Source organism: Christiangramia portivictoriae DSM 23547 (assembly GCF_000423045.1).
Classification (GTDB): domain Bacteria; phylum Bacteroidota; class Bacteroidia; order Flavobacteriales; family Flavobacteriaceae; genus Christiangramia; species Christiangramia portivictoriae.
The window spans coordinates 528,769-586,439 of record NZ_KE383971.1; the positions used below are offsets into that span (position 1 = coordinate 528,769).

56 protein-coding genes and 1 pseudogene (2 of these 57 only partly in view) are annotated in these 57,671 nt (G+C 40.2%); 18 read left to right on the top strand and 39 right to left on the bottom strand.

The genetic code is table 11. The features are described from left to right. From yidC to G529_RS0110910, 6 genes are all read right to left on the bottom strand, one after another. Positions 1-838: the 5' portion of a membrane protein insertase YidC gene (yidC, locus tag G529_RS0110885; RefSeq protein ID WP_026915554.1), read on the bottom strand. The gene continues 1,016 nt to the left of window position 1, outside the view; 838 of the gene's 1,854 nt are visible here — the first part of the coding sequence; its start codon is at positions 836-838; its stop codon lies beyond the left edge, outside the window. A 45-nt stretch (positions 839-883) separates the two neighbouring features. Continuing rightward, positions 884-2,524 carry a CTP synthase gene (locus G529_RS0110890; RefSeq protein WP_026915555.1) on the bottom strand — a complete coding sequence of 547 codons (1,641 nt, stop codon included), beginning with the start codon at positions 2,522-2,524 and terminating at the stop codon, positions 884-886. Between the two features lie 111 nt (positions 2,525-2,635). Next, positions 2,636-2,872 (bottom strand): DUF3820 family protein, encoded by a 237-nt coding sequence (locus G529_RS0110895; protein ID WP_026915556.1) that lies wholly within the window; start codon positions 2,870-2,872, stop codon positions 2,636-2,638. Then, on the bottom strand, positions 2,873-3,244 hold the full coding sequence (locus tag G529_RS0110900) for a response regulator (protein WP_026915557.1): 372 nt from the start codon (positions 3,242-3,244) through the stop codon (positions 2,873-2,875). After that, the gene (locus G529_RS0110905; RefSeq protein ID WP_026915558.1) at positions 3,241-4,110 is read right to left on the bottom strand and encodes a hypothetical protein; all 870 of its coding nucleotides are present in this window, start codon (positions 4,108-4,110) and stop codon (positions 3,241-3,243) included. The genes G529_RS0110900 and G529_RS0110905 overlap by 4 nt, the downstream gene beginning before the upstream one ends. A 17-nt stretch (positions 4,111-4,127) precedes the next feature. After that, positions 4,128-4,715: a carboxymuconolactone decarboxylase family protein gene (locus tag G529_RS0110910; protein ID WP_026915559.1), complete on the bottom strand. Its 588-nt coding sequence runs from the start codon at positions 4,713-4,715 to the stop codon at positions 4,128-4,130. A gap of 225 nt (positions 4,716-4,940) precedes the next feature. Between G529_RS0110910 and G529_RS0110915 the strand changes: the two genes are divergently transcribed. Beyond that, positions 4,941-6,476 (top strand): GH3 family acyl-acid amido synthetase, encoded by a 1,536-nt coding sequence (locus G529_RS0110915; RefSeq protein WP_026915560.1) that lies wholly within the window; start codon positions 4,941-4,943, stop codon positions 6,474-6,476. On the opposite strand, the gene G529_RS0110920 is transcribed toward G529_RS0110915, so the two are convergent. The 12 genes from G529_RS0110920 to G529_RS0110975 form a co-directional block, all read right to left on the bottom strand. Then, positions 6,473-7,054, bottom strand: coding sequence for a M48 family metalloprotease (locus G529_RS0110920; RefSeq protein WP_026915561.1), 582 nt, complete (start codon positions 7,052-7,054; stop codon positions 6,473-6,475). The two genes, G529_RS0110915 and G529_RS0110920, sit on opposite strands and share 4 nt — an antisense overlap. 220 nt (positions 7,055-7,274) lie before the next feature. Continuing rightward, the gene (locus G529_RS0110925; protein ID WP_026915562.1) at positions 7,275-7,733 is read right to left on the bottom strand and encodes a DUF4168 domain-containing protein; all 459 of its coding nucleotides are present in this window, start codon (positions 7,731-7,733) and stop codon (positions 7,275-7,277) included. A 133-nt stretch (positions 7,734-7,866) separates the two neighbouring features. Further along, entirely contained in the window at positions 7,867-8,316 is a 450-nt protein-coding gene (locus tag G529_RS0110930; protein WP_340139884.1) for a DUF1801 domain-containing protein, read from the bottom strand. Between the two features lie 35 nt (positions 8,317-8,351). Beyond that, positions 8,352-9,536 (bottom strand): MFS transporter, encoded by a 1,185-nt coding sequence (locus G529_RS0110935; protein WP_026915564.1) that lies wholly within the window; start codon positions 9,534-9,536, stop codon positions 8,352-8,354. Between the two features lie 61 nt (positions 9,537-9,597). Further along, positions 9,598-11,502 (bottom strand): S9 family peptidase, encoded by a 1,905-nt coding sequence (locus G529_RS0110940; protein WP_026915565.1) that lies wholly within the window; start codon positions 11,500-11,502, stop codon positions 9,598-9,600. Between the two features lie 83 nt (positions 11,503-11,585). After that, entirely contained in the window at positions 11,586-11,945 is a 360-nt protein-coding gene (locus tag G529_RS0110945; RefSeq protein ID WP_026915566.1) for a cupin domain-containing protein, read from the bottom strand. Next, the gene (locus tag G529_RS0110950; RefSeq protein ID WP_035695938.1) at positions 11,942-12,760 is read right to left on the bottom strand and encodes an alpha/beta hydrolase; all 819 of its coding nucleotides are present in this window, start codon (positions 12,758-12,760) and stop codon (positions 11,942-11,944) included. Before G529_RS0110950 ends, G529_RS0110945 begins: the two co-directional genes overlap by 4 nt. Positions 12,761-12,800: 40 nt before the next feature. Beyond that, positions 12,801-14,081 carry a hypothetical protein gene (locus G529_RS0110955; protein WP_035695941.1) on the bottom strand — a complete coding sequence of 427 codons (1,281 nt, stop codon included), beginning with the start codon at positions 14,079-14,081 and terminating at the stop codon, positions 12,801-12,803. A gap of 137 nt (positions 14,082-14,218) precedes the next feature. Continuing rightward, positions 14,219-15,274, bottom strand: coding sequence for an ACR3 family arsenite efflux transporter (arsB, locus tag G529_RS0110960; protein ID WP_026915569.1), 1,056 nt, complete (start codon positions 15,272-15,274; stop codon positions 14,219-14,221). Then, entirely contained in the window at positions 15,267-15,881 is a 615-nt protein-coding gene (locus G529_RS0110965) for a low molecular weight phosphatase family protein (protein WP_026915570.1), read from the bottom strand. The genes arsB and G529_RS0110965 overlap by 8 nt, the downstream gene beginning before the upstream one ends. A 9-nt stretch (positions 15,882-15,890) precedes the next feature. Further along, complete coding sequence (locus G529_RS0110970) at positions 15,891-16,355, bottom strand: DUF6428 family protein (protein ID WP_026915571.1); 465 nt, start codon at positions 16,353-16,355, stop codon at positions 15,891-15,893. A 46-nt stretch (positions 16,356-16,401) separates the two neighbouring features. Beyond that, a complete protein-coding gene (locus G529_RS0110975; protein ID WP_026915572.1) occupies positions 16,402-16,737 on the bottom strand; it encodes an ArsR/SmtB family transcription factor in 336 nt (111 codons plus the stop codon). Between the two features lie 231 nt (positions 16,738-16,968). Here G529_RS0110975 and G529_RS0110980 point away from each other — a divergent pair, with 231 nt between their 5' ends. Both G529_RS0110980 and G529_RS0110985 read left to right on the top strand, forming a co-directional pair. Then, on the top strand, positions 16,969-17,907 hold the full coding sequence (locus G529_RS0110980; protein WP_026915573.1) for a L,D-transpeptidase: 939 nt from the start codon (positions 16,969-16,971) through the stop codon (positions 17,905-17,907). Between the two features lie 39 nt (positions 17,908-17,946). After that, positions 17,947-18,705 (top strand): hypothetical protein, encoded by a 759-nt coding sequence (locus G529_RS0110985; RefSeq protein ID WP_026915574.1) that lies wholly within the window; start codon positions 17,947-17,949, stop codon positions 18,703-18,705. Here G529_RS0110985 and G529_RS0110990 read toward each other — a convergent pair. After that, positions 18,692-19,495, bottom strand: coding sequence for an HAD family hydrolase (locus G529_RS0110990; protein WP_026915575.1), 804 nt, complete (start codon positions 19,493-19,495; stop codon positions 18,692-18,694). The two genes, G529_RS0110985 and G529_RS0110990, sit on opposite strands and share 14 nt — an antisense overlap. Positions 19,496-19,689: 194 nt before the next feature. On the opposite strand from G529_RS0110990, the gene G529_RS0110995 reads away from it, so the two are divergent. Together G529_RS0110995 and G529_RS0111000 are read left to right on the top strand one after the other, a co-directional pair. After that, positions 19,690-22,134: a TonB-dependent receptor gene (locus G529_RS0110995; protein ID WP_026915576.1), complete on the top strand. Its 2,445-nt coding sequence runs from the start codon at positions 19,690-19,692 to the stop codon at positions 22,132-22,134. 50 nt (positions 22,135-22,184) lie between these two features. Beyond that, a complete protein-coding gene (locus tag G529_RS0111000; RefSeq protein ID WP_026915577.1) occupies positions 22,185-23,306 on the top strand; it encodes a PepSY-associated TM helix domain-containing protein in 1,122 nt (373 codons plus the stop codon). 5 nt (positions 23,307-23,311) lie between these two features. Here G529_RS0111000 and G529_RS0111005 read toward each other — a convergent pair whose 3' ends face one another. After that, entirely contained in the window at positions 23,312-23,668 is a 357-nt protein-coding gene (locus G529_RS0111005) for a phage holin family protein (RefSeq protein ID WP_026915578.1), read from the bottom strand. A 51-nt stretch (positions 23,669-23,719) separates the two neighbouring features. Further along, positions 23,720-24,364 carry a SanA/YdcF family protein gene (locus tag G529_RS0111010; protein ID WP_026915579.1) on the bottom strand — a complete coding sequence of 215 codons (645 nt, stop codon included), beginning with the start codon at positions 24,362-24,364 and terminating at the stop codon, positions 23,720-23,722. A gap of 119 nt (positions 24,365-24,483) precedes the next feature. Between G529_RS0111010 and G529_RS0111015 the strand changes: the two genes are divergently transcribed. Next, on the top strand, positions 24,484-25,116 hold the full coding sequence (locus tag G529_RS0111015; protein ID WP_026915580.1) for an NAD(P)H-dependent oxidoreductase: 633 nt from the start codon (positions 24,484-24,486) through the stop codon (positions 25,114-25,116). Here the strand turns inward: G529_RS0111015 and ribB are convergent. The 12 genes from ribB to G529_RS0111075 form a co-directional block, all read right to left on the bottom strand. Then, a complete protein-coding gene (ribB, locus tag G529_RS0111020; protein ID WP_026915581.1) occupies positions 25,113-26,261 on the bottom strand; it encodes a 3,4-dihydroxy-2-butanone-4-phosphate synthase in 1,149 nt (382 codons plus the stop codon). The two genes, G529_RS0111015 and ribB, sit on opposite strands and share 4 nt — an antisense overlap. 31 nt (positions 26,262-26,292) lie before the next feature. After that, a complete protein-coding gene (locus tag G529_RS0111025; RefSeq protein ID WP_084509776.1) occupies positions 26,293-27,738 on the bottom strand; it encodes an LptF/LptG family permease in 1,446 nt (481 codons plus the stop codon). 1 nt (position 27,739) lies between these two features. Beyond that, on the bottom strand, positions 27,740-28,381 hold the full coding sequence (gene lolA1 / locus G529_RS0111030) for an outer membrane lipoprotein periplasmic chaperone LolA1 (RefSeq protein ID WP_026915583.1): 642 nt from the start codon (positions 28,379-28,381) through the stop codon (positions 27,740-27,742). 10 nt (positions 28,382-28,391) lie between these two features. Then, the gene (locus G529_RS0111035; protein ID WP_026915584.1) at positions 28,392-30,773 is read right to left on the bottom strand and encodes a DNA translocase FtsK; all 2,382 of its coding nucleotides are present in this window, start codon (positions 30,771-30,773) and stop codon (positions 28,392-28,394) included. A gap of 112 nt (positions 30,774-30,885) precedes the next feature. Beyond that, entirely contained in the window at positions 30,886-31,881 is a 996-nt protein-coding gene (locus tag G529_RS0111040) for an alpha/beta fold hydrolase (protein ID WP_026915585.1), read from the bottom strand. A 12-nt stretch (positions 31,882-31,893) separates the two neighbouring features. Next, positions 31,894-32,259, bottom strand: coding sequence for a diacylglycerol kinase family protein (locus tag G529_RS0111045; protein WP_026915586.1), 366 nt, complete (start codon positions 32,257-32,259; stop codon positions 31,894-31,896). Further along, positions 32,259-32,759, bottom strand: a complete 501-nt coding sequence (gene tpx, locus G529_RS0111050; RefSeq protein WP_026915587.1) for a thiol peroxidase — start codon at positions 32,757-32,759, stop codon at positions 32,259-32,261. The genes G529_RS0111045 and tpx overlap by 1 nt, the downstream gene beginning before the upstream one ends. A gap of 126 nt (positions 32,760-32,885) precedes the next feature. Next, positions 32,886-33,134: a DUF6952 family protein gene (locus G529_RS0111055; RefSeq protein ID WP_026915588.1), complete on the bottom strand. Its 249-nt coding sequence runs from the start codon at positions 33,132-33,134 to the stop codon at positions 32,886-32,888. Then, positions 33,115-33,429, bottom strand: coding sequence for a thioredoxin family protein (locus G529_RS0111060; RefSeq protein ID WP_026915589.1), 315 nt, complete (start codon positions 33,427-33,429; stop codon positions 33,115-33,117). The genes G529_RS0111055 and G529_RS0111060 overlap by 20 nt, the downstream gene beginning before the upstream one ends. Positions 33,430-33,466: 37 nt before the next feature. Beyond that, positions 33,467-34,105 (bottom strand): peroxiredoxin, encoded by a 639-nt coding sequence (locus tag G529_RS0111065; protein ID WP_026915590.1) that lies wholly within the window; start codon positions 34,103-34,105, stop codon positions 33,467-33,469. Positions 34,106-34,307: 202 nt separating this feature from the next. Beyond that, positions 34,308-35,780 (bottom strand): Na+/H+ antiporter NhaC, encoded by a 1,473-nt coding sequence (gene nhaC, locus G529_RS0111070; RefSeq protein ID WP_026915591.1) that lies wholly within the window; start codon positions 35,778-35,780, stop codon positions 34,308-34,310. 157 nt (positions 35,781-35,937) lie between these two features. Continuing rightward, positions 35,938-37,152 (bottom strand): aminotransferase class I/II-fold pyridoxal phosphate-dependent enzyme, encoded by a 1,215-nt coding sequence (locus G529_RS0111075; protein WP_026915592.1) that lies wholly within the window; start codon positions 37,150-37,152, stop codon positions 35,938-35,940. A 176-nt stretch (positions 37,153-37,328) separates the two neighbouring features. Here G529_RS0111075 and G529_RS0111080 point away from each other — a divergent pair, with 176 nt between their 5' ends. Together G529_RS0111080 and lpdA are read left to right on the top strand one after the other, a co-directional pair. Next, positions 37,329-37,787: an Lrp/AsnC family transcriptional regulator gene (locus tag G529_RS0111080; protein WP_026915593.1), complete on the top strand. Its 459-nt coding sequence runs from the start codon at positions 37,329-37,331 to the stop codon at positions 37,785-37,787. Between the two features lie 102 nt (positions 37,788-37,889). Next, on the top strand, positions 37,890-39,293 hold the full coding sequence (gene lpdA, locus G529_RS0111085) for a dihydrolipoyl dehydrogenase (RefSeq protein ID WP_026915594.1): 1,404 nt from the start codon (positions 37,890-37,892) through the stop codon (positions 39,291-39,293). Positions 39,294-39,584: 291 nt separating this feature from the next. Here lpdA and G529_RS0111090 read toward each other — a convergent pair whose 3' ends face one another. Next, on the bottom strand, positions 39,585-40,295 hold the full coding sequence (locus G529_RS0111090; RefSeq protein WP_035695946.1) for a LytR/AlgR family response regulator transcription factor: 711 nt from the start codon (positions 40,293-40,295) through the stop codon (positions 39,585-39,587). Next, the gene (locus tag G529_RS0111095; RefSeq protein ID WP_026915596.1) at positions 40,288-41,364 is read right to left on the bottom strand and encodes a sensor histidine kinase; all 1,077 of its coding nucleotides are present in this window, start codon (positions 41,362-41,364) and stop codon (positions 40,288-40,290) included. The genes G529_RS0111090 and G529_RS0111095 overlap by 8 nt, the downstream gene beginning before the upstream one ends. A gap of 211 nt (positions 41,365-41,575) precedes the next feature. Between G529_RS0111095 and G529_RS0111100 the strand changes: the two genes are divergently transcribed. Beyond that, on the top strand, positions 41,576-42,013 hold the full coding sequence (locus G529_RS0111100; protein ID WP_026915597.1) for a MotA/TolQ/ExbB proton channel family protein: 438 nt from the start codon (positions 41,576-41,578) through the stop codon (positions 42,011-42,013). 289 nt (positions 42,014-42,302) lie between these two features. On the opposite strand, the gene G529_RS0111110 is transcribed toward G529_RS0111100, so the two are convergent. Both G529_RS0111110 and G529_RS0111115 read right to left on the bottom strand, forming a co-directional pair. Next, complete coding sequence (locus G529_RS0111110) at positions 42,303-43,646, bottom strand: DEAD/DEAH box helicase (RefSeq protein ID WP_026915598.1); 1,344 nt, start codon at positions 43,644-43,646, stop codon at positions 42,303-42,305. A gap of 60 nt (positions 43,647-43,706) precedes the next feature. Further along, positions 43,707-44,603 (bottom strand): aldose 1-epimerase family protein, encoded by an 897-nt coding sequence (locus G529_RS0111115; RefSeq protein WP_157514617.1) that lies wholly within the window; start codon positions 44,601-44,603, stop codon positions 43,707-43,709. A gap of 120 nt (positions 44,604-44,723) precedes the next feature. On the opposite strand from G529_RS0111115, the pseudogene G529_RS16815 reads away from it, so the two are divergent. The 7 genes and pseudogenes from G529_RS16815 to G529_RS0111150 all read left to right on the top strand — a co-directional run bounded on the left by G529_RS16815 (position 44,724) and on the right by G529_RS0111150 (position 54,323). Beyond that, positions 44,724-45,205 (top strand): annotated as a pseudogene (locus G529_RS16815) (NADPH-dependent FMN reductase). Further along, positions 45,206-46,498: an aminodeoxychorismate synthase component I gene (gene pabB / locus G529_RS0111125; protein ID WP_026915600.1), complete on the top strand. Its 1,293-nt coding sequence runs from the start codon at positions 45,206-45,208 to the stop codon at positions 46,496-46,498. 42 nt (positions 46,499-46,540) lie between these two features. Next, entirely contained in the window at positions 46,541-47,854 is a 1,314-nt protein-coding gene (gene tilS, locus G529_RS0111130; protein WP_026915601.1) for a tRNA lysidine(34) synthetase TilS, read from the top strand. 101 nt (positions 47,855-47,955) lie between these two features. Further along, positions 47,956-49,809: a CocE/NonD family hydrolase gene (locus G529_RS0111135; protein ID WP_026915602.1), complete on the top strand. Its 1,854-nt coding sequence runs from the start codon at positions 47,956-47,958 to the stop codon at positions 49,807-49,809. 8 nt (positions 49,810-49,817) lie between these two features. Then, positions 49,818-51,632, top strand: a complete 1,815-nt coding sequence (locus tag G529_RS0111140) for a DUF885 domain-containing protein (protein ID WP_026915603.1) — start codon at positions 49,818-49,820, stop codon at positions 51,630-51,632. A 2-nt stretch (positions 51,633-51,634) separates the two neighbouring features. Next, positions 51,635-52,636 (top strand): aldose epimerase family protein, encoded by a 1,002-nt coding sequence (locus G529_RS0111145; RefSeq protein WP_035695948.1) that lies wholly within the window; start codon positions 51,635-51,637, stop codon positions 52,634-52,636. Between the two features lie 37 nt (positions 52,637-52,673). Then, positions 52,674-54,323 (top strand): solute:sodium symporter family transporter, encoded by a 1,650-nt coding sequence (locus tag G529_RS0111150; protein ID WP_026915605.1) that lies wholly within the window; start codon positions 52,674-52,676, stop codon positions 54,321-54,323. A 71-nt stretch (positions 54,324-54,394) separates the two neighbouring features. Here the strand turns inward: G529_RS0111150 and G529_RS0111155 are convergent, their stop codons facing one another. Continuing rightward, on the bottom strand, positions 54,395-55,435 hold the full coding sequence (locus G529_RS0111155) for a UDP-glucose--hexose-1-phosphate uridylyltransferase (RefSeq protein WP_026915606.1): 1,041 nt from the start codon (positions 55,433-55,435) through the stop codon (positions 54,395-54,397). Continuing rightward, the gene (galK, locus tag G529_RS0111160) at positions 55,428-56,603 is read right to left on the bottom strand and encodes a galactokinase (RefSeq protein ID WP_051201416.1); all 1,176 of its coding nucleotides are present in this window, start codon (positions 56,601-56,603) and stop codon (positions 55,428-55,430) included. The genes G529_RS0111155 and galK overlap by 8 nt, the downstream gene beginning before the upstream one ends. 71 nt (positions 56,604-56,674) lie before the next feature. Between galK and G529_RS0111165 the strand changes: the two genes are divergently transcribed. Both G529_RS0111165 and G529_RS0111170 read left to right on the top strand, forming a co-directional pair. Next, complete coding sequence (locus G529_RS0111165) at positions 56,675-57,403, top strand: NUDIX hydrolase (RefSeq protein WP_026915608.1); 729 nt, start codon at positions 56,675-56,677, stop codon at positions 57,401-57,403. Between the two features lie 73 nt (positions 57,404-57,476). Then, positions 57,477-57,671: the beginning of a hydroxypyruvate isomerase family protein gene (locus tag G529_RS0111170; protein WP_026915609.1), read on the top strand. It continues 693 nt past the right edge of the window; the window shows 195 of its 888 coding nt (coding positions 1-195); the start codon lies at positions 57,477-57,479; the stop codon falls past the right edge of the window.

Here is a 57,671-nt window from a genome sequence, read left to right on the forward strand (position 1 = left end):
TAAATGGAGTATCTGTTAATAAAATAGAGGAGAAAAAGTGTTGGCGATAGGCGATATAGCTTACATCTTCGTCATCATCATCACCATCACTTAGATTATCATCATCACCACCGTCATATTCCCAGATAAGATCGGTATACCTGTTCTCATAAGAGATGCTCTTCGCGTGGCGGTATCCTTTTAGTTTCCAATCCAGTACTGGAGTTGCTGAAGAATTCAGAACGCCGGTTAAACCTTCTGAACGCACACTGAAATCCAGCATGTATTCTCCTGGTCTCATGGCATATCTGTATTCCAGGTATTCATCCTCTGAAACCTTCAGTTTCATGGACAGAATCTGGTTGCCATTATTTTCAGTTAACTCTGGTTCAAAATAAAGATCCTGTGTATTAAGCGTTCTTCCATCAGTTGTATTTAAACTCATGTTCATGGAAGCGTTGCCGTCCTTGATCAGGTAAACTGGAATCGAATCAAAAGTTTTAAAATTCTTCAGTCTTGCTTCTTCAATATATCCACCTTTATTGGAGATTTTAAGTTCCAGCAGGTCATTTTCAATGGTTGTTGAGCCACCACTCGCAGAGGCTAGTGTTTCAGAATAACCAAATGCACCCAATCGTCGTTGCGCATCCACAAGAGCGGTTGAATCGCTAGCAGGTGTTCTGGTGTTTTCCTCTAATTCAGGAACGTTTTGCTGATCTCTATCGATGCTTTCTTCCGTAGTAACATTGTCTACATTCTCCGATTCGTCTGGAGTGTTATTGTAAAGCATCCAGAGGAGGATACCTCCAATTAAAATAAATCCAATGATGGATTGGACGTCAATTTTCTTTTCTTCCATTACTTAGTATTGCTTAATCTACCTAGTCAAATAAACGACCAGTTTCTATTTCTGCGCCATTTTGGCACTTTGTCTCTTTTCTGAATATTCCTGAACAGCCTTTACGAAAGAGACAAACAGCGGGTGTGGATTGGCCACGGTACTTTTGTATTCAGGGTGGTACTGGACTCCAACGAACCATGGATGGTCTGCCAGTTCAATAACTTCCACCAGTTTTGTTTCAGGGTTGACTCCTGTGCTTAACATACCAGCATTTTCCAATTGTTCTTGGTAGTAGTTATTATACTCATAACGGTGGCGATGTCTTTCTGAGATCATATCTTTTCCGTAAGCGTCATGAATAACAGATTTTTTGCTTAGTTCACAATCCCAGGCTCCAAGCCTCATGGTTCCACCTTTATGGGTCACTTCTTTTTGATCTGCCATGAGGTCGATTACCGGATGCTTTGTATCAGGATCCATTTCAGAGGAATTGGCTCCTTTTAGTTTCAGGACATTCCGGGCAAACTCGATCACCGCCATCTGCATTCCAAGACAAATCCCCAGGAATGGTAGATTGTTTTCACGGGCATATCTCACTGCGTCGATCTTTCCTTCAATACCGCGCTCACCAAATCCAGGGGCCACGAGAACGCCGTCCAGATGACTTATTTTGTTGTGGATCGTACTGTCGTTGATAAATTCTGAATGAATATATTCTACTTTGACTGAAACTTCATTCTCTGCGCCGGCATGTATAAATGCTTCCAGAATTGACTTATAGGAATCCTGAAGCTCCACATACTTACCAATAAGTCCAATGTGTACTTCAGCCTTAGGATTTTTGTGTCTCTTCAAAAATTGATTCCAGCGATCCAGGTTAGGAGTAGAGTCGGTAGGAAGATCCAGTTTCTTCATGGTTACCGTATCCAGCCCTTCCTTTAGCATCATATTGGGAACATCGTAGATCGTAGGTGCATCGATACTCTGGATTACGGCTTCCTGTCTTACATTACAAAAGATTGCCAGTTTTCTACGAATATCGTCTGAAAGTTCATGCTCGGTTCTACAAACAAGAATATCAGCCTTGATACCGCTTTCCATCAGGGTTTTAACGCTATGCTGAGTTGGTTTGGTCTTCAATTCTCCTGCGGCAGAAAGATAAGGTACAAGGGTTAGATGGATAACAAGTGCATTGTCGTCTCCCAGCTCCCATTTAAGCTGTCTAACTGCTTCGATATAGGGCAGTGATTCAATATCCCCAACGGTCCCGCCAATCTCGGTGATCACAATATCGTAATCGCCATTTTTTCCAAGTATCTGAATTCTTTCCTTGATTTCGTTGGTAATGTGAGGTACTACCTGTACTGTTTTCCCCAGGAATTCTCCACGTCTTTCTTTCTCAATGACGCTTTGATAAATTCTTCCGGTTGTGACGTTGTTCGCCTGGGATGTATTTACATTTAGAAAACGCTCATAATGACCCAGGTCCAGATCTGTTTCAGCTCCATCTTCAGTCACGTAACATTCTCCATGCTCGTAGGGATTCAGCGTTCCGGGATCAACATTAATATAAGGATCCAGTTTCTGAATAGTTGTTTTAAAACCCCTTGCCTGTAATAACTTCGCCAGAGACGCGGCAATAATTCCTTTTCCAAGAGAGGAAGATACACCGCCCGTCACGAATATATACTTGGTATCGGCCATTTTCAGTCGTGTTTGATGTGTTGTTATTCAGGGCGCTAAATTACAAAGAAGAATAGAAAAACCGATTACTTTGAAGTTCTAATATTAAGAGGTTTTTAACAGGCATAAAACCTATTTTTTAGGTCGTGGATAGCGCATTCGAATTTGTCTTAGAAGACCTTCAAGACTATTCACTTTGAGCTCATAAACCTGTTGCATCTGTTCTCCAAGTTTTCCCTGCGGAAATCCTTTTTGTCTAAACCATACGTAATAGGGTTCGGGTATTTCTGAAAGAAAAACACCTTTATATTTGCCAAAATGCATCTGCGCGTAGGCTAATTCCAGTAATTTCTGAGGATCTGGTTGCAATCAGGAAGCTTTTAAAAGTGCCGAAAGTTCTGAAAATTTCTGCTTATTCATGGGCTTCACCATGTATTTAATTACCGCTGGATAATCTTTGGCTTTTTGCTGGTCAACCTGACTTGTACTCGAAGTTAAGATAATGATACGGTGGCAGCTGTTGTGAATCTGCAACCTTTCCAGAAATTCCCAGCCGTTCATTTCGGGCATGTTGAGATCTAAAAAAATAAGCGCATTTTCCTGATCTTCACAAACAAACTCCACAGCTTCAATTGGATTTGTAAAATCTTTTACGAAGCCTTCATATCCTTCTATTTCCAGAAGTTTCTTGGTGATAAAATTTGAAATTGGCTGGTCATCAACCAGATAGATCTTACTCATATCTCTTCCGCTTTTAAAGCCACTAATTCTTTTGATGCCATTTCCACAACCTCCTGCAGTACTTCATCCATCTCCTCAACAGTAGATTCCAGTTTTGGGATCAGTTCATTTTTAAAGGTTTCATCATCCACCAGTTCTACCAACTGGACAATTCCCTGAATCCTTGAAAGAGGTTCACGAATATTATGTGCATTCAGCGCTGAAATATGAAGTAATTTTTCATTCTTCTCAGCGATGGACTGGGTTCTTAAATTGATTGTTTGCTGCTGATTCTTTACGATAGTCTCGATCTCGTCATTCTTAAGTTTAATGGTATCGTAAGCTTCAGATAAATTTTTATTCTGAATGGCAAGCTGCTTCTTAAGATAGATCTCATTAAATTTTGACTGGATGCAATCCACCACAAGCTTTAGAATATCTATATCTCCAACGGAAAAAGTCATTTCCTGATCGGCTAGAAGAGATACAACTACTTTAGAGTCGGTTTTCTCAAAAGCCCATCCCCAAAGCACCGGGTCGAAAAGTTGGCTTCTATCGATTTTGTCCTTTAGTAGTTTATCCGGAATGTTCCCGGTTAAGAGAGGGATTCCTGTTACTATAAGATCTTGCTCATATGTAAATAAATCTGCTTCAGATTCAAAATCGTAATAAATAGTACCAGCGAACTGTTCAGCGATAAAATTATCCTTTTCACGAATAATGCACATTCTCAAAATCCTGAAATTAATAAGATATTTCAGATTTGTCTTACAAACATTGGCGATCTCCTCCAGGTTCGAACAACGATTGATGCCGTTGGCAAACTTAGAATAGGCCTCATAGGTAATCCTATAAAGCTGTGAAGAATTATTGCTAATATCCTGCATTGTGTAGTGCGAAACTCTTATTCTGGAGTTTCTAGAAGCTCATTGTCTATTTTAATACCAGATACGTCAGCGATCGTATTCAGCATATTAACAAGATCTGCCTGGGCCATTAGTTCCTGGATCTCTCTCCTGGTAAAGCCTGCTTTTTCAAGGCTTTCAAAATCATCATTGGATATTTCTGAATGATTCAGAGCTGCTTTAGTAACTATTTGAACAGCAGTTCGGTAACTTACCGGCATCGACGGACTGTAAATATGTTGGGTAGCCTTGAAACCCTGATCTTCTGAGATCATACTACTCATACTGTCAGCGAAAATACCATGTGCATGAGAACAATAATGACAACCACGCTCCTTGGAAACATTATAGATGATCAATTGCTTCAATACGTTAGGAACTTCTCCTTCCATAAGCGTATTCTTCAATTTGCTCCAGTTTCCTTTTAATAAGGTTGCATTGTCGCCCTGGCATTTAAACCAGTTTAAAACAAAAGGAAGCTGTAAGGTTTTTTTGGTGTCATCGTAAATGGTCTGAACTTCTGGGGAAGCTTCTTCGTAGGAAACCATTCTATATCTAGACTGGTTCTGGGGTAATGTTTGATTCATGTTGTAGTATAGGGTATCATTTAATTTCGGACTGTAAATATTACAGTTATTTTTTGCATTTCATCGATGAATCAATGCATTTAACTTTTTGTTCAAACAAATTGCATCAAATTCGCTAAAAATGTAAGTTAAAACCTACAATTATGGCAAGTTAAATATTTTGTAATCTTTAGTATGTAACCTATCGTATCTTTAGTTTTGAGAGCATTAAAAACAACGTAAAAAATGGCAATATTCGGTTCTATAATAAAAAGTCTGATAGATATAAAAGATTCATTTACAACAGAGGGTGACGCTAATGTCGAGCAACTTGATGTTTTGAAAAGTCTTTTGGAAAAGGCAAAGGATACCGCATTCGGCAAACACTATAAATTTGCGGAGATTCTGGAATCAGAAGATGTGGAAAAAGAGTTTGCTAGTAGAGTTCCATATTTCGACTACAATAAAATCGATAAGGAGTGGTGGCATCTGTACCACGAAGGAGAGACCGATGTAACCTGGCCCGGAACACCACCTTATTTCGCCTTAAGTTCGGGAACTACTGGCAAAACCAGTAAAAGAATTCCTGTAACAGATGATATGGTAGATGCTATCCGCAATGCCGGAATCCAGCAAGTGAGTGCATTAAGCCATTTTGACCTGCCAGCCGACTTCTTCGAAAAAGAGATCATGATGCTGGGCAGCTCAACAGATCTGCAGAAGGAAGGTGATCATGAAGAAGGTGAGATTAGTGGAATTAGCGCCAGTAACATACCTTTCTGGTTTCGGGGTTATTACAAACCTGGAGTGGAGATCGCGAAAATTGATGAATGGGATGAGCGTGTAAAAAAGATTGCTGAGACTGCTAAAGAATGGGACATAGGAGCTTTGAGTGGTATCCCATCATGGATGGAACTCATGCTTAAGGAAGTCATTAAATATCACAAGGTAGATAACATACACGAAATATGGCCCAATCTACAGGTGTATACTTCTGGGGGTGTTGCCTTTGAACCATACGAAAAAAGTTTTAATGCTTTACTAGGTAAACCAGTACAGATCATAGATACGTATCTTGCTTCAGAAGGCTTTCTTGCTTTTCAGCAAAGACCTGATACGAATTCCATGAAACTGATCACTAATAATGGCGTATACTTCGAATTTGTTCCGTTCAAACCTGATTATATAAATCAGGATGGATCTTTGACCGATGATGCACCGGTTATTTCAATTGATGATGTAGAAGAAGAAGTGGATTACGTTTTGCTAATCTCTACCGTAAGTGGTGCCTGGAGATATATTATTGGTGATACCATCAAATTCACAAATAAAGAAAAACACGAAATCAGGATCACCGGGCGAACAAAATTCTTCCTGAATGTAGTTGGATCACAACTATCCGTAAACAAGATGAACGACGCTGTACAGGAACTTGAAGAAGAATATGATATAAGAATTCCGGAGTTTGTTGTCTCAGCTAAGCGTGGGGAAGATAATGAATACTATCATTACTGGTATCTGGGAACAGAAGATCAGGCCGATGCTGAAAAATTATCTGTGAGCCTGGACAATGCTTTAAAGAATGCCAACAAGAATTACAAGGTTGCCCGTGGAAAAGCATTGAAAGGTGTTCGTGTTCATACGGTACATCCAAATACTTTTCATGAATGGAACGCGGCTAACAAAAAGAAAGGCGGACAGGTGAAAATGGAGAAAGTGATGAATGAGGAAAAATTTGCCGAATGGGAAAAATTTCTTGAGGGTATGGGCGGTTCCAATTAATCCACAACCTCTTCATGGATCTCATCGATAAGCACCATAATTTCTTCCTGAGATAGATATAAATCCTGAATCCTGCTCTTATAACTTTCACTAAGTTTGGAGTGATTCAGGATAAAATCTTTTGTGGCAATAATATTTTCTCCCAGACCGTGGTTCACCGCATACGTATCTGCAGCCCTTTCAGCTTCCCTAATATAGTTCTTGGAGGTCACATATTTAATTCCGAACCATAACATATCCAGCGCAGATCTGTCACGGTAATCCATTACATGCCCCAGTTCATGACCAATCCATCCAATCAGAACTTTGGATGGGACATCCTTAACACTAAAAACCTCATCTTCAATCTTAAATTGCTCGTTGATATAAATGACGTAACTTCTGTTTTTACGGTTCTTAAAGAAGCCGCTGAATTTTGGCTGCGCCTGCATAAAGGATTTCTTGATATTCTTTTTGAACTTGAATTCTATCGGAGTGTCCTTTAGTTCCGGGTAATGAGAAAGTGCTACATAGGTTTCCCGCCAGATGTTATCTGGTACAATTTTATTGGTGTATTCTAAGCTATCCTTTTGATGCATGTTTGATTTCTGCTGGGCATTGCACAACGTAAACATCAGCATGATTAGGATAATACTGAATCTGCTTTTAAGTAGGCTTGCCATAGTTATTTAATATTTCTAAAATTACAACAAAATTGCTGCCTTCAGTCCGATCGAATTTTAAAATAGACTTAAATATTTGGGAACCAGACATGAAAAAAGTGGGCCTTGGCCCACTTTTTATACAGAAATCTAAATATTATCCCTGAAGTACTTTTTGTAATCTTTGTTGGAGCGCTGGATCTTTTTGTAAAGCCATTACCATCTCCTGGTAGCGTTCCTTACTTAGTTCACTTTCACCAATCAATTTCTCCATTCTTTGCTGGAATTGTGGTTGGATCTCTTCTAGCTCTGCTACTACGATCTTATACTTTTTTGATTCAGCCTCTGTCGTTTCTATCTCCTTGTTGGGATCCATATTCGCCTGATGGATCTCATTGAACCTTTGTAGATCCATTTCCTGACCCTGTACTACCTGCATCATTTCCTGTTGAGCTTCCTGGTTTACCATTCTCATCTTTTGGAAAACTTCAGCAAATTCATTCAGTTCAGAATCTGTTACCTCTATCTGTTGTTGTGGTAGCGGTGCGTTTTGAGCATTTACAGTTGCAGTTCCAAGTGCGAAGATCATCGCAATTCCACCTAATATCCTTTTCATAATTCTTTATTTTAATTTCAGATCGTGAACTTACCGCATTCAGAAGAGCTCACCAATTCTTTAAGACAGAAGTATAAATACTTAAGAGAGGTTTAACTGCTCTGGTGTGATTTTGTTAAACCTGTATCGAAAATCAGCGATTTTTATATTGAGTAATCCATTCCTGCACAGATATCCTGGTCATCAACTCGCCTATAAGTTCGTACGGAATTCTCTGAAGATTCTTGAAGCGAATACAACTTTTACCCATATCTGGCTTCCTTCCAGTAAGGCTTTTATAGTTGTCAATAAACCAATTTTTCAACTCTGGATTTGCATAAATGCCAGAATGATAAAGAGCCAGATAATTTTTTTGATTTGCCAGATGGGCGAAGGGGAGAGGCAGTTTAGGGTCGCAATGGTAACCTTCTGGAAAAATGGCATGCGGTACCACATAACCAATCATTTTGTAATTCATGGTTTCCTCGAAACCTTCAGGAATGTTTTCAAGAATCACATTCCTTAAATTTCGGAGCGCTTCTCTTCTTTCCAAAGGGACTTCGGAAATGTACTGCTCTATAGTGTTCGCTTCAAATTGCATCATCTAATTTTCTTAAATATAAATAATTCCGAAGAGAATCATCTACCGGTGTTTCTGAAGTTGCTGAAGAAAAGAACTCCCAGCAGAGGACCTGCCGCGAGTACCAGGAAAATATATTGCTGTGATAATAGTTGTTGACTTATGCTTACCATCTGAATGCTCAGGATAGTGATCGCATATCCCATAGAATTAACCAGAGTGAGCGCTGTGCCTCTACCTTCAGCAGGAGCAGATCTTGCGACCAATGTAGAGAACAAGGGAGAATCTGCAATTACCATCACCCCCCAGAACATGAGGAAAATCATAAAGACCGCTTCCGAAGCAAAAATGAGTAGCAAAGGAGATAAAAGACAACAGATCCCGGAAAGAATCAAGGCTGTTCTGGCCACACGGGCGACTCCAAATTTTTCAGACAAAATCCCGCTTATCGCACAGGCCAGTGCTCCGCAACCGATAATAATAAAGCTGTAAAGAGGAATGTTTGCAATACTGCCAGGGTGAATTTGATTGTATATGTTCAGGAGAAGCGGAACGAAAGCCCAGAAGGCATAAAGTTCCCACATATGACCAAAATAGCCAATGGCTGCGTTGCGAAAATTAATATTCTGGAATAAGCTTAGAAAATTGCCCGCATCGGTAGATTGCTGAGCTTTCCGAAAAGGTCCATCTGGAACCAGAATTTTGAGGAGCAGACCGCCCAGAAGCGCCAGTGCACTGGTGCTTATCATTACCACATTCCAGTCGAAATGTACGATCTGGCTGGTCGCTTTTAATAAATGTGGGAAAGCGGTTCCCAGAACAAGAGCACCTACAAGATAGCCAAGCGATCTGCCCAATCCTTTCTCAAAATGATCTGAGGCTATTTTCATCCCTACGGGATAGATGCCAGCCAGGGAAAATCCTACCAGAAATCGAATAAGTATAAGACTAGAAAGACTATGCTGTTCCAGAACTGTGGATACATTAAAAATGGAACCCAGGATGGCGCAAAGAAAAAATACCTGTGTTGGGGAGTACCTGTCTGAAATCTTTAAAAAAGCAAATAACAGCGTGCCTAATATAAATCCAAATTGTACGGCAGAAGTGAGCAGGCTTAAGGCGTTGGAGGATAAATTAAAAGCTGAAATTAGCTCCGGCATTACTGCATTTCCAGCAAACCATAGTGAAGTACAGCTGAATTGCGCAAAAACGATAACAGGTAATATCCGGGAAGGTGCTTTCAAGAATGAAAAATTTGCTTACTGGATATTACCTGTTTCATTTAATCTCGCTGAGGTAGCTAATTTAATCTTTTAATACCTTATCTGGCATGGCTACAGCCTCATCTTTCAGATATTTGTCTAGAAAAGCAAGTATCTGCCGGTAAGCCTTTATTTCGTTTTCCTTCTTAATAAAACCGTGCCCTTCATCAGGGAAAACCATATATTCAACCGGAATATTATTTGCTTTTACAGCTTCCACAATTTCATCAGATTCAATTTGCAAGACTCTCGGGTCATTAGCTCCCTGTAAAACCATAATAGGATTTTTTACATTTTCAGCATGAAAGAGAGGAGAGATCTTTTTAAGCCTGATAGAATCATTGGTCGTTGGGTCGCCCAGTTCTTCGTAAAGAGCCTGCCTGAAAGATTCCCAGTAGGGAGGAATGGATTTTAGCGTTCGCAACCAGTTGGTCACCCCAAAAATATTAACTCCAACTTCAAATTCTTCGGGCTGAAAGGTCATCGCGGCCATGGTCATATATCCACCGTAACTACCCCCAATAATACCAATTTGATCTGCATTAATATAGTCCTGGGATGCGAGCCACTTCTTCCCAAAGATCACATCCTGAAGATCTTTCTCTCCGTGGTTTTTGTCATCCATTTTATAAAAGCTCGCGCCATATCCACTGCTACCTCTGTTATTTACTGCAAGGACTGCGTAACCGTGGTTCACCAGGTATTGGAGCAGGGCAGAGTAACCTACCCGTGACTGGCCTCCCGGTCCCCCATGTACCCAAACCAGGGCCGGTTTTTTATTGGTCGGAGCAGCACCAAGTGGTTTGTAATAAATCGCCGGAATTTCCAAACCATCGAAACTCTTATACCTTACTACTTCTGCAGCTACCAAATCATCAGGATCTATCTCGGGATTCAACGAGCTGGTTAATTTTTTAAGTCCTTTTGTTTCGATATTATAAACGTAAATATTGTTAGGGGTTTTAGAAGTCCCAACAGTAAGCCTTAACAGGTCTTCACTCTCAGAGAATGAAGCAGATACGATATTTCCATCTTTAATCTCAGGCAGCTCCATAGGACTCTTACTGGCATTTTTCCAAAGGATCAATTTATTGGTCCCATCCTCGTTGATGGCTATAACTCTATACGTATCATTTTCACTAAGGCTGCTGTACATCACATCCCAGTTAGTTTCATAAAGAACGGCAGATTCGTTGTTCTGCAGGTCATAAGACATTAAACGGCTAAACTCACCGCCCTGGTTGGTTGTATAGTACAGTTCTGTCTCCTCTTTATTAAAACCTGTGCCTGTATAGCTGTATCCAGGTTTCGATATTTCGGTTAATTCCTCTGTTTCTGTATTCAGTAAAAACAACTGGTTTTCACTGGTTGTGATTTCTTTGCTTAATACCAGATATTTTCCGGAGGCAGAAATATCAGACACCGAGTAAGCTTTATCATTTTTATACAATAGCTCAGGTTCCCATTTACCAATTTGCATGGTGTAAACATCGAAGAACTGGGGATCGCGCTTGTTCGATATATAATGCATGGCAGACTTATCCTTGCTCCAGCCAGCGAACTCTACCTTCTCATTTTCTCCAGGTGTAAGATCAATGGAGCTACCGTCGGGTTTAAGCAAGTAAAGATGGTTAATTTCATTGCCTCCTTTATCTGCGGAATAGATAATATCAGAAGATCCTGGAACATAATCCACGGCAAATAAAGACTCGTTTTGTGAGTTAGTAACGGCAGTTTTATTACCATTTGAAATAGTTATTTCATATAGGTTGAATATTCCAGACTCATCGCTGCTTATCAGGATTTTTGATTCATCTGGAGAGAAACTTCCACCCGCTACCCGGGTGTTTTCATAGAACTGCTCGATTGTGTAGGTTGCAGGCTCTTGCTGTGCTTGAGAAGCCAGGAAGGTTGCAAGAAACATCATTAGAAAACCGGTCGATTTCATATTTTCAGGATTTGATTAGTCACGGTGTTGGTTATCAGTCTAATATACGAAAATTGAACCTCCAAACCGTTCGTTCTGAAAAACTATAAATGTTGCTGCTCGTTATTTGTAAGTTCGTGATGCTCATTACCGGTATGCTTAGTGGCTGTAGGTTCGAATAACATTACTTCCACCTCATTTTCAGCGACCGGTTTATGCTCAACACCCTTGGGAACTATGATAAATTCACCAGGATGCAGCGTTACTGAACTTTCTCGAAATTCAATCTTAAGCACTCCTGAAATAACCCAGAATAACTCGTCTTCTGCATCATGCGAATGCCAGATAAATTCGCCTTTTAGTTTGGCTAGTTTCACCTGCTGACCATTCAATTCTCCTACAATTCTCGGATTCCAGTGATCCTGGAACTGGTTTAATTTGTTCTGAATATTAACTTTTTTCATTGCTTTTGAATTGGTTTCATGAGCCATTGATAAGCGCTTCCGAAGTTCTCTTTCCATAATTTTTCGTTGTGCTCCCCATCCTGCACGAATTTTACTAACAGCTTCCTGGAATCAATGCCTTGAGCCAGTAGCAGTTTCTGCATAGCTTCTACCTCTTTAACCATGGAATCTGATTCCCTTGTTCCCGCCAGGATATAGAATTTTTGATCGTTCGAAATTTCAGATCTTTTTACCTTTTCGTAGATCTCCTCGCTAAACCAGAAACTGGGAGAGAACACTCCAACTTTACTGAAGGTTTCAGGGAATTCCAGGGCTGCATAAAAACTAATGAGTCCGCCGAGTGAAGAACCAAAAATCCCTGTATTAGCCTTATCTGCCTTTGTACGATAGCTGGTATCAATATGAGGTTTAAGCGTGAACCTGATAAAATCCAGATAATTTTTTCCATTCCCGCCCCCATACTGCTCATTGGAATATGGGGTAAGTTCTGAGATCCTGGCATCGCCGCCATGCTCTATCGCTACAATGATTGCCTTTTCTAAATGTGTAGCATCCAGAAATTCATCTACCTGCCACTCACCAGCATACGCAGTAGAATCATCAAAGACATTCTGCGCATCGTGCATATAAAAGACCGGATATCTTTGGTCATTCTTGTTGTAATCATCTGGAAGGTAGATCCATATCTTTTTGTGACTATTTAATTGCGGAGCCTCAATTTCGAATGTTCTAACATTTTCAGAGCTTGTGCTTTGAGCCACTAGAAAGGTATGGCAGAGAGTACTTAAAAACAGAAGAAAAAATGGGTTTTTCAAAATAGTGTATTTAGTGCTGATCAAAAATACATTTTAAGCGCTAATTTTCAAGATCGCAGTCAAAACAGGCGAGTTGGGAAGAACTAAGTTCCAGCTTTTCAGACCCTTTCAGTGCCTCGGTGAGTTTGCCCTGTTGCTGGATTTGCTGGAAGAACTGTGCGGCATATTCAGGGAGCTTGTCTCTGCGGCTCTTTAGTTTTTCAGATATTTCTTTTTCATCCAGCTTCCGAATCTGTTCTGGCCATACGTTGAAAGCCTTGCTAATTGTTTGATCGCTCAATTTCTGCTGAAGTTCTTTCGCTTCCTGAACAAACATTTCTTCCGAAGCATTTAAAAGAAAATATCGGTCGAAAGGATAGACCAGTCCGGGCATATGGTCGATCTCTTTTTCGAATGGGCGTACCAGTGGCTCAATATTTTTATTAGTAATTATGGAAGGAATTAGTCCTGAAATATTGAAAAAAGCATTGTCTCTATCGCCGGCTACAGGGATTGCGATTTTTCCACGATCAGACTCCTGTATCGCCCAGCCCCATTGTTCTGCATGACGATCCCAGTCGCCAATGAGCAAATCGAGCAATCTTACTTTGATCAAAGCTTTCTGATCTATTGAAATATCCTTCTTTTTTTCAAACTTCAATTTCTGCAGATCCTTTGTTTCAAAGATTTCCGAAACATTTTTTAAGCTCGTCCAGTTCGCTTCACTCTCAGTTTCATATTCCAGTAAAAACAGCCGGTTCCAAAATTTCTGATTATAATCGCCCAGAATTTCCTGTTTTGGAACAAAGATCATTTCTGGATGAGTATGAAGGATATTGAGTTCCTGAGCTATTTCAGCAGCGAGTAGGGCCGCATAGGGATGTTGGGCAGATATCCCATCCACAATGATATTTTCGAGTCCGAGATCTTCCGCGATTTCTGGGATGAGTTTTTCCGGATCCTTGGTAACACTACGCAAGGTATAAGTAATATGATCCTTTGTACGTAACTTTAAGGAATGCGTTTGCTTGCCGCCACCTTCTTTAATAATCTCCACACCGCCGTGTAGGCTGTCCAGAAATACCACGGGAAATTTCACTTGCGCAGACCACGCATCTCTATAATTACTTCCCTGAACAAGTTCCTTCAAGATGTTGCCTTCATACAGGGTGCTTGGAGCAATAAGGACAGAGTCGTGATTTTTGAAATCAGTGGATTCAAGCTCTTCTTTATTTACAATGGTGCAGGTATCGAATGTATCCCGGTTGCCGGAAACAGATAAATAGACCAATCCAACAATGGTCACCAAAGTACCCAGTAAAACGATCAAAACCTTCTTCATAGAGCTTGTAGCTAGAGTGAATAAAACTAAGTTATTCCACGCGTAAAATTTCAGCTAAAAGCGTTATAAATATGGTAAAATCCAGCAGGGAATGTTATATTGTTTTTGAATGGCCTGCTTTTCAGAATAAAAGATTTTCAGGATGCTTGATGAACAGGAGCTTCTGTATAAAATCTCTTTTTCAGCCAGAAGGAAACCCTCACCAGTAAGATCAATGCCGGTACTTCTACCAGTGGACCAATGACTCCAGCGAAGGCCTGACCGCTATTTAAACCGAAAACAGCGATCGCAACAGCGATAGCCAGCTCGAAGTTATTTCCGGCAGCCGTAAAGGACACGGAAGCATTTCGTTCATAATTGGCACCCAGTAATTTGCTCGCAAAAAAGCTGATAAGAAACATCAAACAGAAATAGATAAGTAAAGGAACGGCGATAAGTAATACATCGAAGGGAATCTCCACGATCAAACCACCCTTTAAAGAGAACATCAGGACGATGGTAAATAATAAGGCGATGAGAGTAATGGGTGAAATTGCCGGAATAAAACGTTCCTCATACCAGGATTCTCCTTTAAATCGAACTAAAATCACCCGGCTTAAAATCCCCAGAAGGAAGGGAATTCCGAGGTATATCAGGACGCTTTCCGCAACGCTTTCAATGGAAATATCTACGATCGCAGAGTCAAACCCGAATAACGGAGGAAGCCAGGTTATGAATACCCACGCGTAAAAACTGTAGGCAAATACCTGGAATATACTGTTTAGGGCTACGAGAGCAGCGCCATATTCAGTACTTCCTTCTGCAAGGTCATTCCATACCAGTACCATTGCGATACACCTGGCCAGTCCAATAAGTATAAGCCCGATCATGTATTCCGGATGATCATGCAAAAAGGTAATAGCTAAAAAGAACATCAAAAAAGGTCCAATGATCCAGTTGAGTACAAGAGACAGGCTCAGGATACGGACGTTCTTAAAAACTTTTGGCAGCAATCGATATTTCACCTTCGCCAGAGGTGGATACATCATCAGGATCAATCCAATAGCCAGCAGCCAGTTAGTAGATCCAGAACTCATGGCGTTAATTTGTTCCGGAATTTCAGGAATCAGGTTGCCAAGCAGAACTCCAACGGCCATGGCTAGAAAGATCCACAGGGTTAGATTTTTATCCAGGAAGTTGAGCTTTTTAGTCATTGGATATTGCGTTTTTAAAGGCGTAAAGCATTTCAGAGCCTATTTGATCACTTCGTTCCATATATTTTTCTTCCATCTCTGGCGTGTTATCAAACTCTTTAGGATCCTGATAATCGAGAGGTATCCGGGCTTCGGCACCTATTATGAATGGACAGTTCTCATCTGCATGACTACAGGTCATCACAGCAGCGAAATTTTTGTCTGGATTGCCGGCATCGTTATAAACCTTTGAATAAAAATTGTTCGAACTCTCTCCGGTATCTACCGTAATTTCAGGATTGTTTCCAGAATTTTGCTCTGTTCTGAAGCCAGAATTCTTTAGGGTTGAAACTGCCTGAGTAAAAAAGGCAGTTGCTTCCGTACCTCCTGAAAAAAATTGGGCCGGCACCTTGAAATGATCTGACGCTGCCATCGCCCAGGCCTGCGCTAATTGACTTCGCCTGGAATTATGGGTGCAGATGAAATTGAGTTGTAAGGGTACTTCTGTATTTACTTTTTTTGAAATAAATTCGATTAAAGGTTGTAGCACCTTCTTTCTCTCTTCGGAAATTTCAAAGCCTTGAAGCTCGGTGATTTTAGAAACAAGTTCTGGATAAATCTGATTCATGATAATGGATTAACAGCAACCTGAATTAGGAGAGCATTGATTTTGAGACAGGTTTGCCAATTTTACTTTAGGTTTTGATTCTGGAATGCCACAATTGTCTTTTGCCAGACAATCTGTTTGCGTGTTTAAAAGCAGAAATCTTTCGCCATCGAAGTCTAGATGGTATTTATTGATGCTTTCTCCCTGATATTCTACTTCGATCTCTTCATCTCTTAAGTTTAGCTGCTCTTCAGCAATCGATATGATCTTCATCAATTTTTCGGGATGGAGCTGGTGATCGTAATCCTCTGCTTCCCATAGCTGAAAGGATATCTTACGCTCGTTTCGAAGTACACCACCGCAATCGATAAAATTTTTGCGAATGCTACCCACTTCGGTCACATGAAAATGCGAGGGCACAAGTTCTCCGTTGGGAAGTTGAAAATAGAGCCGGTTTAATTTTGTAAGTTCTTTTTTAAATTCTGATAAATGCATAATATTCAGTTTATCGTAATATTACGATGTTAAAATTCAAATTTTTTTAGCAGCAGTCCTTTGGTTCAAGTGATTTCAGGCTGTCGAACAACACATTTAATAATTGCTGGATCTTATACCAGTTGGTCGCATCTATACAGTAACTTACAGAAACCCCTTCAATAGAACCCTGGATAATTCCTGCGTTTTTCAACTCGCGGAGGTGCTGACTAATCGTCGCCTGCGCAAGACCAAGTTCATTGACCAGATCACCATTGATACATCTGTTGGATTTCAGAAGATATTGCAGAATCGCAATCCTGGCAGGATGAGCAAGGACTTTTGCGTAGCAAGCCAGTTCATTTTGTTCTTTGGTAAATAGATTAGTCTTGGTAACTCCCATTTGATATAAATATATTGCAATATTACGATGAATTTAATTCTACACCAAATTACTATTGGATTTGAGTACTCCTTCTATTCTAAACTTCAAACCTTAAGGATTTTAAGAAATTGTCCCGAATTCTACTCTTAAAATTGGTTAATTATCATAAAGCCAACAAAGCCTTAACTCGTGATTAGCAGTGTTTACTGGCATTCGTGTGTAATTTAGAATAAAATTACTACAACAGTCATGAAAACTTCTATACCATTACTGCATTACTTAAGTGTTATTTCCGTAGTCCTTTTAATGTCCTGTAACTCGAATCCACAAATTCAGGAACCAATTGAGGAACCGCATTCTAAAAATACTGCGATGAAGAATCCATTAATTAAGAAGGAAGCAAAGATTTTTCGAAAAGAAGTGCAATATAAAGTGGATTCGTTAGAAACTCGAGAATCTATAGATAGTCTGGTAAATAAATATAATGATGAGGAGTTAAAAACAATTCTTGCGATCAATCGAGTGGAAAAAAACAAATTACGTCCTAATCGTCCTATCATTATTCCAGAATGTGCTGCGGAAGAATTCAATAATTATAGTCCGTTTCCTGAAGATCTGCAAGAGTTGCAGTGTGTGCCAAAGACCGTGTTAATCAATAGAAGGGTTCAGGCGTTCGGACTTTACGAACATGGGGAGCTGATCAAGTGGGGTCCGGTAAGTACAGGAAAAAGTTCTACTCAAACCCCAACTGGATTGAACTATGGAAACTATAAAGCCAAGAGAAAAGTTAGTACAGTAGATGCTTCGTGGATCTTACCTTACTATTTTAATTTTATGAATTTTGAAGGAGTTGGAGTTCACCAGTATGCGCTGCCAGGGTATCCCGCAAGTCATGGTTGTGTTAGATTATACATGGATGATGCCAAATATATTTTTGACTGGGCGAACATGTGGGAACTGGAAAACTCCAGTATTGAAGCCAATGGAACTCCATTTATGGTTTTTGGAAAATATGATTATTCTGCCAATAAACCGTGGTTGGATCTTACTCAAAATATGAAAGCAAACGACCTTACGCAGGAAGAACTGGATACTATTAGAGAATATGTAAGCGATTACCAGGAAGATCCAAAGAACTTTCACAATATTGTTTCGAAAACAAAGGATGCTGAATTAGCCGACGCATAAAACTTAGTTTTCATAAATTAGCCGGTAAAGATTATTTCTATGATTAGTAATAAGTTTTACCGGTTTTTTTATGTTCTGTTCATTGCTGTTACAGTAACAGGCTCTGCCCAGGAGATAGAAGTTATAGTAAGAGCACAGGCGGGAGATGCAAAATTTATAGGTTCTTCCATTGGAGGTGCAAAAATTCTGATCAAGGATGCCTTAACCAATGAAATACTATCGGAAGGTATAACCAGGGGAAGCACAGGAAATACAGATAAGATCATGAAAGAACCCCACCAGCGAGGTGAGCGTTTAACCGATGAAAAGACGGCGGGTTATAAAGCTATAGTAACGCTTTCTGAACCAAGGTTTGTGACCATAGAAGCATATGCACCCTGGAATAAAAAGCAGGCTCGTGTCATGTCAAGCACACAGTTATGGTTGCTCCCTGGGAAGAATATTACCGGTGATGGAATTATCCTGAAAATACCTGGTTTCGTGGTGGATATTGTTCATCCTCAAACTCACCAGAAGTATTCCAGTTCAGAAATTGAATTTAAGGCGAATATCGTAATGATGTGCGGATGTCCAGTCAGTAAAGGAGGCTTATGGGACGCCAATCAATATGAAGTGACTGCGATCATCAAAAGTGAAGACACAAAAAACCTTACGGTACAGATGAAGCAGGAGGGAAGGTCGAGCAATTTTACTGGGAAATTGAATCTGGAAAAAGGTTCCTATGAATTGATCATACAGGCATTCGATCCTGTAACTGGTAATACCGGATTGGATCGTACAAATTTTATGGTTGACTAAATTCTGCCAGTCCAAGCTCAGCAATCGTTCTTAGAACGCCGTATTCATTATTGTCATGACTGGTTACGAATTTACTGGCCTCCTTCACTTCCGGATGCGCGTTTTTCATAGCATAACTATATGCTGAAACCTTCATCATTTCCAGATCGTTCAGGTAGTCTCCAAATACCAAAGTTTCTTCCTCTGTAAAATTCATTTCTTTCTGAATTCCTTTGATGGCGTTTCCTTTGTTCGCATTCAGAGCGGTAATATCAATAAAGATTTTTGCCGCGATAGCGATCTTAAAACGGTCTGTATAATCCACAAAATGCGGATAAGTATGATCTTCAACACCGTTAAAATTGCAGTAAGTTACTTTCAGATAGGTATCATTAACCTTCGTTAGATCTTCGACGACCTTCAGGCGTTCATAGAACTGAGAAATATGATCCAAGAACTCCTTATCATTAGTTTCAACATAAGCTGAATCCTTTCCGCAAAGCACCACGTAGGTATCTTCCAGGTCCCGACCCATATTGATAAAATTGATCGCAGCATCCTTTTCTATAGAATTTATATAAAGCTCTTTTCCTTTGTAGGACACGTAAGTGCCATTCTCTGCAAAGAACATGGTACGATCTTTAATTCTCTCGAATTTGCTTTCGAGGTTATAGAACTGGCGGCCGCTGGCAATGGAAAACTGGATGCCCTTGGCACTAAGCTCTTCTTCCATTCTCCAGAAATCCGGATGGATTTCATGCTGGTCATTTAAGAGGGTTCCATCTACATCGGTCACTATAAACTTGATCATATCTGTAAATTTTCAGGTTGCAAAAATACCTTATTAAAAATGCCTTGCCTGTAATTTTATATTAATTCTGAAAAGTTCATAATCAAACACTTATAAATTTTTATTTAAAATTATTCTAAATAAGGTTTTCAAAGTGGAATTCACTTAGTATGTTTGCGTCACTATTTATATCAAGTCTAAATAAAATTAATCTGATGAATTATAAACTACTACTACTACATTTTATAATCCTTTCCGGGTATGCTGCAACTGCCCAGGAATCCGGTAATATCAAAGGAAAAGTGATCAATACGAATGGAGATGCAATTTCAGCAGCGAATGTAGATGTTCAGGGTGCAGGAGTTGGAACCGAAACCGATATGGATGGCATTTATAGTATCGAGAACCTTCCCGAAGGTCGCTATTTACTCAGGATATCCTATGTCGGTTATAAATCAAAAGAACTAGCGGTATCTGTAGGTGCAGGTGCCACCACCACTATTCCGGATATCGTACTAAAAACTGCTGAAGAACAATTGCAGGAAGTTTTAATTGAAGGGAATAGAAATGCTAATAAATATGATCGTTCCAGAAGTGTCTATGTTTCTAAATTACCTCTGGAAAATTTAGAAAATCCTCAGGTTTACGATAATATAACGGCAGAATTGCTGGAAGAACAGATTATTACCAGTTTTGATGACGCATTAAAAAATAGCTCTGGGATCACCAAGTTGTGGGAATCTACAGGAAGAGGCGGCGATGGTGCAGGTTACTATTCGCTAAGAGGTTTTCCGGTTCAGCCCACTATGGTTAATGGATTACCGGCTCTAACCAATGGTAGTCCAGATCCCGCGAATATTGAAAACATTGAGATTATAAAAGGGCCTTCCGGTACGTTGTACGGGAGTAGCCTTATCTCCTACGGAGGTTTGATCAACATTACTACAAAAAGGCCATATGAATATTTTGGAGGTAATATTACGTATACGCTGGGAAGCTTTGGACTTAACAGGGTGGCGGTAGACGTCAATACGCCATTGGATGAAACAGGAGATGTAGCACTGCGAGTGAACTCGGCTTATCAAACCCAGAACTCTTTCCAGGATGCGGGATTTGCAAAATCATTTTTCTTCGCACCGTCTTTAAGTTACCGTGTGAGTGACAGGCTATCTTTTTTAATCAATACTGAATTTTATAGCGGGGAGTCTACGAATCCTGCCATGCTGTTTCTAGATAGGGGAGCGCCACTAAGAGTTACCGATATTTCAGAATTAAACTACGATACCAACAGGTCTTACACGAGCAATGATCTTACTCTTAAAAATCCTACCTATAGTTTACAGGGCCAGATGAACTATAAATTGTCTGATCACTGGACTTCTCAAACGGCAATTTCACGAGGAAATTCGAGGGCCAATGGTTATTACTCATATCTCTACGAAACAAGCAGATTCTATGAAGGTCTGGATGAAGGAGTGGCGTTTACAAGGTACATGAACAATCAGAATTCGACCACCCTTACTACAGATTTTCAGCAGAATTTTATTGGGGACTTTGAAATCTTCGGAATGAGAAACAGAATGGTAGCCGGTCTGGATTATTTTCAGCGGGAAACTATAGACAATGGAACCGGTTATGTGGCAAATGGGAATATTTATATAGGAAATGCTGACTTGCAGAACGTAAACGAAAGCGTTTTTAACATTGCTGAAGAGTCAAATTATATTACTAATGGAGACAGTGGTATTCTATCAACTGCAGCAGTTGATGGTCTGTTAGCCAATATCAACCGCAACAATAACACCGTTAAAGAAGATATTTACAGTGCGTATGTCTCGAACGTTTTGAACATTACGCCGGCTTTATCTGCCATGGCCAGCTTAAGAATTGACCAGTTCGAAAATGACAGCAATAGCCAGACCGCACTTTCTCCAAAATTCGGGGTTGTATATCAGCCAGTAATAGACCAGGTTTCCATTTTTGCCAATTATATGGATGGTTTTAGTAACGTGGCACCTTCAGAAGTGATCGACCAGGAAACCGGAGAGACGCGTAGAATTACTTTTGAACCGGAGCATGCTTCACAGTTCGAAATTGGTACTAAACTGAACTTTTTCGATGACAAACTTTTTGCAACCTTGAGTTACTACGATATTCAGGTGGAAAATATCGTTCTGGGTAACGGCATTAATGTCAATCAGGATGGAACTCAGTATAGTCGTGGTTTTGAAGCCAGGTTAACTGCAAATCCAGTAGAAGGATTGCACCTAGTAGCAGGTTTTAGTCACAATGACAGCGAGGTAACCGAAGCTTCTGAAAATGATGATTTCCTCGGAAGAAGACCTGAATCTGCGGGGCCTGAAACATTGGCTAACCTCTGGGCGAGCTACAGATTCACTTCTGGTATAGCTGAAGGATTCGGTCTTGGTTTTGGTGGAAATTACGCGAGTGATAATATGATTTTTAATCGCAACACGGCTGGGACATTTACACTGCCCTCTTACACGGTACTAAATGCAGCTGTTTTCTATGATGTCGACAAGTTTTCCATCAACCTGAAATTGAATAATCTTACCAATCAGGATTACTTCAATGGCTGGTCAACCATCAACCCACAGGCACCGAGAAATTTTGCTGCGGCGCTTACCTATAAATTTTAGAATTGAATTAGCCCGAGATCACTATTGTGGTGATCTCCATTTTTGATATGATGAAAAAAAAGCAACGAAAAAATACACTTAGAAAGTGGGCAGGCAGACTACACTTGTGGTTAGGCTTGATAACCGGACTCATTGTTTTTATTGTAGCAATTACCGGTTGTATTTACGTCTTTCACGATGAAATTAAGGATGCACTGTATGATTATCGATTTGTAGAAAAGCAGGATTCCGGTTATTTACCACCTTCAGAAATTAAAGAAATCGTTCAATCCAGATATCCCGGAACCACCGATGATTTTGTGCTCTATGCCGGGCAGGACAGGCCGGTGGCCGTATATGGAGTATACCAGGAAACTCCGTTTTACTTTTACCTGAATCCATATACCGGTGAATTTTTGTACTCTCAGAATTTTACCACAGACTTTTTTGAGATCGTAAAGGCATTGCATATGTATCTTCTGTTACCTGAGAAAATTGGCAGGCAGGTGGTAGGTATTTCAACGTTGATCTTTATCCTGATGATGATCACAGGAGTTATATTATGGTGGCCTAAAAAGCTGAAGAATTTAAAGAAGAGTCTTCAGGTTAAATGGAACGCTCGCTGGAGAAGACTTAACTATGATCTTCATAACATCAGCGGCTTCTATCTACATATGCTGGCCATCATTGTAGCGATTACTGGTCTATATTTCTCTTATGACTGGATGAAGCAGGCGATTTATTTTGCAGGAAACTTAGGTGAAGATGTGGAAAGTGATCACCATATTGAAAATATTGTTCAGAAGCCTGAAATTTCAGAAGATCCCATAGATATTGCTTTTTTTGAAACCCTGGAAAAAGCGCCTGGTCATGAAATGTATTTTGTGTGGACAGAGGGAGACCATCACCCCGTAGTAACCGGTGCCTATACCGAATCTCTGGACTACGACCATCAGTCCAACTATTATTTTCATCCACAGTCGGCCGAATTGCTTCAGGAACAACCTTATGAATCTAAAAGTACAGGATTAAAACTACAGGAAATGAGTTACGGTATTCATACAGGGCAATATTTTGGAATTACCGGTAAAATTGTGGCATTTATCCTGAGCCTATTTGTAGCAAGTTTACCAATCACAGGATTTGTGATCTGGTGGGGAAGAAAAAACCGGGTGAAGCATCTCACCCGGTGATATTTTTAAAATAATAGTGCATCTACAATCGCTCCTACAATTGCAATAAGAATCGCTAACCAGAGGCTTGGCAGAAATCCTTCAGTTTTAAAATCTGAACTTAACTTGTCTGCAATCTCAATGACGATCGCATAGGCGACCACGCGGGTTATAAAGCCCAGACCAAGGAAATAGAAAATTCCAAGAGTGGCAATATTGAGAACTGCCGTGAGCAACCAGCTTAAGAGAAAGCTCAGAACTCCAATGATAAGCGCAACGATGATTGCAGATTTAAAGCCATTCAGATGGACTTTGCTCAGGAATTTTGCAGCAATCAGCAGGACAACTGCATCCAGAAGAATATGGATGATCCATTGTAACATAATTTTGGTTTTATAGTTAGTTGATACGAATATACTTAAAAAAGCTTCAGATCAATCTTTGGAAGCATCTAGCCTGTAGTCCATGGTTCTGGGCTCCTTTTTAAGCAAAACTTCCCAGAGAGCCTTGATATTTGCTAATTTCTCTCTCTGCTTAAGTCTGTACTCGGTCTGGTAAGCACGCTGATCTGCCGTAAACCCGTAATAGTTGAAGCCTAATTTCTCTGAAATAAATAGTGCCCTGGGTAGGTGAAACTTTTGCGTGACCACCGTCGCGTCTTCTATCTTAAAGAGCTTGCCCGCCCTGTACATGCTGTCATAAGTATCCAGTCCTGCGTGATCTGAAGTTATTTTGTTTTCAGGAATACCACGTTCCCGTAGATAAAAAACAATGGCAGCGATCTCGTTATAATCTTCAGTCCGGTGATCGCCGGTTACATGAAAATTGTTTACTTTTTTATTCCGGTATAATTTGATGGCAGTATCCACACGATCCTTCAGGATAGGAGACAGTTTTCCATCGGAGTGTACACTGGCACCAAGAATGATGACCGTCTCACGGGCAGGTATTTTAGAAATTTCAGAATAGATATCTTCTGAAGTGTGTCTCAAGAAAATGGCTTCAATCCCCAGAATGGTGAAAATGACAAGCACAATTCCAATGACAGAGAATAAGATGAATTTTTTAAGTTTTTTCATTTCTCTGGATAAATAGAAGGTCGAAGATAGCCATAAATAATTGGATGTATCAGATTATTCGATGGCTAACGTAATTGTTCTTTTCATCATTGTGTACCTTTGCATTTCAAGATCATATTATGAGTAATTTAAAAGCGCTGAACTGGCGTTATGCCACTAAAAAATTTGATAATTCCAAAATGCTTTCCGAAGAAAAACTGGAAATCCTCAAACATGCATTTAATCTAACAGCCACTTCTTATGGTTTGCAACCTTTGAAAATGCTGGTGATCAGTAACAAGGAAATACAGCAGCAGCTTACAGAATTCTCGATGAACCAACAGCAGGTAAGTACCGCTTCTCATGTTCTGGTGATCTGTACTGAAAAGAATATCGATGAAAATTTCATAACCGGTTATTTTGATCGTGTCAAAAATCTAAGAGATACTCCGGATGAGGTCCTGAGGCCATTCCACAATTTTCTGGTGGATGATTTTAAGAATAAGGCGATCGAGGAAATTGAAGCCTGGGCACGTAATCAGGCATATTTGGCGTTAGGTACACTTTTGACGGTGTGCGCGAGTGAAGAGATCGATGCCTGTCCCATGGAAGGTTTCGAACCGGCTAAATATGACAATTTTCTAAAACTTGACGAACAGAATTTAAAGTCGGTTCTGGTTCTTCCGGTAGGTTATCGGGCTAAAGATGACTTCTTTTCAGAATTAAAAAAGGTACGTCGCCCACTGGACGAAGTGATTATCGAACTCAATTAATATTCAACATATTCTTTGATCTCAAGCCCATAACCAATCATTCCAACTCTTTTGGTTTGCCGAGAATTTGATAATAGTCTGATCTTATGAATCTCGAGGTCATGCAGGATCTGGGCTCCAATTCCAAAATCCTTATTATCCATTTTCACTGGCGGAGCTTTGATCTCTCCCTGTTTCTGACTTTCTTTTAACTCTGATAGCCTGGATAATAGGTTTGGAGACGGGTTGGCCGGATTGATAAAAACAATCGCTCCACGACCTTCATCATTGATCGCTTTGAACATTCCATCCAGTTTTTTATCTGCATTATTGGTTAAAGTTCCCAGAATGTCGTTATTAACCATGGTCGAATTTACTCTCACCAGAATATCTTCATCTGTTTTCCAGGAACCTTTGGTAAGAGCTATATGAACCTGGGAATTCGTAGTTTGCTTGTAGGCTCGAAGTCTGAATTTCCCAAAGCGAGTATCCAGCTCAAAATCTTCTTTTTTCTCGATAAGACTATCGTGCTGCATTCTGTAGGCAACAAGATCTTCAATACTTACAATCTTTAAATCGAATTTTTTAGCGACTTCCAGTAGCTGAGGTAATCGAGCCATGGTCCCATCTTCATTCATAATTTCCACGATGACTCCGGCAGGTTCAAAACCAGCAAGTCTGGCAAAATCGATGGCGGCTTCTGTATGCCCTGTTCTACGCAAAACTCCGCCTTCCTTGGCTTTCAGCGGAAAAATATGACCAGGTCTGTTAAGATCCTGAGGTTTAGTTTCAGGATCTATCAGGCTTTTAATGGTTTGAGCTCTGTCTGAAGCAGAAATTCCCGTGGTGACACCTTTTCCTCTAAGATCAACCGAAATCGTAAAAGCGGTTTCCATAGGATCGGTATTGTTACCAACCATCATTTCCAGTTTGAGATCATTGCATTTTTGCTCGGTCAAAGGCGCGCAAATGAGTCCGCGTCCATGCGTAGCCATGAAATTGATCATCTCTGGAGTAACCATTTCTGCAGCGGCTAGAAAATCACCTTCATTTTCCCGGTCGATATCATCTACTACAATGATCACCTTACCGGCGCGAATATCATCAATAGCTTCCTGAATGGTATCTAGTTTGACCTGATACTGGTTATTTTCTACCTCTGCCATAGTTACAAATTTATGGCTGCAAAGATATTTATTATGATTTACTTTTATTCCGAATCGCTCCGGCTTTTTTGAAGAGTTTTTTGATTGGATCTGTAATGCTGTCGAAAACAAGCAATCCCTGGTCTGTTGTAGCTCTGTAAGTAAGAAATACACCTAACGGCAACATGATCCAGGTTGGTAACCATGTGGCCACAAATGCAGGTACACTACCATTTTCAGCTGAATTCTTAGTGAAGATTCCAATAAAGTGATAGGTGAGAAATAGCAGGATCGCAACCACTATGGGCAGACCAATTCCACCTTTTCTAATGATTGCTCCAAGCGGTGCTCCCACAAAAAACAGGACGATACAGGCAATTCCAAGAGCATATTTCTCGTGCAGAGCGATCTCAAACTTGTTGATTTGTTTCACATTGTTCTTAAATTCCTGCTTCTGCATTCCCAGGTGCGCGATGGCGCTGTTCACTGTTCCCAGGGCCAGGTTGGAAATTTGAGCTGCATCATAAGTATTGTAATGCGTTAGAATACTTTCTTCGCTGGAAACAACTGTATCCTTAGGTTTTATGTTATTCTGAAGGTTCGTGATGCCCGAGCGATCATACATATTCGACTTAAGACTGGCGAGTTTTGTATTATAGTTGACTGAAAATGAATCGATACTCTCACTTAATTCTGAAATTTTCAGCATTCCATGAGAGGAATTATAGTTTTGATCCTCCAGGTCTACATTATTGAAATCGGATAAATCAATGTTGATGATATATTCATCAAAGTAAGTTTTTGTAAAAGGCTTTCGTTTTCTTTTCTGGTAATCTGAAGGAGTCACTTCATCATAATAGTTTCCCTCTTTTAGAATAAGGGATAATACATCTGAGTTGGTACTTCCAACTAATTCACCTTCCCTTGCCTTGATCACCGTAGTATTCCCGCCATTTTTTTCTTTTTGATGAATAATCACATCAGTTAGATATTGATCATTCTCACCACTCTTTTCCTCTACTTTAATGTTGAAGGTCCCAATGTCATTAAATATACCTTCAGATATTGCCATTGCGGGCTTCAATTGCGCAATATTCTTCCGAAGATTGATGGATTTAAATTCTGCCGCGGGAATCACATTATTGGCAAAAAAGAAAGCCGTAAGACTTACCAGCACTATAAATACCGTCAAGCTGCGCATGGCACGACCCAGAGAAATGCCCGAAGATTTCATCGCGGCAAATTCATAATTTTCAGCAAAAGAGCCAAACGTCATGATGGAAGTAAGCAGGATCGTGAGCGGTAATACCAGTGGCACCAGCTTTGGTGAAAAATAAAGTAAAAACTTCAGGATCACCTCTGTATCCAGATCTTTACCAGCAAGTTCACCTATGTACAGCCAGATCGTCTGGAGCACAAAGATGAACATCAGTATTATAAAGACCGAGAAAAATGTTTTTAAAAAGCTGGTAAGTATGTACCGGTCGAGTATCTTCAATTTAGTCTAGTCTATTGATATAATAGTCGCTATATCTAGCTTCGTTAAAGGTAAATAGATTTTTAGCAAGTGGTTGATTGGTCTTGAAACTTTTTACTGTGATCGTCACCTTGGTACCATTGTCCTGAGTCTGGATCATATTGTAAATATGTTTGGTTTGGGTATCGATCCCAAGAAGAATGTTCTTGATCTCTGCTTTGCTGTCTTTTGGAGTAAGCTTTACATATTGGATCTCCCTGCCTTTTACATTTTGGGTAATATCCATTTTGTAATTATAACCTTCTTTGTAAAAAGTAAACATCTTGGACGGGGTGATACTGTTGCTGTCCTCCTCCACATAATTGGAGATATTGATCTCTTCGTCTTCAGGAATGATCGTGTAGATCTTCTTCCCATCAAACATCTGGGTAGTTCCCATTAGATTAAGCAAATACTTGTCTCCATCTATACTTACATCCCCACGAGTTTCCTGGCTTACGTTTTCTGCTTGGTTTTCAAGCGCGTACTTGAACTCTATGACCATGTTGTCGTAGTTCTTCACTTTTGCTGAAACTTCGTTGAGCAACTTCTGGGCCTTCGATGTTTCCTGTGCCTGTACCCCGATACTGAGGATAGCCGCCAAAATAAATACGATTTTTTTCATTGTAATTTTTTTAGTCTGGTTTTTCATTTAGTAATTGATCTAGCGCTACCATATCTGTTATTAAAACCTGTCGTGCTTTGCTGCCCTCAAATGGACCAACAATGCCTGCGGCTTCCAGTTGATCTATTATTCTACCGGCACGATTATAACCAAGTTTCAATTTACGCTGAAGCAATGACGCCGAACCCTGCTGGGCGGTCACGATCACTTCGGCAGCCTCACGAAACAGCTTGTCTCGCTCGCTCACATCTATATCAAGTCCTGTGCCACTTTCCTCGCTTTCGTAAGCAGGAAGCTGGTGCGCATCGGGATAGGCTTTTTGCGAACCAATGAATTCTGTAATCTTATCCACTTCAGGAGTATCAACGAAGGCGCATTGAAGTCTTTTAAGCTCATTTCCCTGGGTAAACAGCATATCTCCGCGACCAATCAATTGATCTGCTCCCTGGCTGTCCAGAATGGTTCGGGAATCTATCTTCGAAGTCACTCTAAAGGCAACCCGGGCCGGGAAGTTGGCTTTAATAATACCTGTGATCACGTTCACCGAAGGTCTCTGGGTGGCAATGATCAAATGAATTCCAATCGCACGGGCAAGCTGGGCCAGCCTGGCAATAGGCGTTTCTACTTCCTTTCCAGCGGTCATGATCAAATCTGCAAATTCATCTACTACCAGTACGATATAGGGAAGAAATTTGTGTCCGTCGTTAGGATTTAATTTCCTCGCTTTGAACTTCGTATTATACTCTTTTAAATTACGACACATGGCGTCTTTTAAAAGATTGTAACGATCATCCATTTCGATACATAAGGAATTGAGGGTATTGATCACCTTCGTATTATCAGTAATGATCGCTTCCCCGTCATCTGGAAGTTTTGCGAGGTAGTGGCGCTCGATCTTGTTGAACAGCGTTAGTTCCACTTTTTTAGGATCTACTAGAACAAATTTTACTTCTGCCGGGTGTTTGGAGTACAGCAGCGAGGTTAGAATCGCGTTCAACCCGACAGATTTTCCCTGTCCTGTGGCACCAGCCATCAGCATATGCGGCATTTTAGCAAGATCTACGACAAAGGTTTCGTTGCTGATCGTTTTACCCAGGGCAAGTGGCAACTCCATCTCTGCTTTTTGAAATTTGGGAGAAGCGATCACCGAACGCATGGAAACGATGCTGGCATTCTTATTTGGCACTTCAATACCAATGGTTCCTTTCCCTGGAATAGGGGCAATGATCCTGATTCCAAGCGCAGAAAGTGATAAGGCAATATCGTCTTCGAGATTCTTGATCTTGGAAATACGAATACCGGCTTCAGGAACGATCTCATATAAAGTTACCGTAGGACCTACCGTTGCCTTGATCTGTGCAATTTCGATCTTATAATTCTTTAGCGTATCAACGATGCGATTCTTGTTTTCTTCCAGTTCTTCCTGGTTGATCGTAATTGTACCGCCATAGTCCTTAAGCAGTTCGATCGTTGGGAATTTATAGTTCTTCAGCTCAAGAGTTGGATCAAATTCTCCAAAATCTTTTACAAGTTTATGGCTTAGATTATCTTCTTCTTCCTCTTCAGGAGCAGCTTCAACTTCCATGGCCACATTATCATCTACCACCGGAGCTTTTACTTCCATCTTCGGAATTGCATCCGGAGTTTTCTTTTTCTCAGGCTTAGTTTCGGGTGTGCTGCTTAGATTGACCTCTGTAGCTTTTTCTTCACTTTTTGGTATAACTACCTCTTTTTTCCATTCCAGTTCTTCTTCAGTTTCTGAAACTGTTGCCTGATGCTTTTTCATGGCAGTTTCGAGCTCCCGTTTTCCAGTGTTGAAATAGGATCCAATAAGTTCGGGAGTAAGCTTCAGTCGAATGGCCAGGTATGCAATTAAAAGAAACAACATTAATAATATACTTCCGAAGAAGCCAAGGTAATCCTGTAAAAAATCGTTGGTTTCATAACCAATTCTACCTCCCAAAAGTGCATTTTTTTCAGCAAAATAACCTAAGACAATAGAGATCCACACCATCACGAGAATCCCCCAGAACCAGTATTTCCTCAACATGGAAATTTTATATCCAAGAAATAAATAAATACCGCTCAAAAAAATGAGAAAAGCGATAGAGAAGGAAGCTAGTCCAAAGCCTTTGTAGACAAAGAAATCACTTACCGAAGCACCAAATTTACTAAGCCAGTTCCTGGCTTCCACATCACGATTAGCCAGTTCCTGAAGAACGCTCTGGTCTGCCTGCCAGTTAAAAAGAAATGAAATAAAAGCAACTATAAGTCCTAAACCAAAAAGCATAAGAAAACTTCCAAGCACCACCTTTTGCTGCCGGTTAAGACTAAAAGATAATTTGCTGGTTTTCTTAGTGGTTTTCCTGGTCTTCGGTTTCTTTTTGGCCATAGGTAGGTTGACGAATTTCGGCAAAAATACAAATTAGCCTTCTTCAAATTAAGTAAAAAAAACTTCAATTTTCAAAGTTGGCTCCAATACAGGTTGTAAACGCCTGGTTTCGCTAATTATTCTTTAAGTAGGCTAGTAGTGCTGTTGTAAATTTATCGAAAGCTTCGATATGCGGTAAGTGTCCGGTATCAGGAATTTCTACCAGTTTTGCATTCGGTATTCTGCTTGCGGTAATTTCGCCGAGTTCATCGTATAATCCCATGCTTGCTTTTACTTCCTCACTTACCAGGTTTTTGCCTAAGGCTGTTCTATCCCGGGTTCCAATGATCAATAATGTAGGCATCTGCAAGTTTTCAAACTCATAAACTACAGGTTGGGTAAGGATCATATCGTAGGTAAGTGCCGCATTCCAGGCTATTAAAGAATAGTTCTTATTTAAGGTCCAGCCAGCGAGTAGTTTGGCCCATTTCGCATAATTTTCATTCCATTCGCCGGCATAATAATTTTTCTGCTGGTATGTTTTGATGCTTTGATAATCCTTTTGCAACTCCTGTTCGTACCAGTCATCTATACTTTGGTATGGAATCTTGGTTTTCCAGTCTTCCAGGCCTATTGGATTAAGTAATACCAGCTTACTGGTAAGTTCAGGGTACATTAATGCAAGACGCGTGGCAAGCATGCCTCCCATAGAATGACCAACGATGGTGGTCTTCGTTATCCCAAGGGTGTCGATAAGCATCTTGATGTTTTCTGCGAGTTGCTGAAAGGTATATTGAAAATGTTCTGGTTTACTGGACTTTCCAAATCCTATTTGATCAGGTACCAATACATTATAACCAGATTTTTGGAGAGTATCTATCGTATTTTGCCAATAGGCACCATTAAAATTCTTACCATGCAGCAAGACTACAGTTTCACCATTTGGATGCTCCGCTTCTATATGCATATAAGCCATAGAATAGGTGCTTTTCTGAATCTTAAGTTTGAGAAAATCTACCTCGTAAGGATATTCGTAATTCTTAAGATCTATGTCTAACTCCTGTAATTCCTGAGTCTGCACAGTAAAAACGCAAAACAAACAGACAATGAGTTTTAGAAACTGCTTCATAATAATAGCTCTTTAACTGCTTAGATAAGGAAAATAGATAAAGCCAGCGATGATAATTGCGATCATCGCAGCTATAAATACAGCACCCGCAGCAATATCCTTGATATGCCCGATCTTATTATGAAAATCTGGGTGAACAAAGTCTGCCATGGCTTCCATGGCCGAGTTCAATCCTTCTGCAGACATGACCAGGCCAATGGCTACGAACTGGAACATCCATTCGGTTCTGGTAATATCAAAATACCAACCTGCGATGCAAACCAATATTGAAATAACAAACTGCACCTGTATGCTGGCTTCATGTCGAAGCAGCAGTAGCGCACCTTTTAAGGCGTATCCTCCTCCTCTGATTCTTTTTCCGAGGAAAGTGTTTTTCATTATAACAGGGTTTTCAGCGCAGCAAGATAATCTGGTTCATCTTCGATCTTAGGTACCTGCTGGGAGTGTATTACTTTGGCGTCTTCATCAAGAACTACCACTGCTCGAGATAATAAACCTTCAAAAGGACCATCTAGAATTTCAACACCATAGTCTTTACCAAAATTTCTATCTCGAAAATCAGATAAATTTACGACCTGGTTCAGATCTTCATCGCTTACGAATCTTTGTTGAGCAAATGGCAAATCCCGGGAAATACAAAGTATTACGGTATCTTTCAATTCTGAAGCTCTCTTGTTGAAGTTGCGCACTGAAGTCGCGCAAACTCCGGTATCAATACTTGGAAAGATATTGAGAATAACTCGCTTTCCTTTAAAATCATCCAGGGTTCCAATCGAAAGATCAGATTTAATCAATTCAAAATGAGGAGCTTTCTCATCTAGTGCTGGAAGTGAGCCGTATGTAGTTACCGATTCTCCACCAAGTTCAATCTTTGCCATTTTTATACATGTATTAGATTGCTAAATTTATAGGATTGTCCTTCGGTTATTACTAAAATTATCATAAAACAACAAAAGCTGTTTCACAACGAAACAGCCTTTGAATATGAATTCATGTCAACTAAGTTATTTGTCTATTGACCCTAAAACTTTTTTGACAAAATTGTTAGCGGCATCTCTCTCTGGAGTACCATCTTCAATCATTTTATGAACTTCTACAGCTCCACACAGATTGGTAAGCAATTCTCCGATCACATCCATTTCTTCTTCAGAAACTGAGCGGTGTTCAGTAAAACTTTCAAGAACATCGATCGTGTTCTCTAACTTGCTTACATCGTTGTTTCGCTGTAAATGTTTAATTACTGGTAACTTCATCTACTAAGCTTTTTAACTGGTCAAACTTATTGGTTTGAACCTGATTTTTAAAACTTCCATTTTTAAAAGTTGCAAATGTTGGAAGGTTATCTACTTTCGCTAGTTTTCTTGATTCCGGATACTTTTCAGCATCAACAAGAATAAACTGTGCATTTTCATGCTCTGCAGATAATTTTTTGAATTTTGGTTTCATCAATCGGCAGTTGCCACACCATCCAGCCATATACTGCACAACTACAGTATCGTTAGCATTTACAATTTCATTTAAGTTATCCTGATCTAATTCCTTAATCATAGCAATTTTTTTAATGTTATTAACTCAGGGATACACCTTAGTTAAGGCTTAAGTATGAAGCTACACCTTCGCGGTTTGCATTCATTCCTTCTTTACCTTCTTCCCAGTTTGCTGGACAAACCTCACCTTTTTCCTGTACATGCGTGTAAGCATCGATCAATCTCAAGAACTCATTTACGTTTCTTCCAAGTGGCATGTGGTTTACACCTTCGTGGAAAATAGTTCCTTCTTCATCAATAAGGTAAGTTGCTCTATAGGTTACGTTGTCACCTTCAAGGGTTACCGCACCTGTTTCCTCGTCATAAGTTTCGCTCATGATATCAAGGATATCAAGTCTTGAACTTAGGTTACGGTTGCTATCTGCAAGAATTGGGTAGGTTACACCTTCAATCCCGCCATTATCTTTTGGGGTATTTAACCAGGCGAAATGAACTTCAGGAGTATCACAGGATGCTCCTACAACCATTACATTTCTCTTTTCGAACTCTTCCATTGCATTTTGAAACGCATGTAGTTCAGTAGGACAAACGAAAGTGAAGTCTTTTGGGTACCAGAATAATAGTACTTTCTTGTTATTCTTCTGAGCCTCTTCCAAAATATTTAATTTGAAAGTATCACCCATTTCGTTCATTGCGTCTACACTAAGATTTGGAAATTTTTTTCCTACTAAAGCCATATTATTATATTTTTTAAAATTAAAAATGTTCTTTTTCTACGCTGCAAAAGTATGATGTTCACTGCGTTTTTGAGAAGATTGAATTTTTTTGATTTTATTACGCAATAGGGTTTTTCTATGCGTTGTAAAATCAACGATAGCGATGCTCTATAACTGTCAAATACACAGAAATTTAGCAGTTATTCTGAAGATTTAATACTGATTACTTGGTAGAAATCTTTCTGATTTTTAATCCGATAGCAGCAAATAGAAGCGTCATAAAGGGACTCAAATAATTAAAGAAAGCGTAGCCAGCATAAGAAAGAACCGGAACACCCAGAACTCCACTATGATATGCTCCACAAGTGTTCCACGGAATAAGTACAGAAGTAACCGTTCCCGAATCTTCAAGACTACGGCTTAAATTTTCTGGAGCCAGTCCCTTATCTTTATAGGCCTTCGCAAACATTTTTCCCGGCACAACGATAGCAAGATACTGGTCTGATGCGGTCACATTCAGGGCAAGGCAGCTGAAAACGGTGCTGGCAAACAATCCGAAGGTGGTATGGAAAAGATTTAGAAGTGCTTTGCTAATCCTGGAAAGAGCTCCAATGGCTTCCATAATTCCGCCAAATACCATGGCGCAAATGATCAACCAGATAGTTCCCAGCATTCCCTGCATTCCGCTGGAAGCAAAAAGGTCATTAAGAGTTGCAGAATCGGTTTCTACTGCGGTATCTACGGTGATGGCATTCATAAGTCCTTTGTAACCACTCACAAAATTGAGTTCGCTCATTCCACTTACAGCCAGAACGATATCTGGTTGCACGATGAGAGCGGCCACAGCACCGGCTAGAGTTCCAACTAATAATGCGATAAGCGGAGAGGTTTTCTTGACGATAAGAATGATTACGATGACAGGAACTACAAAGAGCCAGGGCGTTATCGTAAAACTCTTTTCAATGGAAGCTAGGATCGTAGAAGTATCTGTAGTTCCACTGGTGTCCAAGTTAAGTCCAATTATGATAAAGGCGATTAGAGTTATGGTAATTGTAGGCACGGTGGTTAATGCCATGTATTTGATATGTGTAAAAAGATCTGTGCCTGCCATGGCTGGAGCAAGATTCGTGGTATCACTTAAAGGAGACATCTTATCCCCAAAATAGGCTCCGGAAAGAATTGCACCCGCCGTCATGCCCAGGCCTATACCCAGTGCATCAGCGATCCCGATAAGGGCGATACCTACGGTAGCTGAAGTTGTCCAGCTACTACCCGTGGCTACAGAGATCACAGAACAGATCACGACGCAGGCAGCCAGGAATATTGTAGGATTTAGAATAAGGAGTCCGTAATAGATCATAGTAGGGATAATTCCACTAATAAGCCAGGTTCCCGCCAGAGCTCCTACCATCAGGAGTATAAGGATCGCTCCGGAAGTGCTTTGAATATTGCCGGCAACTTCATCAACCATTGTGTCAAATTTCACTTTATTAAAGTAACCAACGATAGCGGCCACGGCACCACCAAGTAGTAGAATGAACTGGTTGGAACCACCAAGAGCATCATCTCCAAAAACGAAAACATTAAAGGCAAGCATGGCGACCAGTATAATTACCGGGATCAAAGCTTCCCAGATACTTAATTCCTTATTCTCGATCACAGGTTCATTTTCAGGATGCGCAGCAGAGTGTTCCATTCAGGAGATTCTATTTTTTCAGGCATAAATAAAGCCTTAGGGTATCCTGAAAAACTTCAGATCTACCTTAAGGCTTAAAAATTTATAACCGCTCGTTAATGTTGTTCATTTTTTTATGAACGTAATTTTACGACATTCGGCTTAATCCTGCAAAATTTTAGACCATTTCAGCGTTTAGTACGCCTACTTCTTCCATACAGGCTTTCATTAGTTCGTAAGTTCTTGCGATATCATTATCCAGACCAATGGAAAATCGAATCAAACCATCACTCAATCCCATTTCCATTTGCTCTTCTTCAGGAATTTCCGAAGAAGTGGAGGTGCCGGGTGCGCTAAACAAGGTTTTGTAGAAGCCTAAACTTACCGCCAGGTAGCCAAGATTTCTTTCCTGCATAAGCTCCATCAATTCATTGGCTTTATCCAGAGAACCAACATCCACGGTCAGCATTCCGCCAAAACCATAAGATTCGTTCATCATGCTTTTAAAGGTTTCATGTCCTGGGTGGGATTCCAGTCCCGGGTATACGGTTTTCAGCCCGTCTTTCTGAAATTTATGCGCGAGGAACATCGCATTGTGGCTATGTTGCTTCATGCGAATATGCAGGGTTCGTAAATTTTTCAGAATAGAAGCTGCACGAAGGCTATCCATCGTAGGTCCCAGAAGCATGGCTGCACCATCGTTGACATTTCTTAGATCATTGATGAACTCGGTAGTACCACAAACAACTCCGCCAACCGTATCACTGCTACCGTTAATAAATTTAGTTAGACTATGAATCACCACATCTGCACCAAGTTTTATAGGACTAATACTAAGAGGTGAGAAGGTATTATCAACTACCAGTTTGGAATGAGAAGCTTTGGAAATTTGAGCCAGGGCTTCAAGATCTGCGATCTCCAATAAAGGATTGCTAACACTTTCGCAGTAGATCACTTTTGTATTCTTCTGAAGGGCATCCTGCACCAATTCAGGTTTAGTGATATCTACGAATGTGGTTTCAATTCCAAACTTGGGAGCGAAATTCTTTAGAAACGCATAGGTACCACCATAAACAGTTCTGCTACAAACAATATGGTCACCGGCATTACAAAGCTGCATTAATACTGAAGTGATCGCACCCATTCCAGAAGCTGCAACATTAGCAGATTCTGTACCCTCCATGGCGGCAAGTGCTTCTCCAAGATAGAGATTAGATGGAGAGGAATGCCGGGAATATAAATAACAGCCTTCGGCGTTACCTTCAAAGGTATCGAACATGGTTTTGGCTGAAAGAAAGGTGTAGGTGGAAGAATCTGATATGGAAGGGTTCACCCCTCCAAATTCTCCGAAATATTGTAAGTCCTGAATGCGATCTGCTGGTTTGTATTTCATGATTTCTGAATTTATTATTCAAACTTCTCTTATTGTAAACCAATTATCAACTGTTTGGTGTGTTTATAGAATATAAAACTGAAAATATCTCATATTACCACATAAAAATCTATTTTAAAACTTTAATTCGTAATTATTCTGATAATATTTAAACTTCAGAAAATATTGTAAATCTTATGAAAATAGACGAACTGGATAAGAGAATTTTACGGCACCTACAGCAGGATAGCAAAAAGACAAATAAGGAGATCGCAAATGATCTGGGTTTATCGGTCACAGCGATCTACGAGCGTATCAAAAAACTGGAGCGTGAGAGAGTGATTTCAAAATATGTGGCACTGGTGAACCCAGATCGTGTCGAAAAGGGCTTTATGGTACTTTGCCAGATCAAACTCATTCAGCATAAAAAAGAAATTCTAACAAAATTTGAAAAGGATATCACCAGTTTACCCGAAGTGATTGAATGTTTACATGTGAGTGGTGACTATGATTATATCCTCAAGGTGCTCGTAAAAGACATGGATGCATACCGGGAATTCATGGTCGCCAAGCTTACCAGTCTGGATCATATTGGAAGTACTAAAAGCGTCTTTACGATCAATAAAGTGAAGCAGAGCACCATCATAAATCTCTAAATCTTAAAATTTTGACGGGAGACTTTGCTGCATTGGTCATTGTAGAGAATAGTCGTACTTTTGTATTCAATTTGTTCAAAAATTAGTAAAAAACATATAATTATGAGTACATATGATGTTGCAGTAATAGGATCGGGACCAGGCGGATACGTTGCCGCGATTCGCTGCGCACAGCTTGGGATGAAAACTGCGATCATAGAGAAATACTCCACGCTTGGTGGAACCTGTTTAAATGTAGGTTGTATCCCAAGTAAGGCTCTCCTTGACTCTTCTCATCACTTTGAGGATGCGATCAAGCACTTTGAAGATCATGGAATTGAAATCCCGGGAGAGGTAAAGCTTAACCTGGAAAAAATGATGGACAGGAAATCATCTGTTGTGCAGCAAACCTGTGACGGAGTGAAATTCCTGATGGACAAGAACAAGATTGATGTTTATGAAGGAGTAGGTTCTTTTGAAGATAAGACTCACATCAAGATCGAAGGCGAAGGAGATAAGCAAACCATCGAAGCCAAAAAAATTATCATTGCCACAGGTTCCAAACCGGCAAGTCTTCCATTTATTGAACTGGATAAGGAAAGAGTGATCACTTCTACGGAAGCACTTAAGCTTAAAGAAGTTCCTAAGCACATGATCGTAATTGGTGGTGGTGTGATTGGTCTTGAACTAGGGCAGGTATATCGCCGTCTTGGAGCTGAAGTTACCGTTGTTGAGTATCTGGATCGTATCATTCCTACAATGGACAGCGCACTTTCAAAAGAACTTCAAAAAGTTCTTAAGAAGCAGGGCATCAAATTTCATGTGAGCACCAAAGTGAAGTCTGTGGAAAGAAATGGTGACGAGATCATCATTAAAGCAGATGATAAAAAAGACAAGGAGATCGAGATAAAAGGAGATTACTGCCTGGTTTCAGTAGGTAGAAAACCTTTTACAAAAGGATTGAATGCAGAAGCAGCGGGAGTTGAGCTTGATGATAAGGGAAGAGTAAAAGTGAATGATCATTTGCAAACTAATGTAGATAATATCTATGCCATTGGAGATGTGGTGCGTGGAGCCATGCTTGCTCATAAAGCTGAAGAAGAAGGAACGATGGTTGCTGAATTGATCGCGGGACAGAAACCTCATATCGATTATAACCTGATTCCGGGAGTTGTGTATACCTGGCCTGAAGTTGCTTCAGTAGGTAAAACTGAAGAGCAATTGAAGGAAATGGGCGTAAAGTACAAGGAAGGTAAATTTCCAATGCGAGCATTAGGACGTTCAAGAGCCAGTGGAGATATTGACGGACTCATAAAAATCCTTGCCGATGAAAAGACTGATGAGGTTCTTGGAGTGCACATGATTGGAGCAAGAACTGCAGATTTGATTGCTGAAGCGGTTACGGCTATGGAATTCAGAGCCTCTGCGGAAGATATTGCGAGAATGAGCCATGCTCACCCAACGTATGCCGAAGCTGTTAAGGAAGCTGCCCTTGCCGCTACTGAAAACAGAGCTCTGCATATCTAGAATTAGATAAATCACAATATTTTTTTAAGCCCGGACATTATGATGTCCGGGCTTTTTAATTGCTTGTACGAAACTTTAGAATGCTCTATTGTAAATATTATTGATCAGGGAAATTGTACTTAGCGACCGTGTAATATGGAATCGTTATTTATCAGATCTATAGCTCGTCAATAATTATTAAAATTTTATAATCCGCAGGCCCGCAATGAAGAATGCTGTATCAATCTTTATAGGGTAGCATTACATTCACAATTTCTGAATTTGATGTTAGCTTGAACGGGCGGAGAATTCTTAATCGAAGGTCTTAAGGACATTTGATGCCTTCTCTTTATAACTCCGACTAACAGGCAGCGATTTATTTCCAATGATCACTTCTTCATGAGAATACGACTCAATTTTACTAATATTGATGATATATGATCTGTGAATTCTTAGAAAACTAGCATCTGGAAGTTTCTCTTCAATGGAGGAAATTGTCTCCCTGGTAACTTTAGTGCCTTCGGTAGTTTCTATTTTCAGGTAATCGCTCAAACTTTCTATCCATGATATGTTTTTGAAATCGATTTTATGCATTTTCCGATCGATTTTGACAAAAAAGAAGTCAGTTGCTAACTCCGCCCGATCTGCAGCGGTAGTTTTAGAATAAAGATTTTTGAAATTAAGAACTGCGTCGAGAAATCTTTCAAAAGAAATAGGCTTAAGCAAATAATCTGCTGCGTGAAGATTAAATCCCTCGATAGCAAATTCTCTGTAAGCGGTGGTGAAAATCACTTTAATATCTTTATTGATGGCTTTTGCAAATGCGATCCCGGAAATCCCCGGCATGTTAATATCCAGAAATATCAGGTCAATCTTGGTAGTACTAATACAGTTAAAAGCTTCGGTAGCATTTCGGCAGGACTGTACGATCTCCAGAAAATCTATTTTTAAAATATGATTTTTAAGGATGTCAAGGGCAACCGGTTCGTCATCAACGAGCAAACATCGAATTTTCTCAGGCATAGACAGGATTTTTTGAGAGTTTCAGAATTAACTGTACATGAAAATGATCTTTTTGGTTCTTGATGTCAAGATGGTAATTGTTCTCGTAAAGCAGATCCAGTCTACGTTTAATATTCTCCAGACCAATACCGCTATCAGAATTTTCTGCTGGAATTTCCGGTTTCGTATTTTCTATCGTAAACCTTAGATGTTCATTATCAAACTTCAGTTGTATAGTAATTTGCAGTCTTCCGTCAGCACCACGGCCGTGTTTAAAACAGTTTTCTACAAAAGGCAGCAATAGCATGGGCGCAATCTCCACATCTTCTGAAAACTCTTCAATATCAGTATGAACACAGAGAAGATTCTGAAACCTCTTTTTTTCAAGGGCTATATAGTTTTGAATATGCCTTATTTCAGCATTTAGCGAAACCACTGGTTTTTTGGTTTGGTATAGAATATAATCCAGTAGTTCTGATAGTTGCAGAATCATTTCTGAAGTATTCTGGTCATTTTTCAGACTTAAACCATAGATGGTATTGAGGGAATTGAAAAGAAAATGTGGATGGATTTGCAGCTTTAAATAATCCAGTTCCTGTTCTTTAAATTTCAACTGGGCCTCCAGGATTTTATTCCTCAATTCCTCGTTTCTGGCTGCTGTTGCATAATTGTATTTCAGTAGACTAAAGGCGGAAGACAACGCTACCACCAGGTAAACGCTAATCATGATATACGCAAGACTTTTCGTGATTGGATAACTATCCTCATAAGTGTAACCTGAAGTGAGCACCTTCGCGTAGAAAGCTGATATACATATATAGCAGGCAGAAATCACGCAGGCAGCAAAAGTGTACAAACCAAAATGAACGTATTTCTTAGGAATGAGATACCCTGGAATGATCTGGTATACAAAAGCATAGGTTGTCATGATAGTTACCGGGAGGAAGAAAGTTGCAAAGGTGACAACCTCTTCGAAAGCTGCGCCTTCAAACCCAAAAAAGAAAGCGAAATAGGCTAACACCAAAAGCCAGAACAGGCCGTGAAGCAACAATTTTTTACTCAAATTTAGAATGGCCAGCAATAGTCTCATAAACAACTAAAATTGTGACTTAAATTTGATTTATAAAAATTATTGCGATGAATAACTGGTTTAATGAGGCGTAGAACCTTATTTACACATAATTTCTAAACAGAATTGACAAATTGTAAAATCAGGTTCAAAACATGCAACTCGTCTCAATTTTTAAATTTCAGCTTAACTTTCTGGTAAGTTTGGTTGTAGTAACCAATAAAACACAATTATGATTGTAATTATTAATATTCTTTTCCAAAACCCGGGTTTCTTTCAGCAATTTGCAGATCGAATTTATGAAGGCGGGCCACTTGCCATGAGTCTTATTCTGGTCTCATTCCTAATGATCCTATTCCTGGTTATCCGGGCAGCGATGAACCTGAAAGCGGCTAGTCATAAGTTTCGAAAAAACATTTCCTTGATCAATCAACTGGCATTAATTGCTTTGGTCATAGGTCTTTTTGCACAATTCACTGGTTTGATACAAATATTTGATGCTTTTGAATCTCTTGGAGATGTAAATCCCGCGATGTTTGCCGGCGGACTAAAAGTGACGCTCCTTGCTCCTTTGTTTGGCGGACTCACTTTCCTGGTGGGGCGTATTTGCAGTTTTATACTTCACTGGATTCGTAAGTCAGATCTTGATGCGAACTCAGCCAGGGCTTAGGTACACCAATTCAGCTATTTCATCATTCAAATTACGAACGCCATAAATCCATCATAATCTATGAAACATTTATAAAATCCTGGAATTAATTATTTTCCATTTTTGTAAATGAACATTTACTACATTTAGGTGTTAATTCTAATTTTAGAAATCATGGGGAAAGAGAAATCACCTTCAAAAAATTCAGCTAAAAAAGAAGCGGTGCTGAGTTTAAAAGAAAAGAGAGCGGCAAAGGCAGCGAAAAAGAAAAACAGATCATAAAAACGAAGGAGCGCAAATGCGCTCCTTTTTATTTTTTTCTTCTCCGGTTGGCATTTTTATCACCTCGGGTTTTCGGTTTTTTATATTTCTTGGCAATTTCCCTGCGATAACTACCTCCCAGGTTTACCTTTTTGTTTTTTTCCTTTTTCTCGTGAAAAGCCGGTCCTGCTTCCTGGTCATCAGAATGCGGATTGTAGATCTCAATAGATCTTGGTTTTTCTTCCGCGATCAATTCGGTAGAAATTTCAACAGTTTCCGGGATCGCATGTTCCGGTACCTGCATATCCATGAGCGATTCGATCTTTTCGAAATTTTCGGCTTCAGCATCGGTCTTGAAGATAATTGCAACACCTTTCTTCTCTGCACGACCCGTACGTCCAATACGATGCATGTAATTTTCAGGATAATGGGGAGTATCCAGATTAATTACATGTGATACATTTTCTATATCCAGTCCACGAGCCATCACATCTGTTGAGATCATGATTCGCGTACGACCTTCAGCAAATTCCTGAAGGCTGTTGAGTCGGTAATTCTGACTCTTCCCTGTATGCACTACGCTTACCTGATGCCTGAATTCAGAATCAAGAATATCGAAAAGTTTATCGGCAAAACGCTTGTCGGTCGTAAAAATCAGGACCTTGCGATATTCATCTTCATTTTTAAAAAGCTCCTTGAATAGATTTGCTTTCGTATTAAAATTTGGAACCTTGTATGCTCGCTGTTCTATGTTTTCCAGCGGTGTACCACTTACGGCAACCGATATTTTCTCTGGATTTTTGAAGTTTGCGTCGATCATCGCTTCCACGGTTTCGGTCATTGTTGCCGAGAACATGATGCTTTGCCTGTTCTGCGGAAGCAATTCGAGGATATTGTTCACCTGGAATTTAAAACCAAGATCCAGCATCACATCTACTTCATCGATCACAAATTTCTGAATGGACTTTAGCTGAACCGCTCTTCGTAATACCAGGTCATAAAGTCGCCTTGGAGTTGCTACCAGGATGTCCTGTCCCTGCATGAGATCCTGGTGTTGCGTATTAATGTTCACGCCACCATAAATCCCTGAAATCCTCACGTTGATATACTTTGCGATTTTTTCAATTTCCTCAACCACCTGTACCACCAGTTCGCGCGTTGGAACAAGAATCAAGATCCTGGGATTTTTCTGTTCCAAATATCTGAGCATTCTTAAAAGCGGCAGCAAATAGGCAAACGTCTTACCGGTTCCCGTTTGCGCGATCCCAACCACATCCCTGCCAGACATGATCGATGAAAATGCCTGTTCCTGAATGGGTGTAGGTGCCTGGAAATTAAGATCTTCCAATGCATTACGCAGCGGAGTGTTTAGGTTTAGATCCTGAAAGCTCAAAGTATAGTTTTTTATTTTTGCAAAGGTACTGCTTAACGTGCTAACCTGCACACTTATATACTAGTAAATGCGAATCTGGTAGCTTGCTTCAAAATCCTGCTGTGCTTCTACCACTTCATTACCAGCTTTTTCTTCAAAATCTTTACTGGCATCTGCCAGGTCTGTATATCCAAGCCAGGGCTCAATACAAACATAGGCCGCGTTCGGTTTTGCCCAGATACCTAGGTCCTTAAAATCGTTAAATTCAACTCCTAAAATAGCACCTTCAGTTTTGCTGTGAAGCGTTACTTCTTTCGATTTGATACTTCGGAAGATCAAAGCATCCTTGTCAAAAAGGTCAGGTCTTAACATCAATTCTTGCTCGTTCTCAAGTATTTTAGCAGTTTGATCTCCAAGCAGGCCATTTCTATCCAGGATCTCGGTTGTTAGATCTACTTTTTGGTCAAATTGAAGGGAATAATCTTCGATCTTTTCACCTTCAGAATAGAGAATATTAAAGGCCGGGTGCCCTCCAAGCGAAAAATATAAAGGCTTTTCATCAAGATTAATTACACGATGTTTTACTTCCAGTATTTTGTCCTTTAGCTTAAACGTAATCCTGAAGGCAAATTTGAAAGGATACATTTGTAAGGTTTCTTCAGAATAAAGAAGTTCAAAAACAAGCGCATCTTCGGTTTTCTCTTTTAGTCTTATCTGGTCGTTATGCCGAATAATCCCATGTTTTGGCAGACTATAAGTTGATCCTTCATAATTATATACACCATCCTTCAGCATTCCAATAACCGGAAAAAGATTGGGCGCATGACTTCCCCAAACATCCGGATCTGCCTGCCAGATGTATTCCCTTCCGGTTTTCTTGTTTAGTATGCTGCAAAGCTCGGCACCGGTTTCCAGAACGCCAATCTTTAAATCTTCATTTCTATATAATGTGTGGTCTTCTCCATAAATTAAATTCAGTACTTAGTAACCAGGTTGACAATAATAGCTAAGATAAATTTTAAGTAATTTTAGAAAAAGTCAAATATGAAAAAGATTCTCGCTTTTGCTGGTTCCAACAGCAGTACCTCCATAAATAAAATGCTGTTGCTGCATGTCACCGGACGTATCCAGGGACATCATATGAAAATCCTTGATCTAACAGAATTTCCTTTACCAATATATGATCAGGATATTGAAAAAGAATCGGGAATCCCATTAAACGCAAAGATCCTTTATAATCATATTCGTGATCATGACGCGCTGGTCATCGCTGCCAACGAACATAATGGAAGTGCCTCCGCGTTTTTTAAAATATCATCGACTGGCTTTCACGCAATGACAAGAATTTTCTGGAAGGTAAAAAGATATTACTTATGAGTACTTCTCCGGGGAGACGGGGAGCGAAAAGTTCGCTGGATTACTGCCGCGATATCTTCGGAAGATTTGGTGGCGATGTGATCGAAAGTTTTAGTTTTCCATCATTCCAGGAAAATTTTAAAGACGGAAAAGTGACAAACGAAGTACTGGATATGGGAATTGAGGACGTGCTTACTACCTTTGCACATCAAATCGAAGCATAATTGAGAACAAAAAGGTCTTTTGCCATAGAGAATGTGGCAGATTTTAAAAAGAAATTACTCAAATGGGGAAACACTTTTCCTGAGATCGTTTGGCTGGATAGTAACCTGGATTCTTCTGAAAATTCCGAATTTGAAGCAGTGCTGGCTGTAGAAGCCTTTACCGCTATAAAAACCGATTATCATCATGCATTCGATAAGCTGAAGGAATATCAGCAAACTACCAAAGACTGGATATTTGGCTATTTAAGCTATGACCTTAAAAATGATGTAGAACGCTTAAAATCTTCTAATTACGACGGACTACAATTTCCAGACCTGTATTTTTTTCAGCCACAAAAGCTGGTCTTCTTAAAAGAGCATACCGCAGAATTTGTGTACCTGAAAATGGTAGATGATGAAATAGATGCTGATTATGAGCAAATTCTTAATACTGCACTTCATACTGAAATCGCTCACGAACAAATAGACATTCAATCCAGGATTAGTAAAGAGGACTATCTTAAAAAGGTGGATGCCATGCTGGAGCATATTCATCGCGGGGATATTTACGAAGCGAACCTGTGCCAGGAATTCTTTGCTGAGCATGTAGAACTCAATGCATTTTCTATCTATCAAAGTCTCAACGAAATTTCCACACCACCATTTGCTGCATTTTTAAGGCTGGAAAACATCAACCTGGTTTCGGCTTCGCCAGAGCGATATCTTCGGAAAAAAGGTGATCAATTGCTCACTCAGCCCATCAAAGGCACGGCAAGAAGATCTGCAAATCCCAGGGAAGACAGGGAAATAGCCATGAAACTGGCCCGGGATCCAAAGGAGATATCAGAAAACGTGATGATCGTGGATCTGGTGCGCAATGATCTTTCCAGGATCGCTGAAAAAGGATCTGTGAAAGTAGATGAGCTATGCAAAGTTTATTCTTTTAAACAGGTGCACCAGATGATCTCCACCGTCACCGCTACCATCGCCAATGGCATTGAACCTGTAGAAGCCTTGCGAACAAGTTTTCCCATGGGAAGCATGACCGGGGCACCCAAAATTTCAGCAATGAAGATCATTGAAGAGCTGGAAAGTACCAAGCGCGGATTGTATAGTGGCGCTGTGGGTTATTTCTCTCCCGCAGGTGATTTTGATTTCAATGTGGTCATTCGCAGTATTCTCTATAATTCAAATACTAAATACCTGTCCTTTTCTGTAGGGGGCGCTATTACCGCAAAGTCGAACCCGCAAATGGAGTATGAAGAATGCCTCCTGAAATCGAAAGCATTACGTGAGGTTCTGGAGAATTTATAGTCAGATTTTGACTAAATTCAGGCTTTGTATAATCGACTAGATATGGAAAAAGCCTTCAAAAAGATCATCAAAGAAGAATATCCTTTTCTTTGTACCAGTAAATTGTTGATCGCTGTGAGTGGCGGTGTGGATAGTGTTGTTCTGGCACATTTGTGTAAGATCTCCAAAATGGAATTCGCCATTGCGCATTGCAATTTCAACCTTCGTAATGAAGAAAGTGATGCAGATGAAGCCTTTGTAAAGCAACTGGCAGAAAATCTTGAAGTTCCTTTTTATAGCCAGAGTTTTAATACCATGAAATTTGCCGATAATGCCGGTATTTCCATACAAATGGCCGCCCGTGAACTGCGCTATAGCTGGTTTGCAGAATTGTCAAATTCCATGGAATTTGATTATACCCTTACTGCACATCATGCGAATGACAATCTTGAGACCTTTTTAATCAATCTTATTCGTGGGACTGGTCCTGAGGGTTTGCTGGGAATCAAGGACATACATCACCAGGTAATAAGACCTTTGATAAGGTTTTCCAGAGTCGAAATCGAAGAATTTGCCAGGCTTAAAGGCCTGCATTGGCGGGAAGATTCCAGTAATGCTTCAGATAAATATATGAGAAACAAGATTCGACATCATATGGTGCCACTCATGCAGGAACTCAATCCACAATTGCTTGAAAGTTTTGCGAAAACTCAGCAGCATTTAAATGAAAACATTGATCTGGTCGAGGATTATATGAGTCTTTTATATCCAAAGATCATTAGCAGAGATGTTTTTGGGTATGCACTTGATGTAGCTTTTCTGAAAAAACTACCAAATTCAAGGCAGATTCTTTACCAGTTGCTCAAGTCTTTTGGGTTTAATGAATGGAACGATGTGCATGATCTTCTGGATGCACAGACCGGTAAAATGGTCCTTTCAGAGTCACACCGGCTTATCAAGGATAGAGATAGATTATTACTTACAGAAATTCAGGACGAGACCATGAATACAGAGTACCATCTGGAAAAAGGTGATGAATTTGTGATGATTCCAGACTTTGGAGCCCTGCATTTGACTGAAGTCGAGAATTTCGATAGGACTGCTCCCAATAGTATTTTTGTGCCGGTTCGAAAACTTCAGTTTCCCTTATTGATAAGAAAATGGAAAGAAGGAGATTACTTTATTCCTTTTGGCATGAAAGGAAAAAAGAAGCTGAGTGATTACTTCAAGGATGAGAAATTCAGTTTACCACAAAAGGAGCAAACCTGGTTGCTGTTTTCCGGAGAAGAACTGGTCTGGATCATCAACGAGCGTGCAGATAATCGATTTGCCGTTGAAAAAGGTGATCGGGAGATCCTGAAAATTAGCTTCAGCTAAAAAAATCGATATAATTGTAAGTTCAATCTCTTGTTTTTCCTGAATTCCTTCAGGATTACTTCCCTAATTTCTATCTTTAGACGTTCTATAAAAATATACCAATGAAAATATTCAATACTTCCCTGTTTTCAGTATTACTTCTATTTATACTGAATCCTTTAAGTGCTCAAAATGAGACAGATTATGATGTCAAGACCCATTATGATAAAATGGAAGTCGACATTCCCATGCGGGACGGTATAAAACTTCATACCACCATCTACACTCCAAAAGATACCTCTACTGAATATCCCATATTGATGCAGCGAACTCCATACAGTTCCCGGCCTTATGGTGAAGACCAGTTTAGATCCAAGATTGGACCAAACGAGATCATGATGAAGGAAGGAAATATCATTGTTTACCAGGATGTGCGTGGAAGGTGGATGAGCGAAGGGAAATATGACAATATGCGCGCTTTTATTCCGAATAAAAAAGGGAAGGAAGTAGATGAAGCCAGCGATACCTATGATACGATAGAATGGCTCATCAATAATGTAGATAACAATAACGGAAAAGTTGGAACCTGGGGAATTTCTTACCCTGGTTTTTACAGTACCTATTCACTTCTAAGCGGGCATCCGGCACTCAAGGCGGCATCTCCGCAGGCGAGTATCGGCGATTTCTTTTTCGATGATTTTCACCATAATGGTGCTTACCTGCTAAGTTACTGGAGGGCGACTGCGGTTTTTGGCTATCAAAAGGATACTCCCGTAGATACCAGCTGGTATAGTTTTCCAGAAATCAAAACACAGGATCAATACCAGTTTTTCATGGATGCTGGTCCTTTGAGCAATCTTGATGAATATTACAAGGAAGACAATGAGTTCTGGCAACAACTAAAGCAACATCCAAATTATGATGAATTCTGGCAGAAGCGCGGGATCGTTCAACACATGAAAGATATCAAGCCGGCGGTCATGATCGTAGGTGGAATGTTTGACGCAGAAGATCTTTATGGTCCTTTTAATATTTATAAAAGTATAGAAGAGAATAGTGATAATCATAATATGATCGTTTTTGGTCCCTGGAGTCACGGTGACTGGGCACGGGAATCTGGAAGGCAGTCTGTTGGAAATGTATATTTTGGAGACAGTATTTCCACTCATTTCCAGAGAGATTATGAAACCGAATTTTTCAATCATTTTCTGAAGAAAAAAACAAAGGATGCTCTAAGATTACCGGAAGCACATATTTATGACACAGGAGCTCGCGAATGGAACGATTATGCTGCATGGCCACCCAAGAATACCACAAAAAAAACCTGGTACCTGGGAGCCAATGAGCAATTATCTGAAACAGCATCAGATCACGAAGAAACTTTTGTGAGCGATCCGGCAAAACCAGTTTCTTATAATAACGAGATCAAAATGGTTTTTACTCCGAGAGAATACATGTCTGGAGACCAGCGATTCGCTGCCAGAAGACCTGATGTACTGATATTTGAAACCGAAGTTCTGGAAGAAGATATGAAAATGACCGGACCTATTGAAGCGATGTTGAAAGTGGCGACTACGGGAACTTCAGCAGACTGGGTTGTAAAATTGGTGGATGTTTATCCTGAAGATGCAGAGAATTATGAAGAAACCATGCCGCATCTTAAAATGAGCAACTACCATATGATGGTTCGTAGTGAGGTGATGCGCGGAAGATTCAGAAATAGTTTTGAGAAACCGGAAGCATTTGAGCCTAATAAAAAAACCGATGTAAATCTAACGCTACAGGGAGTAAATCATACCTTTAAAAAAGGTCATAAAGTACAGATCCAGATCCAGAGTACATGGTTCCCACTCATCGACCGGAATCCGCAGACCTATGTAGATAATATCTTTGAAGCTGAAGAGGAAGATTTTCAAAAGCAAACACATACGATCTACGGCGATTCAGCCATTAAATTTTCAGTTTTAGAAGAATAAATCTTAGCATGAAAAAAACAGTTTACGTATTGTTGTTTGGCATTTTGCTAAGCTCGTGTGGCGATGAAAAGCAAAATTCAGATTACTCTGCGGAGGAGCAACAGAACGCTTCCGAAGAAATGAACGCCTACTTTGCACGTGAATTCGAAAAAGAAGTTCAGGAATCTCCAGAGACCCAGACCCGCAGAGGTTTAAAGACTAATTATGATCAATGGGACGATTATTCCAATCTCAAGTATGCTGAAGATCTGGAACAGGCCCGCGAACGTCTGGATTACCTGGACAAGGTAGATGTTGAAGCCTTGGATAAGGACACCAGGCTGAGCTATGATTTGTATCGCCGGCAGGTTCAAAATGAGATCGACGATTACGATTTCAGGTTTTATAATTATCCTATCGAACAAATGCACGGTCTGCATGCAGAACTACCTGCTTTCCTCATCAATATGCACCGCATAGATTCCATTCCAGATGCCCGGGCATATATTGCTCGACTGGAAGGACTAGAAAAAGTAATGAAAGATGTGATCGAGCAGTTACAACTTAGGGAACAGAATGGAATTATCCCGCCTAAATTTGTTTTTGACAGAACGCTTGATGCTTCCAGAAATATCATAAAAGGAAAGCCATTTTCAAAGTCGGCCAATGCCAGTGCGCTTCTGGAAGATTTTACGTCCAAGATCGATCAACTGAACCTGGAGGATGCAGAGCGTACAAAACTGGTAAATGCTGCGGAAGAGGCGCTGGTAAATCACGTGCAACCGGCGTACCAGGGATTGATAGACCATTTGGAGAATCAGCAATTACGTGCTACGGAAGAAGCCGGTGTATGGAAATTCCCGAAAGGGGAGGAGTTTTACGAACTTGCTTTGAAAAGAGTAACCACCACCAACCTTTCAGCCGAAGAGATTCATCAAATAGGTTTGAGCGAAGTTGCAAGAATACATTCTGAAATGGAGAAGATCATGGAACAGACTGGATTTGAAGGCAGTCTTCAGGATTTCTTCGATTTCATGAAAAAAGATGAGCAATTCTATTTTGCAGATACTGAAGAAGGTAAAGCACAATACCTCTCTCAGGCAAAGCAGATTATCAATACCATGAAAACGAGGCTTCCGGAACTGTTCAATACAATGCCTGAAGCAGACATCGTAGTAAAAGCTGTAGAGCCCTTCCGCGAAAAAAGCGCCGGGAAAGCATTTTATCAACAACCCGCTCTGGATGGTTCCCGCCCTGGAACCTACTATGCCAACCTATATGATATGAAAGCCATGCCCAAATACGAAATGGAAGCGCTGGCTTATCATGAAGGGGTTCCAGGCCATCATATGCAGATCGCCATCGCCCAGGAACTGGATTCAATTCCGGAGTTTAGAAAATTCAGCTTTTATACTGCTTACGTGGAAGGTTGGGGATTATACAGTGAGTATATTCCGAAGGAAAAAGGATTCTACAAAGATCCGTATTCAGATTTTGGGCGGCTTGCCATGGAACTTTGGAGATCCTGCAGACTGGTTGTAGATACCGGTATTCATGCTAAAAAATGGACCAGGCAGGAAGGCATAGATTATTATCGTGAAAATACTCCAGCTGCAGAGAGTGCCTGCGTTAAAATGGTGGAACGGCATATCGTTATGCCGGGGCAGGCGACTGCTTACAAGATTGGAATGAATAAAATCCTGGAATTAAGAGACAACGCGAAAACTGAGCTGGGAGAAAAATTTGATATTCGTGAGTTTCACGATGTGGTATTAACCGATGGTGCTTTGCCTCTCACGATTCTGGAAAGTAAAGTAAGCGATTGGGTAAAGAGTAAGAAATAAGCATGTTAAAAACGGTACAGGAAGAAGATCTACAAATTGTTGAATTGGAAAATTCCCAGCAAGCCAGGCTAAGGATCCTGAACCTTGGGGCATCACTTTTTAGTTTTCGACTGAAGGATAAAAATGACAGGCCTGTAGAAGTGGTTGCAGGTCCTGCAAAGATGGAAGATTATATAAGTGAAACTTACTGGGAGCATAACAAATGTTTTGGAGCCAGTATTGGGCGCTTTGCGGGAAGAATTGCTGAAGGGAAATTCAGCATTGGAGAGGAAGATTTCAAACTGGAAGAAAATTTAGAGGAAGCTCATTTACACGGAGGCTCAAATGGTTTTCAAACTAAGATATGGGAGATCGCTAAGATCACAGATGCACCGAATCCTTCTGTAAAACTTACTCATGTAAGTGAGCACATGGAAGACGGCTATCCTGGGAAAGTAAGGGTTGAGGTGACCTATACGTTGACGGAGGATAATAGTGTTAAACTCGCTTACCGCGCTACGACAGATAGAAATACGATCATCAACCTTACCAACCATACTTACTTCAATCTCAATGGTGGAGGGAGTATAAGTGATCATTTTATGCAAGTCAATGCTTCAAAAATCCTGGAACTGGATAAGCACAACCTGCCCACAGGAAATTTGACGAAACTCAGGGATCATTCCAAGGATTATCGAGAAAATAAATTATTGGGCAATAGAGAACTGGATGATGTCTATGTGCTGGACGTAATGGAAAATGAAGTACAGGCACAGTTGTTTGCTCCACTCACAGGTATTAAACTTAAGGTTTTGAGCGATCAGCCCGTGGTTGTTATCTATTCTCCGGAAAGTCTTCCGGAAGATTTAGTGTATCTTAATAAGCTGGATGAAAAATTTCCTGCAGTGGCGATCGAGGCACAAAATTATCCTGATGCCCCAAACTTCCGAAACTTCCCCAGTAGTCTGCTTAAACCGGGTGAAGTCTATGAAAACAACATCGTTTTTGCTTTTTCTGTAAAATAATAATTCTATATTTATCCGAAGATTTTAAGAAAAGATTATGATAGGAATTTTATCCTTCGTTGGATTTACAGCACTTGTAGCTATTATCGCATATTTCGCAACAAGAAGAACAGATGAGTCTACCAGTGACGGTTATTTTTTAGGTGGTAGAAGCCTGACTGCCGGTGTAATAGCGGGTTCTTTATTGTTGACAAATCTCTCCACAGAACAGATTGTTGGATTGAATGGAAGTTCATATGCTAACGGATTATCTGTGATGGCCTGGGAAACACTGGCTGCAATTGCCATTGTTGTTACCGCGATTTTTTTGCTGCCCAGATATTTAAAAGGAGGTCTTACAACAGTACCGCAATTCCTAGCTGAACGTTACGATGTTACTACCAAAACACTTACATCAGGCTTGTTTCTTACAGGATATGTAGTTGTTTTACTGCCAATCATTCTCTATTCCGGTTCGGTAGCGATAAGCGGGATGTTCGATGTCCCAGCACTGCTAGGGGTTTCAGATGAAGCAGCTATAAAAATATGTGTTTGGGGAATTGGAATCATAGGCTCAATTTATGCCGTTTTTGGAGGACTAAAAGCAGTAGCAGTTTCAGATAGTATTAATGCCATCGGACTTCTTATTGGAGGGATTATGGTACCAATTTTTGGACTGGTGATCATTGGAGATGGTAGTTTTCTGGATGGTATCACAACGCTGACTGAATCGAACCCGGAGAAATTTCAATCCATGGGGGACGAAACGAGTCCGGTTCCTTTTCATACTCTTTTCACTGGTATGATGCTAGTTCAGCTTTTTTACTGGGGAACCAATCAGCAGATCATTCAGCGTGCATTGGCAGCTAAAAACCTTAAGGAAGGACAGAAAGGTTTAATGCTGGCCTCATTCATTAAAATTTTAGGACCACTCATTGTAGTGCTTCCTGGAATCATTGCTTTCCATATTTTTGGTGCAGATCTTGAAAACGGGGATGAAGCATATCCACTTCTGGTAAACCGGGTACTACCCGGCTATTTGATTGGGTTCTTCGCTGCGGTTATATTTGGAGCCATTCTAAGCTCTTTTAATAGTGTGTTGAATAGTTCGGTTACGCTTTTTGGAATCGACATTTATAAACAGCATATCAATAAGGATGCTAACGAGAAGACTATTGTTCGTTATGGTAAAATCTTCGGAATAGTGCTAGCAGTTGCGGCAATGTTCATTGCACCTTTAATTGCGAATGCTGGTAGTTTATTCGACTATCTACAAGAGGTAAATGGAATATACAGTATTCCAATCCTTACGATCATTGTCGTTGGTTACCTGACTAAATATGTACCGGCCATTGCGGCAAAAATCGGACTCATTTCAGGATCGTTACTATACATTTTGAGCCAGTTTGTACTGAAGCCATATCTCGCTGAAAACGCTCTGGAAGATGCTGCTGCTAAAGGAATCATTGATGCCGCAGAGTTAGCAGCCATAGAAGCCAGCGCATATCCTCATTTCCTGGATGTAATGGCAATTTTATTTGCTTTGAATGTGATAATTATGCTGGTGATTGGGAAGATCAAACCTCGAAAAACTGCCTATTTACAGGAACATACTAAGCAGGTTGATATTACACCATGGAGATTCGTAAAACCTGTAGGGTTTGGAATCATTATCATCGTAGTGGGAGTTTATGCATATTTTGCATAAAACTATATGAAGAATCATAAACAAAAAACCCTCGAATTTTTTTCGAGGGTTTTTTAGTTCAGATTTGTTTTTTAGCGTTTTAAATAATGCGCTGGAGCCTGGTCGTTCAGCATTTTCGCAGCCTGTTCTGCAGTGATGTCCCGTTGAGGTCCTGCAAACATCTCGTAACCAACCATAAACTTCTTAACCGTGGCAGATCGCAACAGTGGTGGATAGAAGCTCATATGAAAGTGCCATTCAGGATGGTCCCTGCCGTCTGTCGGAGCCTGGTGTATACCAGACGAATACGGGAATGATGTTTCAAACAGGTTATCATACTTGGTGGTGAGCTTTTTTATAATATCTGCGAAAGCGGTCTCTTCATCTGTATCAAGATCTGTTATTTGCTGAAGATGTCTCTTAGGAACGATCATCGCTTCGAAAGGCCATACGGCCCAGAAAGGAATTAGGGATACGAATTGCTCATTTTCATCGATAATTCGTTCTCCCAAGGTCAGCTCCTGATTTAAATAATCACCCAGAAGACTGGAATTGTTCTTTTGCCAGTATGCTTTGAATCTCTCAGATTTCTTCAAAATTTCGGTTGGGATGGAAGATTGTGACCATATTTGTCCATGAGGATGCGGATTACTACAACCCATGATCGCACCTTTATTTTCAAAGATCTGGATATAATTGATGTCAGGATTTTTGCCCAGCTCAGCAAATTCGGCTTTCCAGATCTGCACCACTTTTGTGATTTCTGAAATTTCCATCAATGGCAGCGTTATTGAATGATCTGGAGAGAAACAAACAACCTTGCAAATTCCCCTTTCGGTTTCAGCCTTTAGCAAACCCTGCTCAAAATTCAATTCAGCAGTATCCGGAAGCAGAGCGCTGTAATCGTTTACAAAAGCATAAGGTTCAGAATAATTAGGATTAGTTTCTCCGCATGCCCTGCTATTTCCTGGACAGAGATAACAGCCAGGATCATAAGTACTTTTTTCACTGGTTTTAGTCTCTTCGGTTTTGCCCTGCCATGGTCTTTTTGTGCGATGCGGAGAAACCAGTATCCATTCGCCAGTCAAAATATTATATCGACGATGCGGTAATTTGTTCAGTTCTTCATTCATGGGATACCAGTTTTATTATTTCTGTACCGGCTGATGGTGCCACTTCGATTGCTTCAGGGTGAATATTAAATTCTTTAAAGTATGCTTCAGATACTTCCGTAATATAGCCTTCGATGTTTTCAGAATTGATGAGATTAATGGTGCAGCCGCCAAAGCCACCGCCCATCATCCTGCTTCCGTAGATAAATTCTTTATTTTCAGCATAATCAACCAGGAAATCAAGTTCAGGGCAGCTTACTTCATATTGATGCTGCAAACCACGATGGGAAGCGAACATCAATTTTCCCAACGCAAAAAGGTCATTACTGCGTAGCGCACTTGCAGCAGCCTGTACGCGTTCATTCTCCTGCAGTACATATAAACAGCGTTGGTAAGTCTGGCTGGAAAGCACCTGCTGATATTGCTCTAAGAGTGTATGATCAATTTCTCTTAGAGAAGTTATCGTTGGATGTTTTTCCTGAATAATGCGAATGGCTGCTTCACATTCCTCACGCCTGGAATTATAGTCACTATCAGCCAGGTTATGTGAAACCCTGGTATTCAAGAGTAGTAATCTAAAATTTCCAAGATCTGCGGGAATATATTCTGCATCAAGACTTTTGCAGTCCAGTTTGATAAAATGATCTTTCTTACTGAGAACGGATGCAAATTGATCCATGATCCCACAATTGGAACCTACGAAATTATTTTCTGCGCGTTGCGCTAATGTTGCGATCTCGATTGGACTCAAATTAAGTTGAAGTAGTTCATTAAGACCAGTACAGAAGCCACATTCCAGAGCTGCGGAAGAACTAATCCCGGCACCGGTAGGAAGATCGCTGGAAATTATGCAGTCAAAACCTTCCAATTTCTTATGATTCTGCTGAAGTTCGTGAACGATCCCGAGCAGATAATCTTTCCAGTCATTTTGCCTCACAGGAGTGTTATCAAGATAAAATTCAAATCCATTGGTATAGGTATCGCTGTATATTCTGCAGAAGTTCTCTGTGTTGTTTAATCTGAATTTGAAATGAATATGTCTGTCGATCGCAGTGGGCATCACGAAACCATTATTATAATCTGTATGTTCTCCAATAAGATTGATTCGGCCCGGAGAATTAATCATCAACTCCGGTTGAAAATCATGGAAGACCGAAGGCTTCGTAGAAAAAGATCTGATATTTGTCAAGACTTGATTAAATTTGAGTAATTCAAATATAATAAATGTATGGTCTACGTTTATTATTTCAGAAAGAAAATATGCATCAGCAAAACACTCAGCAAAAAGCTTCAGAACTTACAGACCTCTACCAGGTAAGAGAAAAAATGTATGTGGCGACCGATTGTATCATTTTCGGTTTTCATGAGGATAAGCTAAAATTGCTTGTTTTCAAGCGGCAGGTAGAGCCTTTAAAAGGATCCTGGTCTCTTATAGGGAGCTTCGTAAGGCTGGATGAGGATCTCGAGCTGGCAGGACAGAGGGTACTTAAAGAGGCTACCGGCTTGAACGATGTTTATATGCAGCAGTTAAAGACTTATGGTAAACAAGACCGTGACCCGGGATACCGTTGTATTTCTGTGGCACAGTACGCCCTGGTTAGAGTAGAAGATTATAACGATAAATTGGAAAGTCATTTTGGTGCGCGCTGGTTTGAAATTGGGGATCTTCCAGAATTAGTACTGGACCATGGTCAAATGGTTGAAGATGCTCTCGAGCAACTAAAAAGCAACGCACGGTACAGGCCTATTGGATTTGAATTGTTACCAGAAAAATTTACCATTCCGCAATTACAGCATCTATATGAAGCGATCTACCAGAAGCCTTTAGACGCACGAAACTTCAGAAAAAAGGTCTTATCACTTAATGTGCTGGAAAAACTGGCAGAAAAAGATAAATCGACGAGTAAACGTGGCGCTTATTTACATAAATTCACTGAAGAGAATTATTTGCAGTTATTAAAAGCGGGATACAACTTCGAAATCTTCTAAACTCTCAAAAGTTTGTTCTATTTAATAATTGTATATTTTACATTTATTATCTATTTTAGAACAAACTTTCAGGATGGCACAAGATCAAACTCGACGAAAATTACTTAGAAATCTGGGAATTGGAGCAGGCATACTCGCTGTTCCATCATTTTCTTCTGTAGCAGATACCAGCGGTATCGACCTAAAATTGCAGAGCTTCCACTCAAAGGTGAGGCATTCGGTATGTCGATGGTGTTACGCAGATATTCCACTTCAGGAATTTGCGAAA

Coding starts and splice junctions, on each gene's coding strand:
- G529_RS0111135 (WP_026915602.1), top strand. CDS start 47,956: ATGAAAATATTCAATACTTCCCTGTTTTCAGTATTACTTCTATTTATA.
- G529_RS0110925 (WP_026915562.1), bottom strand. CDS start 7,733: ATGAAAAGGATATTAGGTGGAATTGCGATGATCTTCGCACTTGGAACT.
- G529_RS0110955 (WP_035695941.1), bottom strand. CDS start 14,081: ATGAAGAAGGTTTTGATCGTTTTACTGGGTACTTTGGTGACCATTGTT.
- G529_RS0111000 (WP_026915577.1), top strand. CDS start 22,185: ATGAAAAAAAAGCAACGAAAAAATACACTTAGAAAGTGGGCAGGCAGA.
- G529_RS0110905 (WP_026915558.1), bottom strand. CDS start 4,110: ATGCAGGATATTAGCAATAATTCTTCACAGCTTTATAGGATTACCTAT.
- G529_RS0111055 (WP_026915588.1), bottom strand. CDS start 33,134: ATGAAGTTACCAGTAATTAAACATTTACAGCGAAACAACGATGTAAGC.
- G529_RS0111095 (WP_026915596.1), bottom strand. CDS start 41,364: ATGAGACTATTGCTGGCCATTCTAAATTTGAGTAAAAAATTGTTGCTT.
- G529_RS0111165 (WP_026915608.1), top strand. CDS start 56,675: ATGCATCAGCAAAACACTCAGCAAAAAGCTTCAGAACTTACAGACCTC.
- G529_RS0110945 (WP_026915566.1), bottom strand. CDS start 11,945: ATGAAAAAAGTTAATATTCAGAACAAATTAAACCAGTTCCAGGATCAC.
- G529_RS0110920 (WP_026915561.1), bottom strand. CDS start 7,054: ATGCATCAAAAGGATAGCTTAGAATACACCAATAAAATTGTACCAGAT.
- nhaC (WP_026915591.1), bottom strand. CDS start 35,780: ATGGAACACTCTGCTGCGCATCCTGAAAATGAACCTGTGATCGAGAAT.
- G529_RS0111065 (WP_026915590.1), bottom strand. CDS start 34,105: ATGGCTTTAGTAGGAAAAAAATTTCCAAATCTTAGTGTAGACGCAATG.
- G529_RS0110890 (WP_026915555.1), bottom strand. CDS start 2,524: ATGGCCGATACCAAGTATATATTCGTGACGGGCGGTGTATCTTCCTCT.
- G529_RS0111045 (WP_026915586.1), bottom strand. CDS start 32,259: ATGAAAAACACTTTCCTCGGAAAAAGAATCAGAGGAGGAGGATACGCC.
- G529_RS0110980 (WP_026915573.1), top strand. CDS start 16,969: ATGAAAACTTCTATACCATTACTGCATTACTTAAGTGTTATTTCCGTA.
- G529_RS0111075 (WP_026915592.1), bottom strand. CDS start 37,152: ATGAAATACAAACCAGCAGATCGCATTCAGGACTTACAATATTTCGGA.
- G529_RS0110965 (WP_026915570.1), bottom strand. CDS start 15,881: ATGAATCAGATTTATCCAGAACTTGTTTCTAAAATCACCGAGCTTCAA.
- G529_RS0111015 (WP_026915580.1), top strand. CDS start 24,484: ATGAGTAATTTAAAAGCGCTGAACTGGCGTTATGCCACTAAAAAATTT.
- G529_RS0110915 (WP_026915560.1), top strand. CDS start 4,941: ATGGCAATATTCGGTTCTATAATAAAAAGTCTGATAGATATAAAAGAT.
- G529_RS0110990 (WP_026915575.1), bottom strand. CDS start 19,495: ATGATCAAGTTTATAGTGACCGATGTAGATGGAACCCTCTTAAATGAC.
- G529_RS0110900 (WP_026915557.1), bottom strand. CDS start 3,244: ATGAGTAAGATCTATCTGGTTGATGACCAGCCAATTTCAAATTTTATC.
- G529_RS0111060 (WP_026915589.1), bottom strand. CDS start 33,429: ATGATTAAGGAATTAGATCAGGATAACTTAAATGAAATTGTAAATGCT.
- ribB (WP_026915581.1), bottom strand. CDS start 26,261: ATGGCAGAGGTAGAAAATAACCAGTATCAGGTCAAACTAGATACCATT.
- G529_RS0111005 (WP_026915578.1), bottom strand. CDS start 23,668: ATGTTACAATGGATCATCCATATTCTTCTGGATGCAGTTGTCCTGCTG.
- arsB (WP_026915569.1), bottom strand. CDS start 15,274: ATGACTAAAAAGCTCAACTTCCTGGATAAAAATCTAACCCTGTGGATC.
- G529_RS0110940 (WP_026915565.1), bottom strand. CDS start 11,502: ATGAAATCGACCGGTTTTCTAATGATGTTTCTTGCAACCTTCCTGGCT.
- G529_RS0111090 (WP_035695946.1), bottom strand. CDS start 40,295: ATGCCTGAGAAAATTCGATGTTTGCTCGTTGATGACGAACCGGTTGCC.
- G529_RS0111145 (WP_035695948.1), top strand. CDS start 51,635: ATGTTAAAAACGGTACAGGAAGAAGATCTACAAATTGTTGAATTGGAA.
- G529_RS0111035 (WP_026915584.1), bottom strand. CDS start 30,773: ATGGCCAAAAAGAAACCGAAGACCAGGAAAACCACTAAGAAAACCAGC.
- G529_RS0111080 (WP_026915593.1), top strand. CDS start 37,329: ATGAAAATAGACGAACTGGATAAGAGAATTTTACGGCACCTACAGCAG.
- G529_RS0111100 (WP_026915597.1), top strand. CDS start 41,576: ATGATTGTAATTATTAATATTCTTTTCCAAAACCCGGGTTTCTTTCAG.
- G529_RS0111150 (WP_026915605.1), top strand. CDS start 52,674: ATGATAGGAATTTTATCCTTCGTTGGATTTACAGCACTTGTAGCTATT.
- G529_RS0111010 (WP_026915579.1), bottom strand. CDS start 24,364: ATGAAAAAACTTAAAAAATTCATCTTATTCTCTGTCATTGGAATTGTG.
- lpdA (WP_026915594.1), top strand. CDS start 37,890: ATGAGTACATATGATGTTGCAGTAATAGGATCGGGACCAGGCGGATAC.
- G529_RS0111040 (WP_026915585.1), bottom strand. CDS start 31,881: ATGAAGCAGTTTCTAAAACTCATTGTCTGTTTGTTTTGCGTTTTTACT.
- tpx (WP_026915587.1), bottom strand. CDS start 32,759: ATGGCAAAGATTGAACTTGGTGGAGAATCGGTAACTACATACGGCTCA.
- G529_RS0111155 (WP_026915606.1), bottom strand. CDS start 55,435: ATGAATGAAGAACTGAACAAATTACCGCATCGTCGATATAATATTTTG.
- G529_RS0110970 (WP_026915571.1), bottom strand. CDS start 16,355: ATGCATTTATCAGAATTTAAAAAAGAACTTACAAAATTAAACCGGCTC.
- G529_RS0111140 (WP_026915603.1), top strand. CDS start 49,818: ATGAAAAAAACAGTTTACGTATTGTTGTTTGGCATTTTGCTAAGCTCG.
- tilS (WP_026915601.1), top strand. CDS start 46,541: ATGGAAAAAGCCTTCAAAAAGATCATCAAAGAAGAATATCCTTTTCTT.
- G529_RS0110995 (WP_026915576.1), top strand. CDS start 19,690: ATGAATTATAAACTACTACTACTACATTTTATAATCCTTTCCGGGTAT.
- G529_RS0110985 (WP_026915574.1), top strand. CDS start 17,947: ATGATTAGTAATAAGTTTTACCGGTTTTTTTATGTTCTGTTCATTGCT.
- lolA1 (WP_026915583.1), bottom strand. CDS start 28,381: ATGAAAAAAATCGTATTTATTTTGGCGGCTATCCTCAGTATCGGGGTA.
- G529_RS0110910 (WP_026915559.1), bottom strand. CDS start 4,715: ATGAATCAAACATTACCCCAGAACCAGTCTAGATATAGAATGGTTTCC.
- G529_RS0110930 (WP_340139884.1), bottom strand. CDS start 8,316: ATGATGCAATTTGAAGCGAACACTATAGAGCAGTACATTTCCGAAGTC.
- G529_RS0110975 (WP_026915572.1), bottom strand. CDS start 16,737: ATGGGAGTTACCAAGACTAATCTATTTACCAAAGAACAAAATGAACTG.